We start from the raw sequence: 56271 nt of genomic DNA, 5'->3' as shown, positions 1-56271 counted from the left end.
TGGATTTCCTCGCAGGATGCCGAAGGCCGACTCAATCTCGCGCCGTACAGTTTCTTCAACGCCTTCAATTACGTTCCGCCGATCATTGGTTTCTCCAGCGTCGGGCGCAAAGACAGTCTGAACAATATCGAGCAGACCGGTGAGTTCGTCTGGAACCTCGCCACCCGCCCGCTGGCCGAGCAGATGAACCAGAGCTGCGCGATGGTCGCGCCTGAGGTCAACGAGTTTGAATTGGCGGGGCTGACGACCGTGGCGTCAAAGGTGATTTCGGTACCACGGGTCGCCGAAAGCCCGGTGTCCTTCGAGTGCAAGGTCACGCAGATCATCCAGCTGCAACGCGCCGATGGCGAAACCGTGCCGAGCTGGCTGATCCTCGGCGAAGTAGTCGCGGTGCACATCGCCAAATGGCTGCTGAAGGACGGCATCTACGACACCGCCGCCGCACAGCCGATTCTGCGCGGCGGCGGGCCGGCGGATTATTTCCAGCTGGGGCCTGAAGCCCTGTTCAAGATGTGGCGCCCGGGCGCGCAGAAGTAATTACCAGATCAGCTCGGCGTCGTCAGTGACGCCCTTGAGCTTGTCCAGCTCGTTGATGGCTGCGTCATCGGCAGCAATGGCGCCGGGGAACACCTGCTCGTTCAGCAATTTGTGAAAGCGTGGTGCGCCGCCATCGACCAAGGCCTTGACTGCGATAGCCGCGTAATAACCCTTGTTGCCGCCCAGCTCGACGGGGACGACTGCGGAGACTGCTTCGAAGCGTTCAAACTCTTTACGTGCCATGTCGCGGATCCTGGCTCAATAATTAAGCCGGACATTAAACCCTCAACCGGCGAGTTTGTGTATCGGTGCCGAGCATTGACCGAGGGCCTGCGCGGCCGAGACGTCTCTGAAGGTATGAAAGTCGAGGCTGTTGACCACCAGGTCCTGGACCAGCTCGGCGAACACTTCCATCGACGCACTGTTGAAATAAGCAGTCATCATCTGCTGACTGCTCCAGTAGCCGCTGACCAGCCACAGGTCAGTGTCGCACTGCGATTGTTGCAACGAAAAACTCAGGCAGCCGGAGGCTGCGCGCGAGACTTCGATCAACGCGCTCAGGCGCACACCGAGTTCCGCCGAACGCCCGGCCTGGGCACGAACGAAGGCCATATGACTGACAGGCATCTGCTTGGACATGATCAACCCTCCATGAAATCGCGTGGCAGCCGGGGGACGGGCTGCGACTGAAGCAAAGATTAAGGGCCGTAGCGGCTGCGCCGTTAGTCGATTCCTGCCTTCGCGTTGCACAATCCTGCGAGACTTGCCAAAACCCCGGCCGCCACCACGGCCCTGTAGGAGCTGCCGAAGGCTGCGATCTTTTGATCTGAAAAACAAAAATCAAAGATCGCAGCCTTCGGCAGCTCCTACGGTCGGGCGTGTCGGCGACGGTCGCGAACGGCGCGATGCAGAATCAGGCAAGCATTTGGCAGAATGTGTCTACCGCTGCTGCTTGCACAAACATATGCTCTGTTGCATTCCCCCTCTCTTGCCGAGGATGCCGTGCATGACGTCATTCGACCGTTTTCAAGCCAGCGCCGACATGGAAAAGCAGCGCGCGGAGCTGGCGGCGATCATCCGCCGCAACACCAGCGAAGATGGCAGCTACCAGACCGCTATCGGCTCGCTGGTGATGTCGCGCCACACCAAGTCCCATGATTTCGCCCCGGTGCTCGCGCAACCGGCGCTGTGCATCATGGCGCAGGGGCGCAAAGAGGTCCGCCTGGCCGATGAGTTCTTCAACTACGACCCGCTGAATTACCTGGTTGTGTCCGTTTCGATGCCGCTCAGCGGGCGCGTGGTCAACGTCTCGCCAGAGGAGCCGATCCTCGCCGTGCGGCTGGACATCGACCCGACCGAAATCACCGCGCTGATCGCCGACGCCGGCCCGATGGGCGTTCCGACGCGGCCGACCGGACGCGGTCTGTACGTGGAAAAAATCGACAGTGCCATGCTCGACGCGGTGCTGCGTCTGGCGCGGCTGCTCGACGCGCCGAAAGACATTGCCATGCTCGCGCCGCTGATTCGCCGAGAGATTCTCTATCGCCTGCTGCGCAGTCCGCAGGGTCATCGTTTGTACGAGATTGCGATCGCCAACAGCCAGAGCCATCGCATCAGCCAGGCGATCAAATGGCTCAACGGCAATTTCGAGCAGCCGCTGCGCATCGATGATCTGGCCCGGGAAGTGAACCTCAGCGTGTCGACGCTGCATCACCGCTTCAAGGCGATGACCGCGATGAGTCCGTTGCAGTATCAGAAGCAGTTGCGCCTGCAGGAAGCGCGACGCCTGATGTTGACCGAAGGGCTGGAAGCGTCGGCGGCGGGGTATCGGGTGGGCTATGAAAGTCCGTCGCAGTTCAGCCGTGAGTACAGCCGGCTGTTTGGCGCGCCACCGTTGCGAGATCTGGCGCGGCTGCGGCTGTCGGTCTGATCCGGTATCTGAAGCGAGGCTTATGGCGCTTTCGCGAGCAGGCTCGCTCCCTCAGGGAAATGCATTCCAATGTTGGAGCGAGCCTGAACGCGAAGGAGTCAGTCCAGGCGCTACATCTTTGTGATCAGACCGCCCGGATCACATGCTTGATCTCTTGAAAAGCTGCCAACCCCCAAGGCCCCAGCTCACGACCGACACTGCTCTGCTTGTAACCACCCCATGCCGCCTGCGGGAAGATCACCTGCGGCGCATTGATCCACACCAGCCCCGCCTGCAACGCATTGGCCACGCGATCTGCCGTTGCGGCATCACGCGTCACCACACTCGCGACCAAGCCGAACTGGCTGTCGTTGGCCAAGGCAATTGCCTCGGCCTGCGTGCTGAAACTGCGCACACACACCACCGGCCCGAAAATCTCTTCACGCCATAACGCGCTGTCCAGCGGCACATCGGTGAACACCGTCGGTTGCAGAAAATAACCGCGCGGCAGATCCGCCGGACGATTGCCGCCACAGAGCAAACGGGCACCAGCGCTCAGACCACGATCGATATGCCCGAGCACCCGTTGGTACTGCGCCTGATTGACGAGCGCGCCCATCTCGACCTCCGGGTCGAACGGGTCGGCGACTCGAATCGCCTCTGCGCGCTTTTGCAGACGCTGAAGAAATTCATCCATCAATTGCCCGGCGACCAGCACCCGACTGGTGGCTGAACACATTTGCCCGGCGTTGAAGAACGCACCGCCACAGGCCAGTTCCACCGCCAGCTCCAGGTCAGCGTCCGCCAGCACCAGCAACGAAGATTTGCCACCCAATTCCAGGCTCACACCTTTCACTGTTTCGGCAGCGCGTTGCATCACCTGCACGCCAATCGCATTGCTGCCGGTAAAGGAGATTTTGGCAATGCGTGGATCGGCCGATAACGGTGCGCCCACTGCCAGACCGGTGCCGCAGACCAGATTGAACACGCCGCCGGGCAAGCCGGATCCGGCAATGATCGCGGCCAATTCCAGCTCCGGCAACGGCGTCACCTCCGAGGGCTTGAGCACCACGCAGCAACCGGCAGCCAGGGCGGGCGCCAGTTTCCATGCAGTGGTGACCATGGGGAAATTCCACGGCACGATCAGCCCGACCACGCCACAGGGTTCACGCCGCAAGCGTGCGCTGAAATCCTCGCTGGGCAGCGGCACGTTGCTGTCCTGTTTCGCGTCGAGGCCTTCGGCGAGCTCGGCGTAATAGTCGAACGTGGCGATCACGTCATCGACATCGATGGCCGCTTCGAACTGCGGTTTGCCGTTGTTGCTCGACTGCAATTTCATCAAATGCTCGCGACCGTTGCGCACGCCATTGGCAATGTTGCGCAGGACCGCAGCGCGCTCGGCGCCGGTGGTTTTCGACCAGTGTTCGAACGCCTCGGTCGCCGCGCTGACCGCTTGATCCACGGCGTGTTCGTCACCGCCATTGACCGTGGTCAGCAGCGCCTCGCTGGCGGGATTGATCACGCGCAGATGTTCGCGGCCCGACGACCATTGGCCGTTGATGTAGAGACCGTCGAGTGTGGTCGGGAAACTGATCATTTGGCCACCGCCTGCATCCACTGGTTCTGGTCGATTTCAATCAGCGTCGGGCCTTGCCGGTCCGTCGCCTTGCGCAGCGCTGCGCGCAGCTCTTCAACGCTGCCGATGGTTTGCGCAGCGCAGCCGAGGCCCTTGGCTACGGCAACGAAGTCAGGGGTGTAGATGTCCACGCCGACCGGTTCGATGGCGCGGTTGACCATGTACTTTTTGATCTCCTCGTAACCCTGGTTATTCCACAGCAGGACGATCACCGGCACCCGCGCTTCGACGGCGCTGGCCAGTTCCGGCAGCGTGAACTGCAAGCCGCCGTCGCCGATCAGGCACACCACTGGCGGGCGCGCGCCGTTATCGGGTTGCCCACCGAGCCACGCACCAATTGCCGCCGGCAATGCATAGCCGAGGGTGCCGTAACCGGTGGATGCATTGAACCAGCGGCGTGGTCGCTCGGGGTTGAAAGTGAGATTGCCGGTGTACACCGGTTGCGTCGAGTCGCCGACGAACACCGCTTCGGGCAATTCGTGCAACACGGTTTCAAGCAAACACGTCTGCGCCAGCGTCGGCGCATCCCAGCTCGCCGCCAATTCATCACGCAGACGCGCGGCGCGAACCTGGCCCCAATCATTGCGGCGATCGGCCAGCGGCTTTTGCGTCAGCGTACTGAGCAACGCTTGCGCGGCGTTGCGCGCATCAGCGACCAGTGCGACGTGCGGCGGGTAGTTGCGCACGGTCTGATCGGTATCGATGTCGATGCGCAGCAGCTTGCCGGGAATCTCGAAGCCGCCGGCGAAGGTCACGTCGTAATCGGTCTCGGCCAGCTCGGTGCCGATCGCCAGCACCACGTCCGCGTCAGCGACCAGTGCGCGGGTGGCGACCAGGCTTTGCGTCGAACCGATCAACAACGGATGGCTGGTCGGCAGCATGCCTTTGGCGTTGATGGTCAGCGCCACTGGAGCGTCGAGCAATTCGGCGATTTGCGTGAGCTGCGGCGCCGCGTCGATAGCGCCGCCACCAGCGAGAATCAGCGGACGTTGCGCGTTAGCGAGCAGTTCGCTCATGCGACTCACCGCAGCCGGTGCGGCGCCGGCACGGTCGATATTCACCGGCAGGCTGGCGAGCAGGTCATCGGCTTGTTCCACCAGCACGTCCAGCGGAATTTCGATGTGCACCGGACGCGGTCGCCCGGCCTGGAACAAGGCAAACGCACGCGCCAACAGCACCGGAAGTTCGGCGGCGGACATCAGCGTGTGCGAAAACGCTGCGACGCCGCCGACCAGTGCGCTTTGATTCGGCAGTTCATGCAACTTGCCGCGCCCACCGCCCAACTGGCTGCGTGACTGCACGCTGGAAATCACCAGCATCGGAATCGAATCGGCGTAAGCCTGACCCATGGCCGTGGTGATATTGGTCATGCCCGGGCCGGTGATGATGAAGCACACACCGGGTTTGCCGCTGGTACGCGCATAGCCGTCGGCCATGAAACCCGCGCCCTGTTCGTGGCGAGGCGTGACGTGGTTGATGCTCGAACGGGCCAGACCTCGGTACAGCTCAACGGTGTGCACACCGGGAATGCCGAATACCTGTTCGACCCCATAACTCTCGAGTAACTTGACCAGTACTTCGCCGCACGTTGCCATGTTGATTGCCTGTTGTTGTTCGCTGAAACACAGATTCCCTGTGGAAGCGGGTCTGTACATGGGTCTATTGGAACGGCGCGCAGCTGGCAGCAACAATCGATTAAAAGTCATACTAGCCATGTCCTCACGTCATACCTCGGATCGCCATGAAACGCCTGCCTCCCCTGCCCGCTCTGCATACGTTCTGGATCACCGCGCAATGCTGCAACTTCACCCGCGCCGCCGAGCAGCTGCACATCACTCAGGGCGCGGTAAGCCGACAGATCGCCGGGCTGGAAGAACAGCTCGGTTATCCGTTGTTCATTCGTTTGGCCAGAGGTCTGGCGCTGACGGCCGAAGGACGGGAATGGTTACCGCAGGTGGAGAAGGTCTTCGGGCTGATCAGTGAAGCAACCGAGCAGATCGGTCAGGCGCGGCAAACCTTGCAACTCAAGGCACCAAGCTGCGTGATGCGCTGGCTGCTGCCGCGCCTGCTGCAATGGCAGAAGGAGCGCCCGGACGTGCCGGTGAAGCTGACAGCGTCGCTGCAACACGGTGTGGATTTTCAGCGCGAGCAATTCGATGCCGCCGTGATTTACGGCCCGCCACCGGACCATTCGCCAGGCGCGCTGCATCTGTTCGACGAACAACTGACACCGGTCTGCTCGCCGCAACTGCTCAAAGGTTCGCCCGCACTGAAATCACCGAATGATCTGCAGGAGCATCTGTTATTGCATCCGACCCACGATATTCACGACTGGTCGGTGTGGCTTGATGCGGCGGGTTTGCAACTGAGTAACCTGGGCAGCGGCCAGCATTTCGAAACGCTGGATCAGGCGATGTCGATGGCCTCCCATGGCACGGGAGTAGCGATCGGGGATTGGTCGCTGATTGGTGATGATCTGAACGCCGGACGGCTGGTGATGCCGTTTGAATTGAAGGTGAAGACGGGGTTGGCGTATTACGTGGTGGTGCCTGCTGGAGCCGAACCCTCGCCGCAACTTGAGGAACTGATGCTCTGGCTGGTTGAGCAGGCTCATACCCGCTTACCACACAAATCCTTGTAGGAGCTGCCGAAGGCTGCGATCTTTTGATTTTGCTTTTCAAGATCAGGATCAAAAGATCGCAGCCTTCGGCAGCTCCTACAGGGATAGCATCTCTGATCAGTAGCCGACGGTGTAGCGCTGGCGCGAATGCTTCGGCGTTTCCACTTCGTCCATCAGCGCAATCGCATAATCGGCAAAGGTGATCCAGCTTCGCCCTTGGGCACTGACCAACAGATGGTCCTTGCCGACCCGGAATGTGCCGCTGCGCTCACCCTCGACAAACTCAGCCGATGGCGACAAAAAGGTCCAGTCCAGTTCCTGCTCTTGCCGCAACGCTTCAAGAAACGCTGCGCCAGCACTCGCCTCGGTTTTGTATTCGGCCGGGAAACCGGCGCTGTCGATCACCCGCGTACCGTCCGGCAGCAACAGCGAACCGGCGCCGCCGACCACCAACAAACGCTTCACACCCGCCTGCTTCACCGGCCCGACAATCGCCGAGGCCGGCACGGTGGCGAAGTGCGCTGCGCTGATCACCACGTCGTGACCGGCCACCGCCGCTTGCAGCGCAGCCGAATCCAGCACGTCGAGATTTTTGTTGACGACACCGGCACGGCTGCCGATTTTCGAGGTATCGCGGGCGATGGCGGTGACGCTGTGACCGCGACGCAGGGCTTCTTCCAGCAGTTGGCTACCGGCACGTCCGGTGGCGCCAATGATTGCGATCTTGCTCATGAGATTCTCCAGTGGGCTTGAAAATGCTGCGTGTTCAGGTTCGGCTTACCACTGCATCTCGCCCTTGGCGACTTTCGCACTGAGTTCCAGCGAACTTTCCTCGCCGAGTTGCGGGTAGCGTTTTTGCATCGCCGCGATCAGTGCAGCAGAGTCTTTCGCTTTGGCGGTTTCGGCATCAAAGGCCTTGATGTAATCAGCGGTGAATTTCACGCTGGCCAGCGAGCGGCTGCTGTCACCCAGGTAATGGCCGGGCACCACGGTTTGCGGTTTCAGGGTTTCGATGGTGTGCAGAGTGTGCAGCCAATCGGCGTGGGATTGCGCAGTCTGAGTGTCGGCCATCCACACATGAATGTTCTCGGCGACCACTACGCCACCGACCACCGCTTTGAGCGAAGGGATCCATACGAAACTGCGATCCGGCTGTTTGCCGTCGAGTCCGATCACCTGCAATTTCTTGCCTTCGAGGATCAGGCTGTCGCCCTTGAGCACGTCGGGGACGATGGTTTTTGCCGGCACGTCGGCACCCATTTTCGGCCCCCAGTAGGCCAGTTTGCCGTCAACGGTGTGTTTGATGTGATCGACGGTCGGTTGCGAGGCCAGCACTTTCGCCTGCGGGAATGCCTGGGTCAGGGTGTCAAGGCCGAAGTAGTAATCCGGATCGCCGTGGCTGATGTAGATAGTGGTCAATTGCTTACCGCTGGCGCGGATCTGTTCCACCACCTGCTCGGCCTGGGATTTGCCGAATTGCGCGTCAACCAGAATCGCTTCTTTCTCTCCGCTGACCAGCACCGAGCTGACCGGGAAAATCGCCTGGGTGCCCGGGTTGTAGACATCGAGGCTCAGCTCGCCAGCGGATGCCTGGGCGGCAAAGCCGAAAAATGCGGCGGCGAGCAGAACGCGTTTGAAGGGGGTGAAGCCGATCATGTGTTGCTCCGGACTGCGAATGCCAGTTTGGCGATGCAGCAGAGCTTAGTTGCCAGACTCAGTACAAAAAATGCGATGCTTGAACATAGTTTGTTTCTGAAAGCGGGCAAATCATGGATCGGCTTCAAGCAATGCGGGTATTCGTCACCGTGGTGGATCTGGGCAGCCAATCGGCGGCGGCCGATCACCTCGACCTGTCGCGGCCGGTGGTGTCGCGCTATCTGGCGGAGCTGGAAGACTGGGTCGGCGCGCGGCTGATGCACCGCACCACGCGCAAATTGAGCCTGACCGCTGCCGGCAGTGAAATCCTCCCGCGCTGTCGGCAGATGATCGACCTGTCGCACGACATGCAGGCCGCCGTGAGCGAACCCGATGACGCGCCGCGTGGCCTGCTGCGGATCAGCGTCAGCACCTCGTTCGGCCAGGCACAACTGGCCGATGCGGTCGCGGCGTACGTCAGGCTTTACCCCGGCGTGAGTATCGATCTGCAGATGCTCGACCGCACGGTGAATCTGGTCGATGAACGCATCGATCTGGCGATTCGCACCAGCAACGATCTCGATCCGAATCTGATCGCCCGGCGCCTGACCGTGTGCCGTTCGGTGGTCTGCGCCGCGCCGGCTTATCTGCTTGAGCAACCGGCGCCGCGAACAGTTGAAGATTTGAGCCGGCACAACTGCCTGACCCACTCCTATTTCGGCAAGAGCCTGTGGCATTTCGAGGAGGATGGCGAACCGGTTTCGGTGCCGGTGCAGGGCAATATCAGCGCCAACGAAGCCAGCACCTTACTGCGTGCAACCCTGGCCGGCGCAGGGATAGCGATGCTGCCGACCTACCAGGCCGGGGTGCATATTCACAACGGCGAACTGCTGCGTTTGCTGCCGCATGCCGAGCCGCGACAGATGAATATGTACGCGGTGTACGCCTCGCGCAAACACATGCCGGCGGCACTGCGCAGCATGCTCGACTTTCTGGTGCAGCGTTTCCCGGAGAAGCCCGCGTGGGATGTGGGACTGTAAAGTCAAAAGATCGCAGCCTTCGGCAGCTCCTTCATTTGGGATGCGTTTCCCCTGTAGGAGTTGCCGAAGGCTGCGATCTTTTGATCTTGTTCTATGCTCAAGGTAATACCGCAAGGTAGACGTTCAGAGGTCGAACACCATGAACATCAAAACAAAAAGATACGCCGCCATCTTCATTACCTGCGCCGCCACGCTGGCGCTGTACGGCACCGCTGCCTGGCGGGTCGAGCAGTTGCGTCAGCTGCCGCGCGAGTATGCGAGTTGCAACTATGAGCGGTGTATTCCGCACAATGCCACGCTGAACGCATTGCGCTGATAGACCTGAACTGGAATGCAAGCTCGCTCCCACAGATATTTGGTGGTGATATTAAGGTTGTTGCTCGGCCTTCAAGCGGTCGCGGAATGCCTTCGGCGAAATCCCCACCCGGCGGCGGAACAGCCGCGTGAAGTTGGTCGGATCGGAAAAGCCCAACAACTCCGACATCTCGTAAATTGTCATGCTGGTGTAGGTCAGGAGGCGCTTGGCTTCCAGCAACTGGCGCTCGTGCATGATCTGCAACGCCGGTTGCCCGGCCAGTTCACGGCAGGTGCCGTTGAGGTGCGACACGGAGATGCCCAGGCGATGGGCGAGGTCTTCGACCTTGACGTGCTGGCGGTAAGTCTCTTCCACCAACTGAATGAAGCCGTTGAGGTATTCGCGCTGGCGTTGCGGCCGTTGACTGGCCTTGTGACGGACGATCGCCTGGCGACTGACCCAGACCATGATCAGGCTGACCAGCGAATGCATGAGCATTTCCCGCGCCGGTTGATGGCCGTTGTACTCGGCCTGCAACGCTGAAAACAGACTGTTGAGATAATCGCCATCCTTGCCGGCCGGGTAGTTTTCCACCCGAGCCAACGCGTGTACCGAATCGCCCAATTGTGCCTGCAAATGACTGATCAGTGGCGTGGCAAGCGTGACGATGAAGCCCTCGACATCCTCGGAAAAACGAAACCCATGCACCGATAACGGTGGCAGCACCTGAATCGCTGGCGTCTGGAGTTGCGTACGCTGCCCTTCGATTTCAAGCGCTGCCTGACCTTTGAAAACGAACAGCAACTGGCACAGATCCGCGTGGCGGTGAGGTTTGATTTCCCACTGGTGTTCGCGACTGCGCGAGGAGATGGTTTCACAGTGCAGCAAGTCCGGGGTCGGCCAGTCCAGGCTTTCGCCATAGAGCTTGAACACCGGAATCGAAGGCAGGGCAGGCTTGTTCATCACTTCAATCCAGGCCTCGGGTTTTGGGCGATAATCGCACCGATTGGCAGAATGTACAGGTATCGGCTCAGTTTTCACCTTCAATTGACAGACCCGCAAGGGAAAAATGCAAGCACTCGATCCATAAAATCAGTCACCGGCGATTGCTGCGTGATGCTTGCGAGTCATAAAAACAATGAAAACCCTGAAAACCCAAGTCGCCATTATTGGCGCCGGTCCTTCCGGACTGCTCCTCGGCCAGTTGCTGCACAACGCTGGCATCGACACCCTCATCCTCGAACGCCAGACTCCTGATTATATTCTCGGGCGCATTCGGGCCGGCGTGCTTGAACAAGGCATGGTAGAGCTGCTGCGTCAGGCCGGCGTCGGTGAGCGAATGGATGCCGAAGGTCTGGTTCATGGCGGCTTCGATCTGGCGCTGGACGGGCGTCAGGTGCACATCGACCTGCACGCGCTGACCGGCGGCAAAACAGTAATGGTCTACGGCCAGACCGAAGTCACCCGCGACCTGATGGCCGCTCGTCGGGAGGCTGGCGCGCCGACGATTTATCAGGCGAGCAATGTCGCTCCCCACGGTATGAAAAGCGACGAAGCCTTCGTCACGTTCGAAAAGGACGGCGAAAGCTGGCGCGTCGATTGCGATTACATCGCCGGTTGCGATGGCTTCCATGGCGTCGCCCGCCAGTCGATTCCGGCCGATTGTCTGAAGGTTTTCGAGCGGGTTTATCCGTTCGGCTGGTTGGGCATTCTCGCCGACACACCGCCGGTCCACGACGAATTGGTCTACGCCCGCCACGAGCGCGGCTTCGCTTTGTGCAGCATGCGTTCGGCCACCCGAACGCGCTATTACCTGCAAGTGCCGGCGGATGAAAACGCCGACGACTGGAGCGACCAGCGTTTCTGGGATGAGCTGAAAAAACGCCTGCCGGACGCCCTCGCGGAAAAACTGGTGACCGGTCCTTCGATCGAAAAAAGCATCGCGCCGCTGCGCAGTTTTGTCGTCGAGCCAATGCAGTACGGGCGCATGTTCCTCGTCGGCGACGCAGCGCACATTGTCCCGCCTACAGGCGCCAAGGGCTTGAACCTGGCCGCCAGCGATGTCAGCACGTTGTTCAATATTCTGCTGAAGGTCTATCGCGAAAATCGTACTGATCTGCTGGAAAAATACTCTGAGATCTGCCTGCGCCGAGTATGGAAAGCCGAACGGTTTTCCTGGTGGATGACTTCGATGCTGCATCGTTTCGAAGAACACGATGAATTCAGCCAGCGCATCAGCGCTTCTGAGCTGGACTACTTCGTCAGCTCCGAGGCTGGGCAAAAAACCATTGCAGAAAATTACGTCGGGCTTCCGTACGAGGCTATCGAATAGCTTCCTACCGACTTACACTGCGAGCATCCACCCGCGCGCGATGGCCGCGCGGGTCCATTACTGCCCGCAGGTTTTCCGTGACCCCTCTCAATCAGCCTGAAACGTCCAAACCGGCCATTCGCAGTGTGCTGGTCGCCTTGATGATGGCGATCTTTCTCGGTGCACTGGACCAGACCATCGTCGCTGTGTCGATGCCGGCGATTTCCGCGCAATTCAAGGACGTCAGCCTGTTGGCCTGGGTGATTTCCGGTTACATGGTGGCGATGACCGTGGCGGTGCCGATCTACGGCAAGCTCGGCGACCTGTACGGGCGGCGCAAACTGATGCTGTTCGGCATGGGCCTGTTCACCCTCGCCTCGTTGTTCTGCGGCATGGCGCAGAGCATGGAACAACTGGTGCTGGCACGGATCCTTCAGGGCATCGGCGCCGGTGGCATGATCTCGGTGAGTCAGGCGATCATCGGCGACATTGTCCCGCCGCGTGAGCGCGGGCGCTATCAGGGTTACTTCAGCAGCATGTACGCCGTGGCCAGTGTCGCGGGGCCGGTGCTTGGCGGCTACATGACCGAATACCTGTCGTGGCGCTGGGTGTTTCTGATCAACCTGCCATTGGGCCTCGGCGCCTGGTGGGTGGCGCGCCGCAATCTGCGCGGCTTGCCGATTCCGCAGCGCAAACCGGTGATCGATTACCTCGGCACGGTGCTGATGATCATCGGCCTCACGACCTTGTTGCTCGGCATCACAGAAGTCGGCCAGGGTCATTCATGGCGCAGCCGCGAAGTGCTCGGCCTGTTCGCCTGCGCCGTGATCGTATTGGCGCTGTTTGTCTGGCATGAGCGCCGGGCGCGCGAGCCGTTGCTGCCGATGCACCTGTTCGCCAACCGTAATGCGCTGCTGTGCTGGTGCACGATTTTCTTCACCAGTTTCCAGGCCATCTCGCTGATCGTGCTGATGCCGCTGCGCTTTCAAAGCGTTACCGGCGCTGGCGCCGACAGCGCGGCGTTGCACTTGCTGCCACTGGCGATGGGCTTGCCGATCGGCGCCTATTTCGCCGGCCGCCGCACCTCAATCACCGGGCGCTACAAACCGCAGATCCTTACCGGCGCGATCCTCATGCCGATCTCGATTCTCGGCATGGCCTTCAGTCCGCCACAAGCAACGCTGCTCAGCGGTTTGTTCATGCTGCTCAGCGGTATAGCCGGCGGCATGCAGTTCCCCACCTCGCTGGTCGGCACGCAAAACTCGGTGGAACAACGCGATATCGGCGTCGCCACCAGCACCACCAACCTGTTCCGCTCCTTGGGCGGTGCGGTGGGCGTAGCGTTGATGTCGGCGCTGTTGCTGGCATTGCTGCACGACTCCAGTGTCGCCCACCTGGCGAACAGTGCGCTGATCAGCGAAGGCCATTCGGGCAACGTCCTGCTCGATGGCCTGAACGCCGCGCCGGGCGATGCACAGCACGCCTTGCGCGCGGAGCTGCTGGTGACCTTCCGCCACTTGCTCTGGGTCAGCACGGCGGTGTCGCTGCTGGGGCTGGCAGCGGCGATTGCCATGCCGAACAACCTGTTGCGCGGGCGGGAGCACGGCGTCCGCTGACGGCAAAAGATCGCAGCCTTCGGCAGCGCCTACAGAAGAACGCTTTCCCATGTAGGGGCTGCCGAGGGCTGCGATGTTTTGATCTTCAAGGGCTGTAGTAACCCACCGCGACGAGGAAGTGCCCGACCTTTTTAAGGTAGGCATGCTTGTCCTCGATCTTGCCGGTCACCGGGTTTTTCCAGCGGTATTCGTATTCGCCTTCATCCTGCTTGCCGATCAGCGCCAGAATCGGCTCGCCCACGGGTTTTCCTTCAGGGTCCTTGACCTTGCCGAAATCGGTGTTGATCAAACGCAGATTGGTGCCGTGGGCGACGTAGCGCTGGTTGTCCAGATCGACCACGAACACATACAGGTCATCCTGCAGATAACCGCCCTTGAGCGAGTTGATCGCGGTCAGCGTGCCCTTCTCGTCTTTGGTCAGATCCGTCGCGGCCTTATCCAGTAGCGCTTTGGCTTGTTCTGCCGAAGCGCGTGGCAAGTAGTAACCCACCGCAAGAATTCGCTGCCCGACGCGCTGATAGAACACATGCTTGCGCTCGACCTTGCCGTCGGCCCAGTTCTGCCAGCGGTATTCGGCCTGCTGAATGCCGTTGCCTTCCGGCACTTTCAACGCATCCTTGAATGCCTTTTGCAGATCCGGCCCGAGTACTTCGCTGACATCACGGCCGATCAGTGCCGATGACGGCCCGCCACTGGCAAGCATGACGCCTTTGGTGTCGAGGACGAACACGTAGCGATCCTTGTCGACAAATTCACCCTGGCGACTGAATGCGGCGAAGGCTTTGTCGCCGTTGTCGTGGTAGTAAGCCAGAGCTTTTTCCAGTAAGGCGATAGCGGCCTGACTGTCGTCCTTTGCAGCGGTGGCGGCGCTGGCCTGGCCGACACTGGCCAACAAGATCAGGCCGAGCCAGGCCACTTTATTCAAAAACCCCATAGCGCATCCCTCGTTCTTTTTGGTGTTTCAAGAGCGTAGACGGCTTGCGGTCATGTAGAGATATTCAGAGCGTTTCTGAACGTTGCGCCGCGAGGCTGGCAAGCAGTGCTCGCCAGCCTCGATCAGCTTATGGGCGGGAATTGATTTGTTGTTGCAGATTCTGGATCTGCGCCTGCAGGGTGTTGAGGTTGCGCGTCATCTGCGCGCGGAATGCATCGAACTCGGCGGTATTGCCGCCACCCTGAGGCGCTGCCGGGCGGTTGTCCTGCTGACTTTTCAGCACCACGATGTCCTGCTCCAGACGATCGATCGCCGCGCTCGGATTGCCCTGTTTCTTCAGCGCAGCGATATCGGCGCCGAGGCTTTTGAACTGGGCGTCGAAGGCTTTCAACTGCGCGTCGACCTTGCTGGTATCGGCTGGGGTGCTTTTGATTGTCGCAAGCTCGGCACTCAAAGCTTTGACCTGTGCCTGCAATTGCGTATTGGCGTTCTGTTGTTCGATGGTCTGTGCGGTCATCTGCGCCAGCCGCTTGTCCAGCTCGCTGGCCTGCCCGGCCACGCCTTGCTGCTGCTTGCTCTGGTCGAGCAGCTTGCCTTCGAGTTGCTTGATCTGCAGCTTCAGCGCTTCGCTGTCGCTGCTGACGTTGCTCTGGCTGGCGACGACTTTGCCGGAAATATCCTGCAGGCGCCCGGCCGCTTCTTCGCTGATCCGCGCGAAGCTTTCCTGGGTGGCGACCAGTTGCTGTTCCATCAACGAAATCTGCTGAAAACTCCACCAGGCCAGACCGATGAAGGCGAAAAACAACGCGCCGACCAGCGCCCACAGCGGCCCGGTGCTGGCAGCCTTGACCTTGACCACTGGCGCGGTACGCGAATGCACGGAGGTGCGGGGACTGGGCGCGATGTCATCGTCATCGAACGGATCGGCGCGCAGGCTTGGCACGTTATCGAAATCGTCGTCGTGGGCATCGTTTCGCATGGACATTGAGGCAACCTTTGGCAAACGCGGTGATGGCTAAATGCTGCGAAGTATAACCGCCGCAGCCGCAGGCATTGACCCTCAACCCGCAAGGCGGTTCAGTGCCGCCCGGCCGAATCGTTTCAACGGATGTCCTGGGCTTTCCACCACGCACAGAACTCATCGAGGGCAGCCCACAGACTGACTTTCGGATCGTAGTCGAGATAATGCCGGGCGCGGCTGATGTCGAGGGTGAAATTTTTCTTCATGACCTGCATGCCCAGACGCGACAGTGTCGGCTCCGGACGTCCGGGCCAGAGCCTGCAGGCGCCTTCGTTGAGCGCCGCAACGCTGTAGGCCAGACCGTACGATCGGTATTTGCGCACCTGATCGACTTCCATCCGCCGCATCACGTAGTTGACCACGTCCCACAGCGGCACCGGCGTACCGTTGCTGATGTTGTAAGCCTTGCCCAGCGCAGAACCCTGGGCCAGCAGGCTGCTGAGCATGGCTTCGTTGAGATTCTGCACGCTGGTGAAGTCGACCTTGTTCAAGCCGTTGCCGATGATCGCCAGACGGCCCTTGCGCTGCATCTTCAGCAGGCGCGGAAAGATGCTCATGTCGCCGGCACCGGTGACAAAGCGCGGGCGCAGCGCGATGGTTTCAAGACCAAACTCCTGGGCACCGAAGACTTTCTGCTCGGCCAGGTATTTGGTTGCGGCATAGGGATGTCCGAAGCGCTTGGGCACCTGCTCTTCGGTCAAACCGAGATGGTCGCGGCCATCGAAATAGATCGACGGCGACGACAGATGCACCAGCCGCCGCACCCGTTGCTTGAGGCAGGCTTCGACAACGTTTTCGGTGACTTCGACATTGCCCTGATGAAAGTCCTGATAACGCCCCCACACGCCGACAGCACCGGCGCAATGCACCACGGCTTCGACGTCGCGGCACAGGTCGCGCACCAGCTCGGCGTCGGTGAGGTCGCCCGGCACAAACTCCGCACCGCGGCGCACCAGATGCTCGACACTCTCGGCCCGGCGACCGTTGACCCGCACTTCAAGGCCCTGCTCCAGGGCGAAACGCGCAAAACGCCCGCCAATAAAGCCACTGGCGCCGGTAACCAAAATCTTCATCAAAAACTCCAGAAAAGCAGCTACGAGTGACAAGCTTTCAGCTGCAAGTTGAAACGGTGCGTGTTCTTGCTGCTTGCAGCTTGACGCTTGTCGCTGCGTTCAAGCCACTAGCCATTGTTTTGAGGAGCGCAGCAGTTGCTCGGTGAGCAGGTTGAGCAACTGACCGCCATTGCGCCAATGATGCCAGTACAGCGGCACGTCGATCGGTTTATCTGGCAGCAATTCGCGCAGCACCCCGCGTTGCAATTGCTCGCGCACCTGCAGTTCCGGCACCAGGCCCCAGCCCAGACCGGCTTCGGTCAGGCGAATGAAGCCTTCGGAGGACGGGCATAAATGGTGCTCGAACGCGCCGTCGACGCCCAACAGCGCCAGGTAGCGATGCTGAAGGAAATCGTCCGGGCCAAATACCAGCGCCGGGGTGCGGGGCAGCTGTTCGGCGCGCACACCATCGGGAAAATGCCGGGCGATGAAGGCCGGACTGGCCAGCGCCCGATATCGCATGGCGCCGAGCAACACACTGCGTGCGCCGGCCACCGGGCGCTCGCTGGCACATAGGCATGCGGCTACTTCACCGGCACGCATGCGCTTGAGGCCGACGGTCTGGTCCTCAACGATGAGGTCGAGCAACAAATGCTGCTCGGCGCAGAAATCGCCGACGGCCGCGGCCCACCAGGTGGCAAGGCTATCGGCGTTCAAGGCGATACGCAGGCGATCCGGCAGGCCTTCCTCATCCAGCGCCGGCACCACCGATTGCAGGTCGCGCTCGAGCAAACGCACCTGCTGCACATGGTTGAGCAAGCGTCGGCCGATTTCCGTCGGGGATGGCGGTGTTTCGCGCACCAGCACCGGCTGGCCGACCCGCGCCTCGAGCAATTTGATGCGCTGGGAGATGGCCGACTGCGACAGGCCCAGCACCTGCGCGGCGCGGTCGAAACCGGCCTGCTCGACCACGGCGGCCAGCGCGGAGAGCAATTTATAGTCAAACATCAGTTTTCCTAATGGGCGATCAGCACTATTGGTTTTTCTTATACAGCGCCACACCCGAGAATAGCCAGCAAGCACTCTCTTTCAAAGGACATCTCTCATGTGGCAAAGCTATGTAAACGGCCTGCTGGTGGCGTTCGGCCTGATCATGGCGATCGGCACACAGAACGCTTTTGTCTTGGCGCAAAGCTTGCGCCGTGAACACCATCTGCCGGTGGCCGCGCTGTGCGTGGTGTGTGATGCGATTCTGGTCGCAGCCGGGGTGTTCGGGCTGGCAACGATCCTGGCGCAGAACCCGACGCTTCTGGCGATTGCCCGTTGGGGTGGCGCGACCTTTCTGATCTGGTACGGCAGCCAGGCGCTGCGCCGGGCCTGTTCGAAGCAGAGCCTTGAACAAAGCGAGAACCAGACCGTGCGTTCGCTGCGCGCGGTGATGCTCAGCGCGTTGGCGGTGACATTGCTCAACCCGCACGTTTATCTCGACACGGTTTTGCTGATCGGCTCGCTGGGCGCGCAGCAATCGGTGCCGGGCGCTTATGTGGTCGGCGCGGCGAGTGCCTCGCTGCTGTGGTTTTTCACTCTGGCACTTGGCGCGGCGTGGCTGGCACCGTGGCTGGCCCGGCCGAGCACCTGGCGCATCCTCGATCTGGTCGTCGCGATGATGATGTTTGCCGTTGCCGCGCAATTGATCATCGCCGGATGAATAATTGCCAAAGGCTCTGGAACCTCTATCCCACACAGTTGTTGCGTGGTTAAGGCGCGACCCCGGTGCTATGATCCGAACCCTGCGCCGCAAAGAGTAAAAACTCGCCGGTGCATTTCCGGCCGCCCGTGATCGGCCTTGCGCTCACCGCAACAGACCTGATTAGGAGAATCATCATGGCTTTCGAATTGCCGCCGCTGCCTTACGCACACGATGCCCTGCAGCCGCACATCTCCAAGGAAACCCTGGAGTTCCACCACGACAAGCACCACAACACCTACGTCGTGAACCTGAACAACCTGGTGCCAGGCACCGAGTTTGAAGGCAAGACCCTGGAAGAAATCGTCAAGACTTCTTCGGGCGGCATCTTCAACAACGCCGCTCAGGTCTGGAACCACACTTTCTACTGGAACTGCCTGGCGCCAAACGCCGGCGGTCAACCAACCGGCGCACTGGCAGATGCCATCAACGCAGCGTTCGGTTCGTTCGACAAGTTCAAGGAAGAATTCAGCAAAACCTCGATCGGCACCTTCGGTTCCGGCTGGGGCTGGCTGGTGAAAAAGGCTGACGGTTCCCTGGCCCTGGCCAGCACCATCGGCGCCGGCAACCCGCTGACCAGCGGCGACACCCCGCTGCTGACCTGCGATGTCTGGGAACACGCTTACTACATCGACTACCGCAACCTGCGTCCGAAGTACGTTGAAGCGTTCTGGAACCTGGTCAACTGGAAGTTTGTGGCCGAGCAGTTCGAAGGCAAAACCTTCACCGCTTAAGCTGCACGCCAGACAAGAAACCCGGCCTCGGCCGGGTTTTTTTATGCCCGGCGCATGGCGTTTGTCGCACGCCAAAAGCAGCCTCGCGCCGTTTGCCGGGAGCCTTGAGCCGACTACCATCCACGATAGGAAAAAATCTTTGACCCGGTGCTCAAGTTGAGGGCGACTGCAACCGACACAGTAATTCAGAGCTATTACTCAAATGACCACATGGCGGCCAGGATACCGGCGAATTTTCCCGTGCCTGATTGTCCCTTTGACTGCCAACCCGGGATTGCCAATACTCATGGCAACTTGACGCTACCCGCACGGAACAAGGAATAACCCTTTGAAGCTGGAACTCAAGAACAGCTTGTCGGTGAAGTTGCTCCGGGTCGTGCTCCTGTCGGCATTGATCGTAGGCGTAGTCTTGAGCTGCGCGCAGATTGTCTTTGATGCCTACAAGACCCGCCAGGCCGTGGCCGGTGACGCCGAGCGCATCCTCGACATGTTTCGCGATCCGTCGACCCAGGCGGTTTACAGCCTGGACCGGGAAATGGGCATGCAGGTGATCGAAGGGTTGTTTCAGGACGACGCCGTGCGCCAGGCCTCGATCGGCCACCCCAACGAAGCCATGCTCGCGCAGAAATCCCGCGAACTGCAGCACTCCAACAGCCGTTGGCTGACCGACCTGATTCTCGGCCAGGAACGCACCTTCACCACGCAACTGGTCGGCCGTGGCCCTTACAGCGAGTATTACGGCGACCTGAGCATCACCCTCGACACCGCCACCTATGGCGAAGGGTTTATCGTCAGCTCAGTAATCATTTTCATTTCCGGGGTGTTACGCGCACTGGCGTTGGGCCTGGTGCTGTATCTGGTCTATCACTGGCTGCTGACCAAACCGCTGTCGCGAATCATTGAGCACCTCACCGAGATCAACCCCGATCGTCCCAGCGAGCACAAGATTCCGCAGATCAAGGGCCACGAAAAAAACGAACTGGGCCTGTGGATCAACACCGCCAACCAGTTGCTAGAGTCCATCGAACGCAACACTCACCTGCGCCACGAAGCGGAAAACAGCCTGCTGCGCATGGCCCAGTACGACTTCCTCACCGGTCTGCCGAACCGCCAGCAGTTGCAGCAGCAACTGGACAAGATTCTCGTCGATGCCGGCAAATTGCAGCGCCGCGTCGCCGTGTTGTGCGTCGGTCTCGATGACTTCAAAGGCATCAACGAACAATTCAGCTACCAGACCGGCGACCAGTTGCTGCTGGCGCTGGCCGATCGATTGCGCGCCCACAGCGGTCGTCTTGGCGCCCTCGCCCGTCTCGGCGGCGACCAGTTTGCACTGGTGCAGGCCGACATCGAACAACCCTACGAAGCAGCAGAACTGGCGCAGAGCATTCTCGATGACCTCGAGGCGCCCTTCGCCCTCGACGATCAGGAGATCCGCCTGCGCGCGACCATCGGCATCACCCTGTTTCCGGAGGACGGCGACAGCACCGAGAAGCTCTTGCAGAAAGCCGAGCAGACCATGACCCTGGCAAAGACCCGCTCGCGCAATCGCTATCAGTTCTACATCGCCAGCGTCGACAGCGAGATGCGCCGCCGTCGCGAGCTGGAAAAAGACCTGCGTGACGCACTGATCCGCGATCAGTTCTACCTCGTCTACCAGCCGCAGATCAGCTATCGCGATCACCGCGTGGTCGGCGTTGAAGCGCTGATTCGCTGGCAACATCCGGAACATGGTCTGGTGCCGCCGGACCTGTTCATTCCGCTGGCCGAACAGAACGGCACGATCATCGCCATTGGCGAATGGGTGCTTGATCAGGCCTGCAAGCAATTGCGCGAGTGGCACGATCAGGGTTTCGTCGATCTGCGCATGGCGGTCAATCTGTCGACCGTGCAACTGCACCACGCCGAGCTGCCGCGGGTGGTCAACAACCTGCTGCAGATGTACCGTCTGCCGCCGCGCAGTCTGGAACTGGAAGTCACCGAAACCGGCCTGATGGAAGACATCACCACCGCCGCCCAGCATCTGCTCAGCCTGCGCCGCTCCGGTGCGCTGATTGCAATTGACGACTTCGGCACCGGCTACTCATCCCTCAGTTATCTGAAAAGCCTGCCGCTGGACAAGATCAAGATCGACAAGAGCTTCGTCCAGGACCTGCTCGATGACGACGATGATGCGACCATCGTTCGCGCGATCATTCAACTGGGCAAGAGCCTGGGCATGCAGGTGATTGCCGAGGGCGTGGAAACCGCCGAGCAGGAAACCTACATCATTTCCGAGGGTTGCCACGAAGGTCAGGGCTACCACTACAGCAAACCGCTGCCGGCGCGGGAGCTGGGCATCTACCTCAAGCAGGCGCAACGCAGTAACGCGGCTATTCTTTAACGATCAAAAGATCGCAGCCTCAAAGATCAAAAGATCGAAGCCTCGTTGCACTCGTCAGCTCCTACAGTGCAACGAGGCTGCGATCTTTTGATCTTCATGTGCAAATAAGAAATATTTCCAGCCACGCCTTTACACATAATGCGAAAGATTTGCATTATGTCGCAGTTTTGCGCGCCCCCGGCGCCAGTCCACTCAACTACCGAAGCAGGATGTTCGCCATGATTCGTATGCCTCTGGCTACCGCCAGTCTGCTGGCCATCGCTATTTCCCTCGCCGGTTGCGGCGAAGGCAAGGACAAAGAAAAAGCCTCCGAGATGACCCCGGCTTCCAGCAGCGCTGCTCCAGCTCCTGCCGCTGCACCTGCGCCTGCTGCCGGTAAAGTTGACGATGCCGCCGCCAAGGCTGTGGTCGCGCACTACGCCGACATGGTCTTCGCCGTTTACAGCGATGCCGAATCCACCGCGAAAACACTGCAAACCGCCGTCGACGCATTTCTCGCCAAGCCGAATGCCGACACTCTGAAAGCCGCCAAGGCTGCCTGGGTCGCCGCGCGCGTGCCGTATCTGCAGAGCGAAGTGTTCCGCTTCGGCAATACCATCATCGACGACTGGGAAGGTCAGGTTAACGCCTGGCCGCTGGACGAAGGCCTGATCGACTACGTCGACAAATCCTACGAGCACGCACTGGGTAACCCGGGCGCCACCGCCAATATCATTGCCAACACCGAAGTCCAGGTCGGCGAAGACAAGGTCGACGTGAAAGAGATCACCCCGGAAAAACTTGCCAGCCTCAACGAGCTGGGCGGTTCCGAGGCCAACGTCGCCACCGGTTACCACGCGATCGAATTCCTGCTCTGGGGCCAGGATCTGAACGGCACCGGCCCAGGCGCTGGCAACCGTCCGGCCTCGGATTACCTGGAAGGCGCCGGCGCCACCGGTGGTCACAACGAGCGTCGTCGTGCCTACCTCAAAGCCGTGACTCAACTGCTGGTCAGCGACCTGGAAGAAATGGTCGGCAACTGGAAGCCGAACGTGGCCGACAACTATCGCGCGACGCTGGAAGCCGAGCCGGGTGAGTCGGGTCTGCGCAAAATGCTGTTCGGCATGGGCAGCCTGTCTCTCGGCGAACTGGCCGGCGAGCGCATGAAGGTTTCCCTGGAAGCCAACTCCCCTGAAGACGAGCAGGATTGCTTCAGCGACAACACCCACTACTCGCATTTCTACGATGCCAAAGGCGTGCGTAACGTTTATCTGGGCGAGTACACCCGCGTTGATGGCACCAAAATGACTGGCGCCAGCCTGTCGTCGCTGGTGGCCAAGGCCGATCCGGCCGCCGACACCGCGGTGAAAGCCGATCTGGCCGCGACCGAAGCGAAAATTCAGGTCATGGTCGATCACGCCAACAAGGGTGAGCACTACGACCAGTTGATCGCCGCCGGCAACACCGCTGGCAACCAGGTCGTTCGTGACGCCATCGCCGCACTGGTCAAGCAGACTGGCTCGATCGAAGCCGCTGCCGGCAAACTGGGCATCAGCGACCTGAACCCGGACAACGCCGATCACGAGTTCTGATCAGCGCGCGCGCTTTAAAAAAGGCGACCTTCGGGTCGCCTTTTTCATACCCCATGATCACAGTCCCCTGTAGGAGCTGCCGAAGGCTGCGATCTGTTGATCTTGATTTTTGAAGATCAGAATCAAAAGATCGCAGCCTTCGGCAGCTCCTACAGGGCGTTTGCATCGCTCTGCAGATTTGCGCTGTATCAAGCAAACGATAATTCCTCTTATTCAAACTCCCCCGCCCTGTTAGACTTTGCGCCTTTGTTTTCGCCCGTTTGCAGGATGTCTGATGCCGTCGTTGCCGCTTCGCTTGTCCGCACTGTTGCTGGCCCTGGGCCTGAGTGCCTGCGATGACGCCCCGCGTTTCACCGAAGCCGAGCCGGGGGAAGCACGTTCGGGTGGCGCGGCGACGGTGCGCAAGAGCGATCAGAATGCGTTTTCCCTGCCGTCGGCCAACCTGCCGCCGTCACGGCGGGTGGATTTCAGTGTCGGCAACAGCTTCTTTCGCAGCCCGTGGGTGATCGCGCCGTCGACTACCACCGCGCGCGACGGCCTCGGCCCGCTGTTCAATACCAACGCCTGCCAGAACTGCCACATCAAGGACGGTCGCGGTCATCCGCCGACATCTGATGCAACCAATGCGGTGTCGATGCTAGTGCGCCTGTCGATTCCCGATGCGCCGCCTTACGCCAGGGTTATCGAACAGCTCGGCGTGGTGCCGGAGCCCGTGTATGGCGGGCAGTTTCAGGACATGGCCGTCCCCGGCGTCGCCCCGGAAGGTAAAGTGCGCGTCGACTACACCCCGGTGCCCGTGCGTTTCAAGGACGGCACCGAGGTCGAATTGCGCAAGCCGACCCTGCAGATCACTCAACTCGGCTACGGCCCGATGCACCCGGACACGCGTTTTTCCGCGCGGGTGGCGCCGCCGATGATTGGTCTGGGCCTGCTCGAAGCGATCCCTGAAGAGGCGATCCTCGCCAACGCCGCCGTCCAGGCGAAAGCGAAAAACGGCATCAACGGCCGGCCGAACCGGGTGTGGGACGATGAGTTGCAGGAAACAGTGATTGGCCGTTTCGGCTGGAAAGCCGGGCAACCGAACCTCAATCAACAAAACGTTCACGCCTTTTCTGGTGATATGGGCCTGACCACCAGCCTGCGGCCGTTCGACGATTGCACCGAGGCGCAAAGCGCCTGCAAACAGGCGCCGAACGGTAATGGCCCGGACGGCGAGCCGGAAGTCAGCGACAACATTCTGCGGCTGGTGCTGTTCTACAGCCGCAATCTCGCAGTGCCGGCGCGCCGTGGCATTAACGATCCACAGGTGCTGGCCGGCAAGAATCTGTTTTTCCAGGCCGGTTGCCAGACGTGCCACACGCCGAAATACACCACCGCGGCCAATGCTGCCGAGCCTGAATTGGCCAATCAGGTGATCCGCCCTTACAGCGATCTGCTGTTGCATGACATGGGCGAAGGCCTGGCGGATAACCGCACCGAATTTCAGGCCTCCGGCCGCGACTGGCGCACGCCGCCGTTGTGGGGGATTGGTCTGACGCAGGCGGTCAGTGGCCACACGCAGTTTTTGCATGACGGCCGCGCCCGTAACCTGCTCGAAGCGGTGCTCTGGCATGGCGGCGAAGCGAGCGCTGCGCAGCAACAGGTTTTGTCTTTCAATGCCGAGCAGCGCGCTGCGTTGCTGGCGTTTCTGAACTCACTTTAAATACTGAAAAAGCATCGGGAGCCCGACATGTTCCGTCCAAAGTTACTGTTCACCAGCCTTGCCGCGCTCGCCCTCGGCGCCTGCTCGCCGCAGGATCCGCAAGCGGTCACTTCGGCGGCGATCGCCAAATCGGTGATCCTGCCGACCTACACTCGCTGGGTCGAAGCCGACCGGCAACTGGCGGTCAGCGCCCTCGCCTATTGCCAGGGCAAGGAAACCCTGGAAACTGCCCGTGCCGACTTCCTTCACGCGCAGAAAGCCTGGGCCGAGTTGCAGCCGCTGCTGATCGGTCCGCTGGCCGAGGGCAACCGTTCGTGGCAAGTGCAGTTCTGGCCGGACAAGAAAAACCTCGTCGGCCGTCAGGTCGAGCAACTGGTCGTCGCCCAGCCGCAGATCGATGCCGCCGCATTGGCCAAATCCAGCGTCGTGGTGCAAGGCCTGTCGGCTTACGAATACATCCTCTTCGACGCCAAGCCTGACGTCGCCAACGACGCGCAGAAAGCCAAGTACTGCCCGCTGCTGATCGCCATTGGCGAGCGCCAGAAGCAACTGGCCGAAGAGATCCTGCAGGGCTGGAACAACACCGATGGCATGCTCGCGCAGATGAGCAAATTCCCCAACCAGCGCTACGCCGACTCCCACGAAGCGATCGCCGATCTGCTGCGCGTACAAGTGACGGCACTCGATACCCTGAAGAAAAAGCTCGGCACGCCGATGGGCCGTCAGAGCAAAGGCGTGCCGCAGCCGTTCCAGGCGGATGCGTGGCGCAGCCAGTCGTCGCTGACGGCGCTGGAAGCCAGCCTTGCCGCAGCCAAAACCGTCTGGGAAGGCGTCGACAACAAGGGCCTTCGCGGTCTGTTGCCGGCCGAGCAGAAACCGCTGGCGGACAAGATCGACGCCGCTTATGCCGCCTCGCTGAAGCTGTTCGACAGCACTCAGCGTTCGCTCGGCGAAATGCTTGAAGACGACGCCGGTCGCCAGCAGCTCAACGATATCTATGACAGCCTCAACGTCGTCCATCGCCTGCATGAAGGCGAACTGGCCAAGGCGCTGGGCATCCAACTGGGCTTCAATGCCAACGACGGTGACTGATGAGGGCGAGTGCCATGCTGCGACGTCAGGTTCTGACTTTAGGTAGTGCACTGCTGGGAGCGGTGACGCTGGGCGGCTGGACGCTGTTCAAACGCAAGGATCAAAGCCCGCTGCTGTTGTCGGCGCGCGACGATACTGACGGCAAGCATTACGCGGTCGGTTATCGGCTCGACGGCACGCGGGTGTTCGCCACCCACGTCGGCCAGCGTTGCCACGACATCATCAATCATCCGACGCAGCCGCTGGCGCTGTTCGTTGCACGGCGTCCGGGTACCGAGAGTTACCTGATCGACCTGCGCGACGGCAAGCTACTGCAGACCGTGACCTCGCAGCCGAACCGGCACTTCTACGGCCACGCCGTGGTGCACAAGGACGGCGAATACCTGTACGCCACCGAGAACGACACCACCGATCCGGGTCGTGGCCTGCTCGGCGTGTACACGTTCGAGGGCGAGCGGCTGGTGCACGCGGGCGAGATTTCCACCCACGGTCTCGGCCCGCATCAGGTGTCGTGGATGCCCGACGGCGAGACGCTGGTCGTGGCCAACGGCGGGATTCGCACCGAAGCGGAAAGCCGCGTCGACATGAACCTCAACGCCATGGAGCCGAGCCTGGTGCTGATGCAGCGCGACGGCACGTTGCTGAGCAAGGAAACCCTCGCCCAGCAGATGAACAGCGTGCGTCACCTGGGCATCGCCAGCGACGGCACTATTGTCGCCGGCCAGCAATTCATGGGCCCCTCCCACGAGCGCTCGGAGCTGTTGGCGATCAAGCGACCCGGGCAAGCGTTCGTGGCGTTCCCCGTAGCGGAAGATCAGTTGCAGGCGATGGGGCACTACACCGCCAGCGTCGCGGTGCACAGTGATCTGCGGCTGGTCGCGTTGACGGCGCCGCGTGGCAACCGCTTCTTCATCTGGGATCTGGACAGCGGCGAACTGCGCCTCGATGCGCCTCTGCCGGATTGCGCTGGCGTTGGTGCGGTGAAGGATGGCTTTGTCGTGACCTCGGGTCAGGGCCGCTGCCGCTACTACGATTGTCGCCAGGAACAGCTGCTGGCCAAACCGCTGGAATTGCCGGCGGGGCTCTGGGACAACCATCTTCATCTGATGGCCTAGAGCCGTTGAAAAGATCGCAGCCTTCGGCAGCTCCTACTTTGGAATGCAATCCCCTGTAGGAGCTGCCGAAGGATCGAGCCGCGATCGGACGATCTTTTGCGTCACCCTGTAATAACTGCCAGTTGGAATCCCCCCGGTACTCGGAGTAATGTGCCCGCCTGTCTCATGATTTATCCAAGGAACTGGAAATATGCTGCGTCGCCGCATGCTGATCATGTTGGGTGTTGTTTTGCTGCTCGTGCTGGTGCTGGGCGGATACAAAGCCTTTTCGATCTACACGATGATCCAGGGCTTTTCCAAACCCAAGCCGCCGATCAGCGTCGCTGTGGCCACTGCCGGCGAGCAGCCGTGGCAGATGCGCCTGCCTACCGTCGGCACACTCAAGGCGCTGCAAGGCGTCGACTTGAGTCTGGAAGTCGCCGGCACCGTTACTGAACTCAAATTCGAATCCGGGCAGAAGGTCAAGGCCGGGCAGCCGTTGCTGCAACTCGATAGCGCTGTTGAAACCGCGTTGCTGGAAACCGCGAAGGCCGATCTTGGCCTGGCGCAGCTTGATTTCGGGCGTGGCGCGCAACTGGTCGACAGCCGAGCGATTTCCAAAGGCGAGTACGACCGCCTCTTTGCCGTGCTGCAAAAGAACAAGGCCACGGTCAATCAGCTCAATGCTTCGCTGGCGAAAAAGCGCATTCTCGCGCCGTTCAGCGGCACCATCGGTATCCGCCAGGTCGACGTCGGCGACTACCTCGCCAGCGGTACCAAAATCGCAACCTTGCAGGACTTGAGCAGCCTCTACGCTGACTTCTACGTGCCCGAACAAGCGGTGCCGAAACTCGCCATCGGCCAGCCCGTGCAGTTCACCGTTGCGGCTTATCCGGGGCAGAACTTTGCCGGCAAGATCAGCGCGATCAACCCGATCGTCGAAAGCACTACGCGCAATATTCTGGTACGCGCCACCTTGGCCAACCCCGACGGCAAGCTGTTGCCGGGCATGTTCGCCAGCCTTGAAGTGCTGCTGCCCGATCCGCAAAAGCACATCGTGGTACCGGAAAGCGCGATCACCTACACCCTGTACGGCAACTCGGTTTACGTGGTCGGGCAGAAAAAAGCCGAGGACGGCAGCCTCGCCAAGGATGACAACGGCCAACCGCTGCTCGTCGCCGAGCGTCGTTTCGTCGAGACCGGTGAACGCCGCGATGGCCTGGTGATGATCAACAAGGGCGTGCAGAGCGGCGAACAGGTGGTAACGGCGGGCCAGATCAAACTGGACAACGGTGCCCACATCGCCATCAGCGACGACAAGACCCTCGGCGAGCAGAACAGTCCGCCCCGCGCCGACTGATCAAGGAATTCCCATGGCTTTTACCGATCCGTTCATCCGCCGCCCGGTGCTCGCCACCGTGGTCAGCCTGCTGATTGTGCTGCTGGGCTTCCAGGCCTGGAGCAAGCTGCCGCTGCGCCAGTACCCGCAAATGGAAAACGCCTTGATCACGGTGACCACGGCGTACCCCGGGGCCAACGCCGAAACCATTCAGGGCTACATCACCCAGCCGATGCAGCAAAGCCTGGCCAGCGCCGAAGGCATCGATTACATGACCTCGGTCAGTCGGCAGAACTTCTCGGTGATTTCGGTTTACGCGCGCATCGGCGCCAACACCGACCGTTTGTTCACCGAACTGCTGGCCAAGGCCAACGAAGTGAAAAACAAGCTGCCGCAGGACGCTGAAGACCCGGTGCTGAGCAAGGAGTCCGCCGATGCTTCGGCGCTGATGTACATCAGCTTCTTCAGCAAGGACCTGAGCAACCCGCAAATCACCGATTACCTGTCGCGGGTCATCCAGCCAAAACTGGCGACGCTGCCGGGCATGGCCGAAGCGGAAATTCTCGGCAATCAGGTGTTCGCCATGCGCCTGTGGCTCGATCCGGTGAAACTCGCCGGCTTCGGCCTGAGCGCCGCCGACGTGACCGCTGCGGTGCGCCAGTACAACTTCCTTTCCGCCGCCGGCGAGGTCAAAGGCGAGTACACCGTCACCAGCATCAACGCCAATACTGAACTGAAGTCCGCCGAAGCCTTCGCGGCGATTCCGCTCAAGGTCGACGGCGACAGCCGCGTGCTGCTGCGCGATGTCGCGCGGGTGGAAATGGGCGCAGAAAACTACGACTCGATCAGCTCCTTCGGCGGCACGCCGTCGGTATACATCGGTATCAAGGCCACGCCGGGGGCGAACCCGCTGGACGTAATCAAGGAAGTGCGCAAGCTGATGCCGGAGCTGGAAGCGCAGCTGCCGCCGAACCTGAAAAGCGAAATCGCCTACGACGCCACGCTGTTCATTCAGGCCTCGATTGATGAGGTGGTGAAAACCCTGTTCGAAGCGGTACTGATCGTCATCGTTGTGGTGTTCCTGTTCCTCGGCGCGTTGCGTTCGGTGGTGATCCCTGTGGTGACCATCCCGCTGTCGATGATCGGCGTGATGTTCTTCATGCAGATGATGGGTTACTCGATGAACCTGCTGACGCTGCTGGCGATGGTGCTGGCCATCGGTCTGGTGGTGGACGACGCGATCGTCGTGGTGGAAAACATCCACCGCCACATCGAGGAAGGCAAGACACCGTTCGATGCAGCCCTGGAAGGCGCGCGCGAGATCGCCATGCCGGTGGTGTCGATGACCATCACCCTGGCGGCGGTGTATGCGCCGATCGGTTTCCTCACCGGGCTGACCGGGGCGTTGTTCAAGGAGTTTGCGCTGACCCTGGCGGGAGCGGTGGTGATTTCCGGCGTCGTCGCTCTGACGCTGTCGCCGATGATGTGCGCGTTTCTGCTGCGTCATGAAGAGAATCCCAGCGGACTGGCCCATCGTCTCGACCGGGTTTTCGACGGGCTCAAGCGCCGCTACCAAAGCATGCTGCACGGCACGCTCAATACCCGGCCGGTAGTGCTGGTGTTTGCGGTGATCGTGCTGTGCCTGATTCCGGTGTTTCTCAAGTTCACCAAGTCGGAACTGGCCCCGGATGAGGACCAGGGCATCATTTTCATGATGGCCAGTGCGCCGCAGCCGACCAACCTGGACTACCTGAGCACTTACACCGACGAGTTCATCACCATCTTCAAGGAGTTTCCCGAGTACTACTCATCGTTCCAGATCAACGGCTACAACGGCGTGCAGGCCGGTATCGGCGGTTTCCTGCTCAAACCGTGGAACGAGCGCAGCCGTACGCAGATGGAAATCCTCCCCGAAGTACAAAGCAAACTGGAGAGCATTCCCGGCCTGCAGATCTTCGGTTTCAACCTGCCTTCCCTGCCCGGCACCGGTGAAGGATTGCCCTTCGAATTCGTGGTCAATACCGCCAATGATTACGAGCTGCTGTTGCAAGTCGCCGAGCGGATCGAGAAACGCGCAATGGACTCGGGCAAGTTCGCCTTCGTCGACCTCGATCTGGCGTTCGACAAGCCGGAAGTCGTCGTGGATATCGACCGCGACAAGGCCGCGCAAATGGGCGTGACGATGCTCGACCTCGGCAGCACGCTGGCGACCTTGCTCGGCGAGGCGGAGATCAACCGTTTCACCATCGATGGCCGAAGCTACAAGGTCATCGCCCAGGTTGAACGGGCCTACCGCGACAACCCGGACTGGCTGAACAATTACTACGTGAAGAACACCCAAGGCGAACTGTTGCCGCTGTCGACGCTGATCAAAGTCAGCGACCGTGCGCGGCCGCGTCAGCTCAACCAGTTCCAGCAACTCAACGCGGCGAAGATTTCCGGTTTCCCGCTGGTGAGTATGGGCGAAGCCATCGATACCGTGCTGCAGATCGCCCGGGAAGAAGCGCCAGCCGGGTTTGCCTTCGACTACGGCGGCGCCTCGCGACAGTACGTGCAGGAAGGCAGCGCACTGTGGGTCACGTTTGCGCTGGCGCTGGCGATCATCTTTCTGGTGCTGGCCGCACAGTTCGAGAGCTTCCGCGATCCGCTGGTGATTCTGGTGACGGTGCCGCTGTCGATCTGCGGGGCGTTGATTCCACTGTTCCTCGGCTGGTCGAGCATGAACATTTATACCCAGGTCGGGCTGGTGACGCTGATCGGCCTGATCAGCAAGCACGGCATCCTGATCGTCGAATTCGCCAACCAGTTGCGCAAGGACAAGGGCCTGAGTGCGCGTGAAGCGGTGGAGGAAGCGGCGGCAATTCGCTTGCGCCCGGTGCTGATGACGACGGCGGCAATGGTGTTCGGCATGGTGCCGCTGATTCTGGCGACCGGTGCTGGCGCCGTGAGCCGCTTCGACATCGGCCTGGTGATTGCCACCGGGATGTCGATTGGCACGTTATTCACCTTGTTCGTGCTGCCATGTGTCTACACATTCATGGCGAAACCGGATGCCAAATAACACACATCGCCCCTTTGGGAGCGAGCTTGCTCGCGAATGCGGAGTGTCAATTGACGAAGATGTCGACTGATACGAAGCATTCGCGAGCAAGCCCGCTCCCACAGGGATGTTCGATCGTTCCGACGCGCTGCGTGGGAACGATCAAACCAGCAAGATTTCGGCAAAAAAAGGCCTCGCAACTGCGAGGCCTTTTACTTGGGCTTCAATCGTTTCAACTGGCTGGCCTCATTCCCTGAGACAGCCCGAACATGAACAACAGCAAATCGTGATCGGGCTGGGTCGCCACGGAAGCCTTGGCCACCCGTGGAACCGAACAATGAGCGTCGTTCCCGGACGCCCCTATGACCTGCATGCGCGGCTGCTCCCAGGCAGCCACCGCCAGTGAAGCAACTGCCAAGGCCCCGACCAGGAACAAACCTCGTGCAATTTCGAGTTTCATCGCTATAAACCTTTGATAGCGCTGCCAAACGCCGTCTCGTAAAAGTAGACGAGTTTTTTCCAGTCGGCATCGCGGAACGACGAATGGCGACGCAGTTGCTTCATGTCGTGCTGCGCCGCCCGATACGCGGTCAGGCGCTGACGGCACTTCTCCAGATCGATCAACGCCACTTCAACCTGCGCCGTTTCACCTTCGCCGCTGACCCGCACGAAAACGTGCTTGATGTAGATGCAGCTGTGCTGCCAGCGGCCCTTGTGCATGCGCGCCAGGTTTTGCGCCAGGTCTTTGAGGACTCGCTCATAAACCACGTCACCACATTGATCGCGACCACCAGCGGCGGCCAGCCAGTGCTCCAGTTCCTGGAAGCCGTCCAGCGACTTTGTCACCAGCAGTGCGCGCCACTTGTGCTGCGGATCGGGCTGGGCACCGCAGAAGACAATGTGCGGGACTCGCACACCGAGTTTGCTCACCCCGGTCAGCGCATCAAGTTCACGCAATACAGTCGGGCGACCGAAGGGGTGCAGCCAGCTGCGGTAGATATGCCCGGTCTGGCGCTTGGCGTACAGCAACTGACCGTCACGGTCGACGATGCGCTGCACCCCGCTTTCGCCACCACGACGCACATTGGGCTCTTCAACCCATTCGCCGCGCAGGTTCCAGTAATAATCGAAACGATCCTGGGGAGCGACGTCCGCTTCAACTGCTGCTTGCACTGCCATCTTCTACCTCTTGCGTAATACGTAAACTCGCCACATCGCATAGAGCGGTATGAAGTCCAGTTGTTCCTGAATGCGGAAACCCGCCTGTTCAAATTCTTTTTCTATCGTTGCCGCTGGAATCAGAAAACGATTCTGGTAGTCATGGCTCGGCCGATCCCGCTCGGCGCGCTTGCGCTTCCAGGCCTTGAAATTGCCGTCGACCCACAACGAAACGATCAGGCTGTCACGGGTCACCCGCTCGAATTCGCGCAGGATCACCCGGCGGTGCTCGGCCTCGCCGATGTGGTGCAACAGGCGCATGCAAAAAATGCTGTCGACCGAGTTATCCGGCAGAGCGATATCGAACGCCGAGGTGTGCAGCGGTTGCACGCGCTTTACCACATCGCCCGGTTGCCCTTGCATCGCGGCATTGATCATCGATTCGGAATTGTCCGCACCGATGATCACCCGATTGGGCTTTTCCGCGAGCATTGGCCAGAAACGCCCGGCACCGCAGGGCAGATCCAGGACCAGACCGGGATCCCCCGCCAACGCCAAGGCCTTGCGACCCAATTGCTCGTCGCGCCAGTGCGACAGGCGACGGCCCAGGGTTTCATGATGTTTGCGCAAATATCGTTGTGCGTGTTGGTCGTCGTACTTTTCGGAAAAATCGAGCTTGATCGGGCCGGCCATCATCTGGACTCCTGAGTTCTGATGACGCCACCTTAAGCAGCGACCTGTCAGCGTCAGGTCATCCAATTGTGAAAATTCTGTCAGGTAAATCCGCAAAGTATTACAACGTTATACAGGATTTAGACAGCTATACGGGAGTAGCCTCGAGCCACTATTTGCCGGCATTAACGCCAAGATCTACCTCGAATCGGCAGCCATTGGGGTCCATCGTGCTCAAGCTGACCGTCCAGCCCTGGTTCTCACAGATGCGCTGCACCAGGGACAGACCCAGGCCAAGGCCTTCGCCACGTTTCTCGCTGCCACGCACGAAGGGCTCGAACATCGCCTCGCGTTTTTCCTCGGGAATACCCACCCCCGAATCCTCGACGACAAAGCCGTTGGCGGTGAGCGTCAGACGAATGAAACCCTGTTCGGTGTAATGCAATGCGTTGCGCAGAAGATTGCCCATCACCGCGTTCAGCAAAGTTGCGTTGTAGCGAATGTCCGGAGGGTCGCCCGGCTCGAACATCAGCGTCAGGCCCTTGCGCTCGATCGGCTCGCGCCACAGGCACAGCAGGCTCTCGGCCACTTGTATGAGGTTCTGCTGCGGCGCCGCTGCGGCTTCTTCATTCTGTGTGCGCGCCAGCATCAGGAAGGTCTGCACCAGCTCGCGCATTTCTTCGCTGGCCCGCGCAATGCGTTCGACCTGCGCACGACCGCGTTGATCGATTCCGGGGTTCTCCAGCAGCAGTTCGCAGGAACTGGCCAAGACCATCAGTGGCGTGCGCAATTCGTGGCTGACGTCGCTGGTGAACAGCCTTTCGCGGGTCAGTGCCTGCCGCAGACGCCCCAGCGTGGCATCGAACGCCACCGCCAGTTCACCGACTTCATCCGCCGCGTAATCCGGCGCCAACGGTGGCGCCAGCCCGAGCAACTGGTCGCGATGCCGGACCTGCCGCGCCAGGCGCACCACCGGCGCCATTACCTTGCGTGCGAGCACCCAGCCGAGAAACACCGCCAATGCCAGGCTGAGCACGAAGCCCACCAGCACCACCGCAAAGAGCACGCGCTCGCGCTCTTCGAAATCGCTTTGATCCTGCAGCAGCACGTAGCGCCGACCATCCACCACTTCGACCATGGCGTGATAGGACAACTGCTCGCGAAATACCTCATGGAAACCCGCATCGAGGTGACGCAGATCCTTGGGCAGGTCGAAATCGCCCGGCCCACCGCTGAAATAGAACAACTGATCCGGTTCGGGGCGATGGCTCCAGTCGGAGACGTTGTCCATCAGCAGCAAACGTTGCAGGTCGCCGCCCAGCCCCGCCGAAATAAGTTTCTCTTCCACCAGGTGCACCGTTGCGACGATACCCATGGCGAAGGCGCCGGCCACCAGCGCACTCATCAGTGCAAAGGCGATGATGATCCGCTGGGAAAGACTCTGTTTAAACTCCATCTCTGCCCTCAGCCAAGCGATAACCGACACCGTGCACGGTGTGCAGGAGTGGCTTGGCGAATGGCTTGTCGATCACCTGACGCAATTGGTGGACATGGCTGCGCAGGCTGTCGCTGTCCGGGCAGTCATCGCCCCACAGCGCTTCTTCGAGAATTTCCCGACGCAACACATGCGGACTCTTCTGCATCAACACCGCGAGCAGCTTGAGGCCGACCGGGTTGAGCTTGAGCAGCTTGCCTTCACGGGTCACTTCCAGGGTGTCGAGGTCGTAGCTCAGGTCACCGACCTGCAAGGCGCGGCGGCCACCGCCCTGAGCACGGCGCATGACCGCTTCGACGCGTGCCGCCAGCTCGGACAGGGCGAACGGCTTGATCAAATAATCGTCGGCGCCGGATTTGAAGCCTTGCAGCCGGTCGTCGAGTTGATCGCGTGCGGTGAGCATGATCACCGGCGTATCGCGCCGGGCGTCCTCACGCAGGCGCTTGCACAAGGTGTAGCCGTCGATGCCGGGCAGCATGATGTCGAGCACGATCAGGTCGTAATGCTCGGTCGCTGCCAAGTGCAGACCGGACAGACCATCCTGGGCGCAATCGACGGTATAGCCTTTGAGGCCCAGGTAATCGGCCAGATTGGCCAGGATGTCGCGGTTGTCTTCGACCAGCAGAATTCGCATGGGCACCTCCTCCGAACGGGGTAACGGCCGTCTTGGCCCGCGCAGCTTACGGCCAAGTGTGGCGCAGGGCTAGGGGATGTTTTCGATAACGCTGTGCAGTGCGCCGCGAGACGATTTTTTCACTTTCGGTTAACAAATCGCCGACGCCAGCGCGCGCAGACTCCACGCGATTACGCTCTCTCCTCCGTTCATCGACCAAGGAACCTGCCATGGTGTCGACCTCTGCCCTTCCCGCTTCAAGACCGCTCAACTGGTGGCTGTGTCTGGGCATTCCCGCCGTGGCGGCGATCATTCTGCTGTTGCTCGAACTGACCGATCTGGACATGGTTCTGGCGCAAATGTTCTACGACCCGGTCGCCGGGGATTTCATCGGACGGCACAGCTATTTTCTTGAAGACATCCTGCATGACCGGGCGAAACAGCTGGTGATAGGCTTCTCTGTGTTTGCCATTCTGGGTTTCATCGGCGCGTTTTTCATCGAACAGCTGAAACCGTTCAAGCGTGAATTGGGCTGTCTGGTGCTGTCGCTGGGGCTGGCGACTTCATTTGTCACTCCGGTCAAAGCCGTGGCCGCCGTGCAGTGCCCGTGGAGCCTGGAGCAGTTTGGCGGCCACGAGACCTACAGCAAATTGATGGAGCATCGCCCCGCGACCGACAAGCCCGGACGTTGCTGGCCGGGTGGGCATGCGGCGACCGGGTTTACGCTGTTTGCGTTGTTCTTCGTATTGCGCGACCGCCGTCCACGACTGGCGCGGCAGGCGTTTGTGTTCGCCTTTGCGCTGGGCTCGGTGTTCTCGATCAGTCGCATGATGCAGGGCGCGCATTTCTTTTCGCACAACGTGTGGACGGCGATTTTCTGCTGGCTGATTTGCCTGGGGGCTTATTACTGGGTGCTGTATCGCCCGGCAGTGAAGGCTGAGGCTGTCGTCAGAGCACACCCCGTCAGCGCCTGAATACACATCAACCTGTGGGAGCGGGCTTGCTCGCGAAGGCGTCCTGCCAGTCAATGCGCCTGTCGAATGACACACCGCTTGCGCGAGCAAGCCCGCTCCCACAGGGTTTTGGGCCAACCCTGAAATCCAGGCAATAAAAAACCCCGCTGACTTTCGCCAGCGGGGTTTTGCGTTACAGGGCCAGGGCTGGCTTACATCATGCCGCCCATGCCACCCATGCCGCCCATGTCTGGCATACCGCCGCCAGCTGCACCTTCTTTCTTCGGTGCGTCGGCAACCGCTGCTTCGGTGGTCAGGATCAGACCGCCGATGGAGGCTGCAGCCTGCAGAGCCGAACGGGTTACCTTGGTTGGGTCCAGGATGCCCATTTCGATCATGTCGCCGTATTCGCCGGAAGCAGCGTTGTAACCGAAGTTACCTTTGCCGTTCTTCACTTCGTTGACGACTACGCTTGGCTCGTCACCGGAGTTGGCAGCGATCTGACGCAGCGGCGCTTCAACAGCGCGACGCAGCACAGCGATACCGACGTTCTGGTCAGCGTTGTCGCCGGTCAGTTCGGTCAGGGCTTCCAGAGCACGGATCAGCGCTACGCCACCGCCAGGTACCACGCCTTCTTCAACGGCTGCACGGGTTGCGTGCAGGGCGTCTTCAACGCGGGCCTTCTTCTCTTTCATTTCAACTTCGGAACCAGCGCCAACCTTGATCACTGCAACGCCGCCGGACAGCTTGGCCAGACGCTCTTGCAGTTTTTCACGGTCGTAGTCCGAGGACGTTTCGGCAACCTGGGCACGGATCTGGGCGATACGGCCTTCGATGTCTGCCTGCACGCCAGCACCGTCAACGATGATGGTGTTTTCCTTGGACAGGGTCACGCGCTTGGCGTTACCCAGGTGCTCCAGGGTGGTGCTTTCCAGGCTCAGACCGATCTCTTCGGAGATCACGGTACCGCCGGTCAGAACAGCGATGTCCTGCAGCATGGCCTTGCGACGATCGCCGAAGCCTGGTGCCTTGACGGCAGCGACTTTAACGATACCGCGCATGTTGTTCACCACCAGAGTCGCCAAGGCTTCGCCTTCAACGTCTTCGGCAACGATCAGCAGCGGACGGCCGGCTTTGGCCACAGCTTCCAGTACAGGCAGCATTTCGCGGATGTTCGAGATCTTTTTGTCGACCAGCAGGATCAGCGGGCCGTCGAGCTCGGCAACCATGGTGTCCGGCTTGTTGACGAAGTACGGCGACAGGTAGCCACGGTCGAACTGCATGCCTTCTACAACCGACAGTTCGTTTTCCAGGCCCGAGCCTTCTTCAACGGTGATCACGCCTTCTTTACCGACTTTTTCCATGGCTTCGGCAATGATGTCGCCGATGGAGTTGTCGGAGTTGGCGGAGATGGTGCCGACCTGAGCGATGGCTTTGAAATCAGCGCATGGCTTGGACAGGGCTTTGAGCTCTTTGACAATGGCGATGGTCGCCTTGTCGATGCCGCGCTTCAGGTCCATCGGGTTCATGCCGGCAGCGACGGCTTTCAGGCCTTCGTTGACGATCGACTGAGCCAGAACGGTAGCGGTGGTAGTACCGTCACCAGCGTCATCGTTGGCACGGGAGGCAACGTCTTTGACCAGCTGCGCGCCCATGTTTTCGAAGCGATCTTCGAGTTCGATCTCTTTGGCGACGGAAACGCCGTCCTTGGTGATAGTCGGAGCGCCGAAGCTCTTCTCCAGGATCACGTTACGGCCCTTCGGGCCCAGGGTCGCTTTTACCGCGTCAGCCAGAACGTTGACGCCTTTGAGCATCTTGGAGCGGGCGGCATCGCCGAACTTAACTTCTTTAGCAGCCATGATCGATATTCCTTAAATACTTTGTAGTAACGGGAAAATGAACGGGATTTATCAGCCTTCGATAACCGCGAGAATTTCGTTCTCGCTCATTACCAGCAGGTCTTCGCCATCGACTTTCACAGTGTTGCTGCCGGAGTAAGGACCGAACACAACCTTGTCGCCTTCCTTCACGGACAGTGCACGCACTTCACCGTTTTCCAGAGCTTTGCCCGGGCCTACAGCGAGAATCACACCGTGGTTGGCTTTTTCAGCAGCCGAACCTGGCAGGACGATACCGCCAGCGGTTTTCTTTTCTTCTTCGCTGCGACGGATGACGACGCGGTCATGCAGAGGACGAAGCTTCATTGTCGATCTCTCCTAATTGTGGTTTTCATCGGCCGGTGTAGTCCCGGCGGGTTTAACAAATCCGGCCTGTGCCGGGTGCGGCTCGTCGAGCGAACCGCGCAAGTCTGTCCGGTTGAATACCGGAAACCTTTCGGTGACCGATACATAGGGGCGTACAAGCCGATTACAAGGGCTGGCCGAAAAAATTTTTCATCCAGGCACGGTGAATAACAGCCATAAACGAGCACGGCACCCGAAGGTGCCGTGTCGAGGCTGATGTTACTTGTGGTCGCGGTGTTCGAACTCGCCTTCGATCACATTCGGCTCACGGCCCAGCGGCTCGCGCGGCGCCGGCCCGCCACGCGGCTGCAGGTCATCGGCGAAGGCGCGCTGGCGCATGGCCTGGTCTTCGGCGCGCTGGCGCATCTTGTTCGCCAGCAGACGCCGGGTGACCGGCAACAGCATCACCAGACCGACGACGTCACTGATGAACCCGGGAATGATCAACAGGCCACCGGCCAACGCCAGCATCAGGCCTTCGAGCATGGTTTGCGCGGGCAATTCGCCGCGGTTCAGGCTTTCCCGGGCACGCAGTGCCGTGGCCAGGCCGGCGACGCGCAGCACGAACACGCCGAACATCGAGCCGAGAATGATCAGCAGCAGGGCCGGGAAGAACCCGATCGCCCCTGCCACTTTGACGAATACGAACAGCTCCAGCACTGGAAACAGCAGAAAGAGCAACAGAAAAGGGCGCATCAAAATGTCCTCAACGCAAGAAATGCCTTGCAGTAAGCCTTAGATGACGTCGCCCTTGCGTGAATTCAACCTTAAGAATCCGCTTTTTTTGGCCAGACCTCGGCGTGAGCCAATGAAACCAAGGCTTCGCGCACGTGTGTCGGCGTATTGCAAGGGCTTGGGAAGCCTAGCCAGTACAACGCCTGACCGATGCGTAAATGCATCCCTTCGCTGTCGACCCCGGCCAGTTGTGCCGGCACATTGCCTGGCAGCCCGGCGAGCTCGACGTAATGGGCGATGGCCTTGGCGTGATCGCTGTTCATGTGCTCGACCATGCTGATTTCGGCCTTGCCGGCGAACGGGTTGGCCAAGGTCAGATCGTCGATCCAGTGGATCGCGCCGAACCCGCCGATGTAGCGGTGGCGCACCGGATTGAGTACCCAAAAATCGAAATCGTGGGCCTGGTGATAATTCTGCGAGTCGGGGAAATAGCGGTAGTAACGCTCGGCGGCTGACTCGATGGCGGTCGGGTCTTCAAGCTTTTGCGCCTCGGCCAGATACGTCAGACGCCCGACCGCCTGTACATCGTCGGCCTCGCGCTCGCCGACCAGCATCGAGCACTTCGGGTCTTTTTGCAGGTTGTGGGTGTGCTGGGCGATACGGCTGATGAGGATCAGCGGCCGGCCCTGCTCATCCAGGCAATAGGGAACCACGGAGCCGAACGGGAAACCGGGCATCGATTTGGAGTGGGTCGAGAGCACTCCACGGTATTCCTTGAGAAGCAATTCTCGGGCATTCTTCGCCCCTTCAACGCTCAATTTATGACTCCTTGAATAGAATCCGTCGAAAAAACGGACAGGCGCACGACAACAGGTCGGCCACGCCATCGGGCAATGCTTCTGCGCGACCCAGCCATGGCCGGGGCGGAACGGGAGCCGCCAAGAATAAAAACCATCAGACCAGCACTCGGGGCACGCACATGCAACTCAACGACAAAGTAATCATTATCACCGGCGGTTGCCAGGGTTTGGGCCGCTCCATGGCCGAGTACTTCGCCGGCAAAGGTGCGAAGCTCGCGCTGGTCGATCTGAATCAGGAAAAGCTCGACGACGCCGTCGCCGCGTGCAAAGCCAGGGGCGTCGAGGCGCGCAGCTATCTGTGCAACGTCGCCAATGAAGAGCAGGTCGAGCACATGGTCGCCCAGGTTGCCGCTGACTTTGGCGCGATTCACGGTCTGATCAACAACGCCGGGATTCTGCGTGACGGCCTGTTGCTGAAGGTCAAGGACGGCGAAATGAGCAAAATGAGCCTGGCCCAGTGGCAGGCAGTCATCGATGTGAACCTGACCGGCGTCTTCCTGTGCACCCGTGAGGTGGCGGCGAAAATGGTCGAGTTGAAGAACAGCGGCGCGATTATCAACATCTCGTCGATCTCCCGCGCCGGCAACGTCGGCCAGACCAACTATTCCGCGGCCAAGGCCGGTGTCGCCGCAGCGACCGTGACCTGGGCCAAGGAGCTGGCGCGTTACGGCATTCGCGTGGCCGGCATCGCGCCGGGCTTCATCGAAACCGAAATGACCCTGGGCATGAAACCCGAAGCGCTGGAGAAAATGACCTCGGGCATCCCGCTCAAGCGCATGGGCAAACCGCAAGAGATCGCCCATTCGGCGGCGTACATCTTCGAAAACGACTATTACACCGGGCGGATTCTGGAGATGGATGGCGGGTTGCGAATCTAAAGCAAAGTCAAAAGATCGCAGCCTCGCTCCGCTCGTCAGCTCCTACGGCAAATGTGTAGGAGCTGACGAGCGAAGCGAGGCTGCGATCTTTTTGCAGGCGACGCTGATCAATCGTCGCTGATGGTGATATTCGGCATCGCCGGCGTCGCCGCTTCCTGCAGCACGATCCGCGCGCCGACGTGGCGGGCCAGTTCCTGGTAAACCATGGCGATCTGGCTGTCCGGCTCGGCGATCACCGTCGGCTTGCCGCCATCGGCCTGTTCGCGGATCAGCATCGACAGCGGCAGCGAGGCCAGCAGTTCGACACCGTACTGGGTGGCCAACTTTTCGCCGCCGCCTTCGCCGAACAGATGCTCGGCATGTCCGCAGTTCGAGCAGATGTGCACGGCCATGTTTTCCACCACGCCCAACACCGGAATGTTGACCTTGCGGAACATTTCCACGCCTTTGCGTGCGTCGAGCAGCGCCAGATCCTGCGGCGTGGTGACGATCACCGCGCCCGCCACCGGGACTTTCTGTGCCAGGGTCAGTTGAATGTCGCCGGTGCCTGGTGGCATGTCGATGACCAGATAATCCAGATCGCCCCACGCGGTTTGCGTGACCAGTTGCAGCAACGCCCCGGAGACCATCGGCCCGCGCCAGACCATCGGCGTGTTGTCGTCGGTCAGAAAAGCCATCGACATGACTTCCACACCGTGAGCCTTGAGCGGCACAAACCATTTCTGGTCCCTGACCTCCGGGCGGGTGCGCTCGGGGATGCCGAACATGATGCCCTGGCTCGGGCCGTAGATATCGGCGTCGAGAATCCCCACCTTGGCGCCTTCACGCGCCAGCGCCAGTGCGAGGTTGGCAGCGGTGGTGGATTTGCCTACGCCACCCTTGCCGGAAGCGACGGCGACGACGTTCTTGACGTTGGCCAGCCCCGGAATCTGCGCCTGGGCCTTATGCGCGGCGATCACGCTGTTGACCTCGACGCGAGCGATGACCACGCCGTCGATGTTTTCGATGGCCAGTTGCAGCAATTGCGCCCAACCGCTCTTGAACAGTCCGGCGGCGTAACCGATTTCCAGCTGCACATTGACGCGGTCACCGATGATCTCGATGTTTTTCACGCAACCGGCGCTGACCGGGTCCTGGTTCAGGTAAGGGTCGGTGTATTGGCTGAGGACGGCTTCCACCGCTGCGCGAGTGACGGCGCTCATGGGCAACTCCGATAACAAGACTGGGAAAAGATGGCGGCTATCCTACCCCTTCTATCCTCCGGACGGCATGCCCGGCAACGATTTGCAGGGGTGAAATATCTTGTCCGGCGCTTTATAGTGGCCGACCTCCGTTTCATCAAGTAGCGAAGCCCTACATGTCCGAGCCACGCAAGATCCTCGTCACCAGCGCCCTGCCCTACGCCAACGGTTCGATCCACCTTGGCCACATGCTGGAATACATCCAGACCGATATGTGGGTGCGCTTCCAGAAGCATCGCGGCAACCAATGCATCTATGTCTGCGCCGACGACGCCCACGGTTCGGCGATCATGCTGCGCGCAGAAAAGGAAGGCATCACCCCGGAACAACTGATCGCCAATGTGCAGGCTGAACACAGCGCCGACTTTGCCGACTTCCTGGTCGATTTCGACAATTTCCACTCCACTCACGCCGAAGAAAACCGTGAGCTGTCGAGCCAGATCTACCTCAAGCTGCGTGACGCCGGGCACATCGCCCAGCGCTCGATCACCCAGTATTTCGACCCGGAAAAGAAAATGTTCCTGGCCGACCGCTTCATCAAGGGCACCTGCCCGAAATGCGGCACCGAAGACCAGTACGGCGACAACTGCGAAAAATGCGGCGCGACCTACGCACCGACCGACCTGAAGGATCCGAAATCGGCGATCTCCGGCGCCACCCCGGTGCTCAAGGATTCCCAGCACTTCTTCTTCAAGCTGCCGGACTTCCAGGACATGCTGCAGGCCTGGACCCGCAGTGGCGCGCTGCAGGACGCCGTGGCCAACAAGATCGCCGAATGGCTCGATGCCGGCCTGCAACAGTGGGACATCTCCCGCGATGCGCCGTACTTCGGCTTCGAGATTCCGGGCGAGCCGGGCAAATATTTCTACGTGTGGCTGGATGCGCCGATCGGCTACATGGCCAGCTTCAAGAACCTCTGCAACCGCACGCCTGCGCTGGATTTCGACGCGTTCTGGGGCAAGGATTCGACTGCCGAGCTGTATCACTTCATCGGCAAGGACATCGTCAATTTCCACGCGCTGTTCTGGCCCGCGATGCTTGAAGGCGCCGGCTTCCGCAAGCCGACCGCGATCAACGTGCACGGCTACCTGACCGTCAACGGCCAGAAAATGTCCAAGTCGCGCGGCACCTTCATCAAGGCCCGCACGTACCTGGATCACCTGTCACCGGAATACCTGCGCTACTACTACGCGGCCAAGCTTGGCCGTGGCGTCGATGACCTCGACCTGAACCTCGAAGATTTCGTGCAGAAGGTCAACTCCGACCTGGTCGGCAAAGTGGTCAACATCGCCAGCCGTTGCGCCGGTTTCATCCACAAGGGCAACGGTGGTCTGCTGGTCGACCACAATGCCGCGCCGGAGCTGACCGAGGCTTTCCTCGCCGCTGCACCGAGCATTGCCGACGCTTATGAGGCCCGCGACTTCGCCCGTGCCATGCGCGAAACCATGGCCCTGGCCGACCGCGCCAACGCGTGGATTGCCGACAAGGCACCGTGGTCGCTGAACAAGCAGGAAGGCAAGCAGGATGAAGTCCAGGCGATCTGCGCCACCGGCATCAACCTGTTCCGCCAGTTGGTGATCTTCCTCAAACCGGTGCTGCCGTTGCTCGCCGCCGATGCGGAGGCGTTCCTCAACGTCGCACCGCTGACCTGGAACGATCACACCACGCTGCTGGCCAACCATCAGTTGAATGAGTTCAAACCGTTGATGACCCGCATCGACCCGGTAAAAGTGCAAGCCATGACCGACGCCTCCAGGGAAGACCTGACCGCCAGCCAGACCGACACCGGCGCTGACGCACCTGCGGGTAATGGCGAACTGGCCAAGGATCCGCTGTCGCCGGAAATCGATTTCGACGCGTTCGCCGCCATCGACCTGCGCGTGGCGCTGATCGTCAAGGCTGAGCACGTCGAGGGCGCGGACAAGCTGCTGCGCCTGACCCTCGACATCGGTGACGAGCAACGCAACGTGTTCTCCGGGATCAAGAGCGCGTATCCGGACCCGTCCAAACTCGACGGTCGCCTGACCATGATGATCGCCAACCTCAAGCCACGGAAAATGAAGTTCGGTATCTCCGAAGGCATGGTGATGGCGGCAGGTCCCGGCGGTGAAGAGATTTACTTGCTGAGCCCGGACAGCGGCGCCAAGCCGGGTCAGCGCATCAAGTAAGGCCTTGCCGTAAAACGATCCCACCGACGTGCTTTGCATGCCGGTGGGATTTTTCATATCTGGCCCGACAGTGCCTAACCTTAAAAGAGACCCGCCCGTTTCGCTGGCAGAACCATGACCGAACTCGTGTTAACGCTGATCAGTGCTGCGCTGCTTAACAACTTCGTGTTGCACTGGCCGCTGGGCGTCGATCCGCTGTTGGCGGGAAGTCGTCGGCAAGTGCATGCGCTTGGATTGGCGACGTTGTGCCTGATGGTGTTTGTCGGCGTCATCGGGCACGCGATCTGGCACTGGATACTGCTGCCATTGCAGCTTGAGTCGCTGCGCCTGTTCGTGTTTCTGCCGTTGAGCGTGTTGTTGATGACGCCGCTGCTGAAACTGCTGGCGCGCGAGCTGCCGGATTGGCCGTTCAATGGATTATGGCCGCTCTTGCTCGGCAACGCAGGCGTACTCGGACTGGCGCTGATCAACGCGCAAAACGATCAGGGCCTGCTGCACGCGACGGCGCTGAGCCTCGGCGCCGGGCTGGGTTTCTGGCTGGTGCTCAGCCTGTTCAGCGATCTGCGCGAGCGCACGGCCGATGACGATATTCCCCTGCCCTTTCGCGGCCTGCCGATCGATCTGATCAGCGCCGGACTGATCGCAGTGATATTTCTCGGATTCAGTGGATTGATCAAAACATGAGTCTGATTCAACGCATCGATGCCCTTTTACCGCAGACCCAATGCGGCAAATGCGGCCATCCTGGGTGCAAACCGTATGCGCAAGGCATCGTTGACGGCGAGCCGATCAACAAGTGCCCGCCGGGGGGCGAGGAAACCATCGCAACCCTGGCCGAGTTGTTGAAAATACCGGTGCTGGAACTGGACATCAGCCGTGGCCCGGCACCGCCGCAAATCGCGTTCATCCGCGAGGCTGAATGCATCGGCTGCACCAAGTGCATTCAGGCCTGCCCGGTCGATGCCATTGTCGGCGCGGCAAAACTCATGCACACCGTGCTGATCGATGAATGCACCGGTTGTGATCTGTGCGTGGCGCCTTGCCCGGTCGACTGCATCGAAATGCATCCTTTGCCTGCGAACACGATTGCTGTGGTTGGCGGCCTTGCGTTCGATCTTGAAGAGCAGCGCGCCCGCGCCGAAAAGCGTGACCACGCGCGCCAGCGTTTCGAGCGGCGCAACCAGCGCTTGCTGCGCGAAGAACAGCAAAAGCAGGCTGAACGTGACGCGCGAGCCGCACGTGCGGCACAGCCGCAGGTTTCGACCGCTGACCCGGTGCAGGCTGCACTTGAGCGGGTGCGTGCGCAAAAAGCCGCGAGCGCTGATGCGGCGCTGAAGAAGGCCAAGGTCGATGTAGCGATGAGTCGGGCTCAGTTGCACAAATCGCTGAAAGCCTTCGGTCATCCGCCGACGTTCGAGCAACAGTCGCAATTGATCGTCCTGCAGCAACACTTCGAAACTGCCGAGCAAGCGTTGGCGATCCTGGAAAGTAGCCAACCGTCGGTTTCCGTCGTCCCTGCCCCGAGCAACGACGCCGAACTCAAGCGAGCCAAGATTCAACTGGCCATGCGCCGCGCCGAGCTGAAAAAAGCCCAGGCAGCGGAAGTAGCGCCGCAGCAGATCGCAACACTGGAGCAAGCCGTGGCTGACGCCGAGCGTCGGGTGCAAGACCATGCCGCCCCTTGAGGCAGCGGATGATCGCCTGCGACAGGCGATGAATACCGTGCTGCTCGCTGCACTGCCGGGGCTGCTCGCGATGTTCTGGCTTTATGGCTGGGGGGTTGTGATCAATCTGCTGCTGGCGGTTATCAGCGCTTTGCTCGTCGAGGCGAGCGTCGCCAGTCTGCGGCGCCAAGCCGTGCAATCGGCCTTGCGCGATGGCAGTGCGCTGGTCAGTGCGATGTTGCTGGCCGTTGCGCTGCCGGCTTATTGCCCATGGTGGCTGACGGTTATCGCGACCGCTTCGGGCTTGTTGTTCGGCAAGCACCTGTATGGCGGCGTCGGCAAAAACCCCTTCAACCCGGCAATGCTTGGCTTCGCCTTGAGTATCGCGCTGTTCCCGCAAGCGATGACCCATTGGCCAGGTCACGGCCTTGATTTTATTCGCGCGCTGCAACAGGTTTTCAATCCAGCTCAAGCACCGGACGCCTGGGTGCAGGCCACGGCGCTGGACAGCCTGCGCCTCAACAAAAGCCTGACCATGGATGAGCTGTTTGTCAGTAACCCGGCCTTCGGTCGTTTCGGCGGGCGCGGTGTGGAATGGGTGAATCTGGCGTTTCTGCTCGGCGGCCTGTGGCTGTTGCAGCGGCGAGTCTTTTCCTGGCACGCACCGGTGGGGATGCTCGCCAGTCTGTTCGTCATCAGCTTGTTGTGCTGGAACGGCTCGGGCTCGGATTCCCATGGCTCGCCGCTGTTTCATCTGTTCAGCGGCGCCACAATGCTCGGTGCGTTTTTTATCGTCACCGAACCGATATCAGGCGCGAGAAGCGCCCTCGCTCGCCTGCTGTTCGGGGTCGGCGTTGGCCTGCTGACTTATCTGATTCGCACTTGGGGTGGTTACCCGGACGGCGTCGCGTTTGCGGTATTGCTGATGAATCTTCTGGTGCCGACGCTGGAGCGCTTCGCCGCCAGCCGCCAGCCGCCGGTGAGCACATGAACCGCTCGGCGAGTGTGGTGACGGTGCTGCTCCTGACGCTGGGCGGGGCGAGCGCAACTTACCTGCTGCAGCGCAACAGCGCGCCGCAGATTGCCGCCGAGCTGCGTTTGCTCGACAGCCGCAAACTGCTCGATGTGCTTGCTGCCGGGTACTACGACAACCAGCCACTGGAGCAACCACTGACGCTCGTCGACTCAACCTTGCGCCACAGCACGCTGGCGGGCGGCTATCGCGCCATGCGGTCCGGGCAAACCGTGGCCGTGCTGTTGCGCAGTCGCAGCGTAGGTTATGCGGGTATGCTCGAGCTGCTGATCGCCATTGATGTCAACGGCAAACTCCTCGGTGTCAAAACCCTTGAGCAGCGCGAAACGCCGGGGCTGGGCGGTGACATTGGCGACTGGCCGAATGCCTGGCTGCGCAGTTTCACCGGCCAATCGCGCAGCGAACCGACGGACGCGGGTTGGGCGCTGAAAAAGGATCAAGGGCAATTCGATCAAATCGCCGGTGCAACCGTTACCTCCCGTGCCGCCGTCAATGCAATCCATGATGCACTGCGTTATTTCGATGAGCATCGTGCGCTGTTGCTGGGAGCTGGGACATGACGCGTGCAGCGAATTTTTTGCTGCTGGTGCCACTTCTGGGCGCCACACAAACGTTAAACGCTGCGCTGGGGATGACCTTGATGCTCAGCGTGGTTACTGGTTTGTTTGTCGTGTGCATGGCGCCGTTACGCGATCGCCTGGCGGATACAAGCGTTTTGCTGGCCAGCGTGATACTCGCCGCAACGTTGACCAGTTGTGCAGACCTCCTGGCGCAACGCTGGCTTTTGCCATGGCAGCAGACGTCTGAGCTTTATATAGGGCTGATCGCCTTGCACTGCGTCGTGCTTGAATACCACGGTTTCTTCCGCAAGCCCGTCACGGCCAGCTTCAAACGCTGCGCCATGTTCGGCACGTTTATGGTGTTGATCGGCGGGCTGCGGGAGATCATCGGTCATGGCACCCTTGGCCGAGGTTTTTCGACGCAATGGCAAGGCCTGGTTTTATTTGACGAGGGGCTGCATCTGATTACCCTGGTCCCCGGCGCTTTTGTATTACTGGGTCTGCTTCTCGCCGCTGGTCAGGCGTGGACACGCCGCAACTCTGTCATCAAGGAAACGCATCGCCCATGAATGCTGCAAAACGTCTTGAGATATTTCGCCGACTGCACGAAGACAATCCCGAGCCGAAAACCGAACTGGCCTACTCTTCGCCGTTCGAGCTGCTGATTGCGGTGATTCTTTCGGCGCAGTCCACCGATGTCGGCGTGAACAAGGCCACCGCCAGGCTTTTCCCCGTCGCCAATACCCCCGCCGCTATCCATGCGCTGGGTGTCGAAGGGCTATCGGAGTACATCAAGACGATCGGCCTCTACAACAGCAAGGCGAAGAACGTCATCGAAACCTGCCGTTTGCTGGTTGAACGCCATGGCGGCGAAGTCCCGCAGACCCGTGAAGAACTGGAAGCCTTGCCCGGCGTCGGGCGCAAGACCGCCAATGTGGTGCTCAACACCGCGTTCCGTCAATTGACCATGGCGGTCGACACGCACATCTTCCGCGTCAGCAACCGCACCGGCATCGCGCCGGGGAAAAATGTGGTGGAAGTTGAAATGAAGTTGATGAAGTTTGTACCGAAAGAATTCCTGCTCGACTCGCACCATTGGTTGATTCTGCACGGGCGTTATGTGTGTCTGGCGCGCAAACCGCGCTGCGGCAGCTGCCGCATTGAAGATTTGTGCGAATACAAACATAAAACTTCCGACGATTGAGCCGTCATCGGTTTTTTGCATGCACCGATTGAAAAAATCTTTTTTACCCGCCGCACTAATGTCGATATAAGGAGCGCCAAAGGCAGTCTTAGCCGGGAGTTGACTTCATGAGTACCGACAAAGAGCAACTGGATGTAGAAGAAGATTTTATTGCCGTCGAGGCCGATGAGGTCGAACCGGTGGTTGAAGTGGCCAAGACCAACCTCAGCAAGCGTCGCACAATCGACAACCTGCTTGAGGAGCGCCGACTGCAACGGCAATTGGCCGATTACGATTTTGATCTGTGATACCTGAAGGCCTCCCGAACCGGAGGCTTTTTATTTTCTGCGACAACTGAGCTTGATCGGCCCATGACGTTCTCAGCTGTCGAATCGTTCAGACCAGACCATTGCGTTGCGCCAGTTCGATCAGATCAACCAGAGATCGCGCATTGAGCTTCAACAACAAGCGAGTCTTGTAAGTACTCACCGTCTTGTTGCTTAAAAACATGCCGTCGGCGATTTCCTTGTTGGTCTTGCCGCGCGCCAACTGCTGCAACACCATCATCTCCCGCCCGGACAGACGATCGACCATGTCCGCCTCACTCGCATTGCCCAGACTGGTTCGCACGGTATGCAGAGCCTGATTGGGGAAATAGCTGTAACCGGACAGAACGGCCTTGATCGCACTCAGCAACTCGGTCAGGTCCTGCTGCTTGCACACATAACCGGCTGCACCCGATTGCATGCATCGCATTGAAAAATGTCCGGGAGCCTGGGAAGTCAGGACCAGCACTTTTACTGGCATGGCGATGGAAGTCAGGCGCGCAATAACTTCCAGCCCATCGAGTTTCGGTATCCCAATATCCAGAATGACAAGATCGGGCATTTGTTCGCGCGCAATTTGTAGCGCATCAACGCCATTATCCGTTTCTGCAATGACTTCGTAACCATGCCGTTCCATCAGCATACGTACCGCAAGTCGAATGACGGGGTGGTCATCCACGATCAGCACTTTATTCATGGGCAAGTCCAGTTTTCGCTGTTCGAATTTTTAGAACACGCACGATATCCCACTCACTTGCTCGAACGCATAACAACTTTTCCACGCGGTTGCATCGAGAGACATTCCCTACACGCATTGAGGATAATTCCCACAAATAGACACCTCCACACCCACCGCGACCGCTCCCTGCCCATCAAGACCGAACCTAGCCGGCCGTTTACTGCGCACGCTTCCTACGCAGCGCTGCATTCACGTTCAGCCATTCGCAACTTTCACAACTGTTTTCGTCTGGCGACCGATCCGACATATGACGTAACGATCCACCACTACTGCAAATTCGACTCGCCAGCAATCCTCCTATAAAACTTGAAACAACAGGCTGAAACTTTAACGAAGGCTTTTGCTATATATAGAACTCGACCCCACATACATAAAAAGGAACTTATAATATGCTTAGGATAAAGCAAAAAATTACCAACCCAATGACGGTTATTGCGATATTCGCCATTCTTTCGGAAACTTCGGCGGCAGTCTCGCTGCCGTTTCTCGACAACGAGGATCGAGAGATTTATGTCTGGTTTCTGATCAGCTTTCCGTTTTACTTGTTATTTCTTTTTTTTATCACTCTCAACTTCAATCACCGCTCACTCTACTCGCCCTCGGATTTCGGCAAGGACAAGAACTTCCTCAAAGCGGCTGAACATACGGAACGTGACAGCGAACGAAAACCGGTGCGCAAAACCGATGGACCGTGCACTTTCGAGATAACCAGCTGCGTGGTTTCCAGCAACACTGCGGGCGGCGGATTCCGGCGTACATGCAGGATTCACAACGCGCCTGACCCACCACTCGGTATAGACGGCCAAGCCAACCCGGTGGTCCAGACGATCAGACTGTCACCACTGATAAGTGAACTGAACATCATCGATGCCAGAGGCGTAGACGCTTCCCGGGAGTTCGATGCGATTCTCGACACGCTCCGCAGCGCTGGTAAAAAAGATCCGCGAGTGCTGGTTTTCCTGTCGAATCACGTTTCGGACGCTTTGGCACATACTGCAGTGCAACAAATCAAACAGGCGAAGAAAAACTCGGGTGCAACACTGTGTGTCGTTTACAACCTGTGCACGCAGACAGTGACTCTGTTGGGGCGAACCAGTTGACAGGCAAGGCGCATCCCGCAAACAGGCAGACAAGAGAAACGGCTTGATGAACCAGATGAAAGTTCCAAAAAAAAGGCGGCCCTGAACAAGGCCGCCTTTTTTATTACGCGTCGATCTAAGTCGCTCAGAACAACTTGCGGCCCTTGTTGGCAGCAATGCGCATGCGCAGCGCGTTGAGCTTGATGAAGCCCGCCGCGTCCGCCTGGTTGTAAGCGCCGCCGTCTTCTTCGAAGGTCGCGATGTTGGCATCGAACAGCGAGTCATCGGACTTGCGGCCGGTGACGATGACGTTGCCCTTGTACAGCTTGAGACGCACCACACCGTTCACGTTGACCTGCGAAGCGTCGATCATTTGTTGCAGCATCAGACGCTCAGGGCTCCACCAGTAGCCGGTGTAGATCAGGCTGGCGTATTTCGGCATCAGCTCGTCTTTCAAGTGAGCGACTTCGCGATCCAGAGTGATCGATTCGATGGCGCGGTGCGCGCGCAGCATGATGGTGCCGCCCGGGGTTTCGTAGCAGCCACGGGATTTCATGCCGACATAGCGGTTTTCAACGATATCGAGACGACCAATGCCGTGCTCGCCGCCGATCTTGTTCAGCGTCGCCAGAACCGTGGCCGGGGTCATCTCGACGCCGTCCAGCGCGACGATGTCGCCGTTGCGGTAAGTCAGTTCCAGGTATTGCGGGGTATCAGGCGCTTTCTCCGGGGAGACGGTCCAGCGCCACATGTCCTCTTCGTGCTCGGTCCAGGTGTCTTCCAGCACACCGCCTTCATAGGAGATGTGCAGCAGGTTGGCGTCCATCGAGTACGGGGATTTCTTCTTGCCGTGGCGTTCGATCGGGATCGCGTGCTTCTCGGCGTAGTCCATCAGCTTCTCGCGCGACAGCAAGTCCCACTCGCGCCAAGGGGCAATGACTTTCACACCAGGCTTGAGCGCGTAGGCGCCCAGTTCGAAACGCACCTGGTCGTTACCCTTGCCGGTGGCGCCGTGGGAAATGGCATCGGCGCCGGTTTCGTTGGCGATTTCGATCAGGCGTTTGGCGATCAGCGGACGGGCGATCGACGTACCCAGCAGGTACTCGCCTTCGTAAACGGTGTTGGCGCGGAACATCGGGAACACGAAATCACGCACGAACTCTTCGCGCAGATCGTCGATGTAGATTTCTTTGACGCCCATGGCCTGAGCCTTGGCGCGGGCCGGCTCGACCTCTTCGCCTTGACCGAGATCGGCGGTGAAGGTCACCACTTCACAGTTATAAGTATCCTGCAGCCACTTGAGGATCACCGAAGTGTCCAGGCCGCCGGAATACGCCAGAACGACCTTGTTTACGTCCGCCATGCCATCACTCCACGGGGTTCTACGGAAAGCCGGGGAGTCTACCGCTCAAACGCGATAATTTACAGAGGCGCGACAGCTTAAGACGACAAAGCGACAGAATCTGTCGAGAGCGCGACGATGACCGGCGAGTCAGGAAGTCGCTGCAGCGGTGGCCGGCGTACTCGCTTGCGGTGCCGGTGCCGGTGCCGTGGTTGGTGCCACGCGCGCCAGTTTCACGTTGACCCGACGGTTCTTTGCGCGGTTGGCCTTGCTGGTGTTGGGCACGATTGGATACTGCTCCCCATGGAAACGCACGGTAATCTGCGACTCCTGAATGCCATTGGCCTTGAAGAAGTCGACCACCGCCAGCGCCCGGCGGCGCGACAGTTCACGGTTGGTCAGGCGATTGCCGCTGTTGTCCGAGTGGCCGTCGAGTTCGATGTGGTTCACCGTCGGATCAGCCTTCATGTAGTCGAGCATCACTTGCAGTTTCGCCTTGGCGGCCGGGTCCAGATCGACGCCTTCGCCGGGGAAGCCGATCTGCGACTGCTTGATCTGGTCGAAATTCTGCGGCAGCAACTTCGCCACACAGCCTTGATAGTCGTTGAACGCCTTGCTGAATTTCACCGGCAACAAACGCACTTCGGAGACTCGGCCATCGCCAGATGCACGGCGTACCACCGGACTGCGGCCGTCCAGCAGACCGCTGATCAAGCCACCTGCCTGCGACTGCGAGCTGTTGAACAAGACGTTGCCACTGCCCAGGCGCACAGAGCCCAGATTGATGTCGCCACGCCCAGGCTGCCACGGTGCAGCCGCCGCCAACAAGGTCGCCGAACCGCCGCCGAGCATGGCGTTGTAGGCATTCAGACGAAAGATCGCCTGCTCACCGGCCTTGCGCACGAACTCACCCGAACCGAAATCGGTGATCGGCTGGGTCAGACGGCACTCGAACTGGTCGCCGGCGACCGTCCACTCAATGTTCTCCAGACGAGTCTGGTAAGTCAGCGCCATCGCAGGAAGGCTGGCAAACACACTGAGCAGGGCTAAATAACGCTGGCGCACGGGAGGCTCCATTGGCTTGTGAAACACAAACACCGATTCACACAATGTTTACGGCATACCTTCGGGATATCGGACGCTTGTGGCAAAACTTGATAGCGGGTGCCTGCAAGAGTCTTTTCCGGTAGCATTCGCCTCAGTTTGACCCGCCTGGAAGCCCCTCATGTCCGACCGCCTGACCCTGCTGCGTCCCGACGACTGGCACATTCATCTTCGCGATGGTGCCGTGTTGACCAATACCGTTGCCGATGTGGCCCGCACCTTCGGGCGCGCGATCATCATGCCGAACCTGGTACCGCCGGTGCGCAACGCCGCTGAAGCCGACGGCTATCGTCAGCGGATTCTCGCTGCCCGCCCGGCCGGCAGTCAGTTCGAACCGTTGATGGTGCTGTACCTCACCGACCGCACCCAACCGGAAGAAATTCGGCAGGCCAAGGCCAGCGGTTTCGTCTATGCCGCCAAGCTTTACCCGGCCGGCGCGACCACCAACTCCGATTCCGGCGTGACCAGCATCGACAAGATCTTCCCGGCGCTCGAAGCCATGGCCGACGTCGGCATGCCGCTGTTGATCCACGGTGAAGTCACCCGTGGCGACGTCGATGTGTTCGACCGCGAAAAGATCTTCATCGATGAACACATGCGCCGCGTGGTCGAGCGTTTCCCGACGCTGAAAGTGGTGTTCGAACACATCACCACCGGCGACGCCGTGCAGTTCGTCAACGAGGCTTCGGCCAACGTTGGCGCGACCATCACCGCGCATCACCTGCTGTACAACCGCAATCACATGCTGGTGGGCGGGATTCGGCCGCATTTCTATTGCCTGCCAATTCTCAAGCGCAATACGCACCAGGAAGCCTTGCTCGACGCGGCCACCAGCGGCAGCGCCAAATTCTTCCTCGGTACCGATTCGGCGCCCCACGCCCAGCACGCGAAGGAAGCCGCCTGCGGTTGCGCCGGTTGCTACACCGCCTACGCCGCCATCGAGATGTACGCCGAAGCGTTCGAACAGCGTAATGCGCTGGACAAGCTCGAAGCCTTCGCCAGCCTCAATGGCCCGCGTTTCTATGGCCTGCCGGCTAACACTGATCGCATCACCCTGGTCCGTGAAGAATGGACCGCCCCGACCAGCCTGCCCTTTGGCGAGCTGACCGTTATCCCGCTGCGCGCCGGTGAAAAACTGCGCTGGCGCCTGCTGGAGGAACACGCGTGAGTGAAGAGCATTTCGACGACGAGCTGGACGGTCAAAATGGCGGCGGCGGTTCCCGTCACCCGATGGCAGCACGTTTTCGCGGCTACCTGCCGGTTGTCGTCGACGTAGAAACCGGTGGCTTCAACGCGGCCACCGACGCCTTGCTGGAGATTGCCGCGACCACCATCGCCATGGATGAAAAGGGTTTCGTCTACCCGGATCACACCTACTTCTTCCGCGTCGAGCCATTCGAAGGTGCGAACGTTGAAGCGGCAGCGCTGGAGTTCACCGGGATCAAGCTCGATCACCCGCTGCGCATGGCCGTCAGCGAAGAAACCGCGCTGACCGACATCTTCCGTGGCATCCGCAAGGCGCTGAAGGCCAACGGCTGCAAACGGGCGATTCTGGTCGGGCATAACAGCAGCTTCGATCTGGGCTTCCTCAACGCAGCAGTTGCGCGACTGGACATGAAGCGCAACCCGTTCCACCCGTTCTCCAGTTTTGACACCGCGACGCTGGCGGGTCTGGCGTACGGTCAAACCGTGCTGGCCAAAGCCTGCCAGGCCGCTGGCATCGATTTCGACGGTCGTGAAGCGCACTCGGCGCGTTACGACACCGAAAAGACCGCTGAGCTGTTCTGCGGCATCGTCAATCGCTGGAAGCAAATGGGCGGTTGGGAAGACTTCGACGACTGATCCTCGTCAATCAAATCCCGCGCATGAAAAAACCGGCCACATGGGCCGGTTTTTTTACCTCGACGTTGCGCCTTACAGGGCAGCAGCGTTCTCGGTCAGGTAAGCCGCAACGCCTTCTGGCGAAGCGTTCATGCCTTTGTCGCCTTTTTTCCAGTTGGCCGGGCAGACTTCGCCGTGCTCTTCGTGGAATTGCAGCGCGTCGACCAGACGGATCAGCTCTTCCATGTTACGGCCCAGCGGCAGGTCGTTGATGATCTGCGAGCGAACCACGCCTTTGTCGTCGATCAGGAATGCGCCACGGAAAGCCACGCCGCCTTCGGATTCAACGTCGTAGGCCTTGGCGATGTCGTGCTTCATGTCGGCAGCCATGGTGTATTTCACCTGACCGATGCCGCCATTGTTGACCGGGGTATTGCGCCAGGCGTTGTGGGTGAAGTGCGAGTCGATCGACACAGCGATCACTTCAACGTTGCGTGCCTTGAAGTCGGCCATGCGGTTGTCCAGAGCGATCAGCTCGGACGGGCAGACGAAGGTGAAGTCCAGTGGGTAGAAAAACACCAGGCCGTATTTGCCTTTGATGGCCGAGGACAGGGTGAAGCTGTCAACGATCTCGCCATTGCCGAGTACGGCCGGGACGGTGAAGTCTGGGGCTTGTTTGCCTACGAGTACGCTCATTGATATCTCCTGGTGTAAAGACTTGAAGTTCAGGCTCCGGGCCAGCCTGTCACCCTCAGGCGACAGCCCTGTGACACGAACCCTCTTCGCAAGGGACGACCATCATACACCGGGTGTTTGGCCTGTCCGTAACGGATTTTCCCTGTTCGGGTATCCACTGCGTATTCATTGGGTCAGGCGAGTGCCCGAAAAATACCGTTCGTCAGTCGCAGGCAAATAGGTTACGAAGCGTTCCGAAAGCACTTTGACAATCATTCTCGTTAACATTAAGATCCATCGCAATTGAGTCACAACCAGCGACGGTTATTACTTATGTATGTTTGCCTCTGCACCGGCGTCACGGACGGACAGATCCGCGAAGCGATCTATGAAGGATGCTGCAGCTACAAAGAAGTTCGCCAAGCCACCGGCGTCGCCAGCCAGTGTGGCAAATGCGCCTGCCTTGCCAAGGAAGTCGTGCGCG

At 60.1% G+C, this 56271-nt stretch carries 55 protein-coding genes (2 of these 55 cut by a window edge); 30 read left to right on the top strand and 25 right to left on the bottom strand.

Annotated elements, in window-relative coordinates:
- Positions 1–537, top strand: the 3' portion of a protein-coding gene (locus CXF97_RS26285; protein ID WP_071173402.1) for a flavin reductase family protein. The gene continues 93 nt to the left of window position 1, outside the view; the window shows 537 of its 630 coding nt (coding positions 94–630); its start codon lies off the left edge, out of view; its stop codon occupies positions 535–537.
- Here CXF97_RS26285 and CXF97_RS26280 read toward each other — a convergent pair whose 3' ends face one another.
- Together CXF97_RS26280 and CXF97_RS26275 are read right to left on the bottom strand one after the other, a co-directional pair.
- The gene (locus CXF97_RS26280) at positions 538–780 is read right to left on the bottom strand and encodes a hypothetical protein (protein WP_041479831.1); all 243 of its coding nucleotides are present in this window, start codon (positions 778–780) and stop codon (positions 538–540) included.
- A gap of 42 nt (positions 781–822) precedes the next feature.
- Entirely contained in the window at positions 823–1176 is a 354-nt protein-coding gene (locus tag CXF97_RS26275) for a putative quinol monooxygenase (RefSeq protein WP_101162247.1), read from the bottom strand.
- A 367-nt stretch (positions 1177–1543) separates the two neighbouring features.
- On the opposite strand from CXF97_RS26275, the gene CXF97_RS26270 reads away from it, so the two are divergent.
- Positions 1544–2467 (top strand): AraC family transcriptional regulator, encoded by a 924-nt coding sequence (locus tag CXF97_RS26270; RefSeq protein WP_101162245.1) that lies wholly within the window; start codon positions 1544–1546, stop codon positions 2465–2467.
- 124 nt (positions 2468–2591) lie between these two features.
- Here CXF97_RS26270 and CXF97_RS26265 read toward each other — a convergent pair whose 3' ends face one another.
- Together CXF97_RS26265 and CXF97_RS26260 are read right to left on the bottom strand one after the other, a co-directional pair.
- Positions 2592–4040, bottom strand: a complete 1449-nt coding sequence (locus CXF97_RS26265) for an aldehyde dehydrogenase family protein (RefSeq protein WP_178081238.1) — start codon at positions 4038–4040, stop codon at positions 2592–2594.
- Positions 4040–5677 carry a 5-guanidino-2-oxopentanoate decarboxylase gene (locus CXF97_RS26260; protein WP_101162241.1) on the bottom strand — a complete coding sequence of 546 codons (1638 nt, stop codon included), beginning with the start codon at positions 5675–5677 and terminating at the stop codon, positions 4040–4042. The genes CXF97_RS26265 and CXF97_RS26260 overlap by 1 nt, the downstream gene beginning before the upstream one ends.
- A gap of 146 nt (positions 5678–5823) precedes the next feature.
- Between CXF97_RS26260 and CXF97_RS26255 the strand changes: the two genes are divergently transcribed.
- Positions 5824–6723, top strand: a complete 900-nt coding sequence (locus CXF97_RS26255; protein ID WP_101162239.1) for a LysR substrate-binding domain-containing protein — start codon at positions 5824–5826, stop codon at positions 6721–6723.
- 96 nt (positions 6724–6819) lie between these two features.
- Here the strand turns inward: CXF97_RS26255 and CXF97_RS26245 are convergent, their stop codons facing one another.
- Both CXF97_RS26245 and CXF97_RS26240 read right to left on the bottom strand, forming a co-directional pair.
- Positions 6820–7434 carry an NAD(P)-dependent oxidoreductase gene (locus CXF97_RS26245; RefSeq protein ID WP_101162237.1) on the bottom strand — a complete coding sequence of 205 codons (615 nt, stop codon included), beginning with the start codon at positions 7432–7434 and terminating at the stop codon, positions 6820–6822.
- 45 nt (positions 7435–7479) lie between these two features.
- A complete protein-coding gene (locus CXF97_RS26240) occupies positions 7480–8358 on the bottom strand; it encodes an MBL fold metallo-hydrolase (RefSeq protein WP_101162235.1) in 879 nt (292 codons plus the stop codon).
- Positions 8359–8471: 113 nt separating this feature from the next.
- On the opposite strand from CXF97_RS26240, the gene CXF97_RS26235 reads away from it, so the two are divergent.
- Positions 8472–9377, top strand: a complete 906-nt coding sequence (locus CXF97_RS26235; RefSeq protein WP_218239554.1) for a LysR family transcriptional regulator — start codon at positions 8472–8474, stop codon at positions 9375–9377.
- Between the two features lie 139 nt (positions 9378–9516).
- Positions 9517–9693: a hypothetical protein gene (locus CXF97_RS28275; RefSeq protein WP_016773438.1), complete on the top strand. Its 177-nt coding sequence runs from the start codon at positions 9517–9519 to the stop codon at positions 9691–9693.
- A 51-nt stretch (positions 9694–9744) separates the two neighbouring features.
- On the opposite strand, the gene CXF97_RS26230 is transcribed toward CXF97_RS28275, so the two are convergent.
- Entirely contained in the window at positions 9745–10635 is an 891-nt protein-coding gene (locus CXF97_RS26230; RefSeq protein WP_101162232.1) for a helix-turn-helix domain-containing protein, read from the bottom strand.
- 175 nt (positions 10636–10810) lie between these two features.
- On the opposite strand from CXF97_RS26230, the gene pobA reads away from it, so the two are divergent.
- A complete protein-coding gene (gene pobA, locus CXF97_RS26225; RefSeq protein WP_101162230.1) occupies positions 10811–12004 on the top strand; it encodes a 4-hydroxybenzoate 3-monooxygenase in 1194 nt (397 codons plus the stop codon).
- A 77-nt stretch (positions 12005–12081) separates the two neighbouring features.
- On the top strand, positions 12082–13599 hold the full coding sequence (locus tag CXF97_RS26220) for an MDR family MFS transporter (RefSeq protein ID WP_101162228.1): 1518 nt from the start codon (positions 12082–12084) through the stop codon (positions 13597–13599).
- 85 nt (positions 13600–13684) lie between these two features.
- On the opposite strand, the gene CXF97_RS26215 is transcribed toward CXF97_RS26220, so the two are convergent.
- From CXF97_RS26215 to CXF97_RS26200, 4 genes are all read right to left on the bottom strand, one after another.
- A complete protein-coding gene (locus CXF97_RS26215) occupies positions 13685–14533 on the bottom strand; it encodes a cache domain-containing protein (RefSeq protein WP_101162226.1) in 849 nt (282 codons plus the stop codon).
- 127 nt (positions 14534–14660) lie between these two features.
- Complete coding sequence (locus CXF97_RS26210) at positions 14661–15518, bottom strand: ATPase (RefSeq protein ID WP_101162224.1); 858 nt, start codon at positions 15516–15518, stop codon at positions 14661–14663.
- 116 nt (positions 15519–15634) lie between these two features.
- Positions 15635–16627 carry an NAD(P)-dependent oxidoreductase gene (locus CXF97_RS26205; RefSeq protein ID WP_101162213.1) on the bottom strand — a complete coding sequence of 331 codons (993 nt, stop codon included), beginning with the start codon at positions 16625–16627 and terminating at the stop codon, positions 15635–15637.
- A gap of 99 nt (positions 16628–16726) precedes the next feature.
- Positions 16727–17614: a LysR family transcriptional regulator ArgP gene (locus tag CXF97_RS26200; protein ID WP_101162211.1), complete on the bottom strand. Its 888-nt coding sequence runs from the start codon at positions 17612–17614 to the stop codon at positions 16727–16729.
- Positions 17615–17711: 97 nt separating this feature from the next.
- On the opposite strand from CXF97_RS26200, the gene CXF97_RS26195 reads away from it, so the two are divergent.
- The 9 genes from CXF97_RS26195 to CXF97_RS26155 all read left to right on the top strand — a co-directional run bounded on the left by CXF97_RS26195 (position 17712) and on the right by CXF97_RS26155 (position 31326).
- Positions 17712–18314, top strand: a complete 603-nt coding sequence (locus tag CXF97_RS26195; RefSeq protein WP_101162209.1) for a LysE/ArgO family amino acid transporter — start codon at positions 17712–17714, stop codon at positions 18312–18314.
- A 176-nt stretch (positions 18315–18490) separates the two neighbouring features.
- Positions 18491–19087, top strand: coding sequence for a superoxide dismutase (locus CXF97_RS26190; RefSeq protein ID WP_016773431.1), 597 nt, complete (start codon positions 18491–18493; stop codon positions 19085–19087).
- 328 nt (positions 19088–19415) lie between these two features.
- Positions 19416–21467, top strand: coding sequence for a bifunctional diguanylate cyclase/phosphodiesterase (locus tag CXF97_RS26185; RefSeq protein WP_016773430.1), 2052 nt, complete (start codon positions 19416–19418; stop codon positions 21465–21467).
- A 218-nt stretch (positions 21468–21685) separates the two neighbouring features.
- Complete coding sequence (locus CXF97_RS26180) at positions 21686–23038, top strand: imelysin family protein (RefSeq protein WP_101162208.1); 1353 nt, start codon at positions 21686–21688, stop codon at positions 23036–23038.
- 274 nt (positions 23039–23312) lie between these two features.
- Positions 23313–24740 (top strand): di-heme oxidoredictase family protein, encoded by a 1428-nt coding sequence (locus CXF97_RS26175; protein WP_101162206.1) that lies wholly within the window; start codon positions 23313–23315, stop codon positions 24738–24740.
- A gap of 27 nt (positions 24741–24767) precedes the next feature.
- The gene (locus CXF97_RS26170) at positions 24768–25832 is read left to right on the top strand and encodes an imelysin family protein (protein WP_056789978.1); all 1065 of its coding nucleotides are present in this window, start codon (positions 24768–24770) and stop codon (positions 25830–25832) included.
- 14 nt (positions 25833–25846) lie between these two features.
- Complete coding sequence (locus CXF97_RS26165) at positions 25847–26947, top strand: DUF1513 domain-containing protein (RefSeq protein ID WP_101162204.1); 1101 nt, start codon at positions 25847–25849, stop codon at positions 26945–26947.
- A gap of 190 nt (positions 26948–27137) precedes the next feature.
- Positions 27138–28286: an efflux RND transporter periplasmic adaptor subunit gene (locus CXF97_RS26160; RefSeq protein ID WP_101162202.1), complete on the top strand. Its 1149-nt coding sequence runs from the start codon at positions 27138–27140 to the stop codon at positions 28284–28286.
- Between the two features lie 13 nt (positions 28287–28299).
- Entirely contained in the window at positions 28300–31326 is a 3027-nt protein-coding gene (locus CXF97_RS26155) for a multidrug efflux RND transporter permease subunit (RefSeq protein ID WP_101162200.1), read from the top strand.
- A 211-nt stretch (positions 31327–31537) separates the two neighbouring features.
- Here the strand turns inward: CXF97_RS26155 and CXF97_RS26150 are convergent, their stop codons facing one another.
- The 5 genes from CXF97_RS26150 to colR form a co-directional block, all read right to left on the bottom strand.
- Complete coding sequence (locus CXF97_RS26150; protein ID WP_016773424.1) at positions 31538–31765, bottom strand: hypothetical protein; 228 nt, start codon at positions 31763–31765, stop codon at positions 31538–31540.
- 2 nt (positions 31766–31767) lie between these two features.
- A complete protein-coding gene (locus CXF97_RS26145; RefSeq protein ID WP_101162198.1) occupies positions 31768–32484 on the bottom strand; it encodes a lipopolysaccharide kinase InaA family protein in 717 nt (238 codons plus the stop codon).
- A 3-nt stretch (positions 32485–32487) separates the two neighbouring features.
- Positions 32488–33156 carry a class I SAM-dependent methyltransferase gene (locus tag CXF97_RS26140; RefSeq protein ID WP_101162269.1) on the bottom strand — a complete coding sequence of 223 codons (669 nt, stop codon included), beginning with the start codon at positions 33154–33156 and terminating at the stop codon, positions 32488–32490.
- A gap of 151 nt (positions 33157–33307) precedes the next feature.
- Positions 33308–34591, bottom strand: a complete 1284-nt coding sequence (locus CXF97_RS26135; protein WP_101162196.1) for a HAMP domain-containing sensor histidine kinase — start codon at positions 34589–34591, stop codon at positions 33308–33310.
- Entirely contained in the window at positions 34581–35264 is a 684-nt protein-coding gene (gene colR / locus CXF97_RS26130; protein ID WP_041479855.1) for a two-component system response regulator ColR, read from the bottom strand. Before colR ends, CXF97_RS26135 begins: the two co-directional genes overlap by 11 nt.
- 209 nt (positions 35265–35473) lie before the next feature.
- On the opposite strand from colR, the gene CXF97_RS26125 reads away from it, so the two are divergent.
- On the top strand, positions 35474–36217 hold the full coding sequence (locus tag CXF97_RS26125) for a phosphatase PAP2 family protein (protein WP_101162194.1): 744 nt from the start codon (positions 35474–35476) through the stop codon (positions 36215–36217).
- A gap of 191 nt (positions 36218–36408) precedes the next feature.
- Here CXF97_RS26125 and groL read toward each other — a convergent pair whose 3' ends face one another.
- The 4 genes from groL to CXF97_RS26100 all read right to left on the bottom strand — a co-directional run bounded on the left by groL (position 36409) and on the right by CXF97_RS26100 (position 39932).
- A complete protein-coding gene (gene groL / locus CXF97_RS26115) occupies positions 36409–38055 on the bottom strand; it encodes a chaperonin GroEL (protein ID WP_064365078.1) in 1647 nt (548 codons plus the stop codon).
- A 51-nt stretch (positions 38056–38106) separates the two neighbouring features.
- Positions 38107–38400 carry a co-chaperone GroES gene (locus tag CXF97_RS26110; protein ID WP_007916610.1) on the bottom strand — a complete coding sequence of 98 codons (294 nt, stop codon included), beginning with the start codon at positions 38398–38400 and terminating at the stop codon, positions 38107–38109.
- 258 nt (positions 38401–38658) lie between these two features.
- Entirely contained in the window at positions 38659–39135 is a 477-nt protein-coding gene (locus CXF97_RS26105) for an FxsA family protein (RefSeq protein WP_101162193.1), read from the bottom strand.
- 71 nt (positions 39136–39206) lie between these two features.
- The gene (locus CXF97_RS26100; protein ID WP_101162191.1) at positions 39207–39932 is read right to left on the bottom strand and encodes a HugZ family protein; all 726 of its coding nucleotides are present in this window, start codon (positions 39930–39932) and stop codon (positions 39207–39209) included.
- A 161-nt stretch (positions 39933–40093) separates the two neighbouring features.
- On the opposite strand from CXF97_RS26100, the gene CXF97_RS26095 reads away from it, so the two are divergent.
- Positions 40094–40852 carry an SDR family oxidoreductase gene (locus tag CXF97_RS26095; protein WP_101162189.1) on the top strand — a complete coding sequence of 253 codons (759 nt, stop codon included), beginning with the start codon at positions 40094–40096 and terminating at the stop codon, positions 40850–40852.
- A 107-nt stretch (positions 40853–40959) separates the two neighbouring features.
- On the opposite strand, the gene apbC is transcribed toward CXF97_RS26095, so the two are convergent.
- Positions 40960–42054 (bottom strand): iron-sulfur cluster carrier protein ApbC, encoded by a 1095-nt coding sequence (apbC, locus tag CXF97_RS26090; RefSeq protein ID WP_101162177.1) that lies wholly within the window; start codon positions 42052–42054, stop codon positions 40960–40962.
- A 155-nt stretch (positions 42055–42209) separates the two neighbouring features.
- Between apbC and metG the strand changes: the two genes are divergently transcribed.
- From metG to CXF97_RS26050, 8 genes are all read left to right on the top strand, one after another.
- Positions 42210–44261: a methionine--tRNA ligase gene (gene metG, locus CXF97_RS26085; protein ID WP_101162175.1), complete on the top strand. Its 2052-nt coding sequence runs from the start codon at positions 42210–42212 to the stop codon at positions 44259–44261.
- 114 nt (positions 44262–44375) lie between these two features.
- A complete protein-coding gene (locus tag CXF97_RS26080) occupies positions 44376–44945 on the top strand; it encodes an electron transport complex protein RnfA (RefSeq protein ID WP_101162173.1) in 570 nt (189 codons plus the stop codon).
- Positions 44942–45946, top strand: coding sequence for an electron transport complex subunit RsxB (rsxB, locus tag CXF97_RS26075; RefSeq protein ID WP_101162171.1), 1005 nt, complete (start codon positions 44942–44944; stop codon positions 45944–45946). Before CXF97_RS26080 ends, rsxB begins: the two co-directional genes overlap by 4 nt.
- The gene (locus CXF97_RS26070; RefSeq protein WP_101162169.1) at positions 45933–46916 is read left to right on the top strand and encodes an RnfABCDGE type electron transport complex subunit D; all 984 of its coding nucleotides are present in this window, start codon (positions 45933–45935) and stop codon (positions 46914–46916) included. Before rsxB ends, CXF97_RS26070 begins: the two co-directional genes overlap by 14 nt.
- Positions 46913–47518: an RnfABCDGE type electron transport complex subunit G gene (locus tag CXF97_RS26065; RefSeq protein ID WP_101162167.1), complete on the top strand. Its 606-nt coding sequence runs from the start codon at positions 46913–46915 to the stop codon at positions 47516–47518. The genes CXF97_RS26070 and CXF97_RS26065 overlap by 4 nt, the downstream gene beginning before the upstream one ends.
- Positions 47515–48087, top strand: a complete 573-nt coding sequence (locus CXF97_RS26060) for an Rnf-Nqr domain containing protein (RefSeq protein ID WP_101162165.1) — start codon at positions 47515–47517, stop codon at positions 48085–48087. Before CXF97_RS26065 ends, CXF97_RS26060 begins: the two co-directional genes overlap by 4 nt.
- Positions 48084–48722: an endonuclease III gene (nth, locus tag CXF97_RS26055; RefSeq protein ID WP_039758344.1), complete on the top strand. Its 639-nt coding sequence runs from the start codon at positions 48084–48086 to the stop codon at positions 48720–48722. The genes CXF97_RS26060 and nth overlap by 4 nt, the downstream gene beginning before the upstream one ends.
- Positions 48723–48829: 107 nt before the next feature.
- The gene (locus CXF97_RS26050; protein ID WP_016773409.1) at positions 48830–49009 is read left to right on the top strand and encodes a PA3496 family putative envelope integrity protein; all 180 of its coding nucleotides are present in this window, start codon (positions 48830–48832) and stop codon (positions 49007–49009) included.
- 88 nt (positions 49010–49097) lie between these two features.
- Here the strand turns inward: CXF97_RS26050 and CXF97_RS26045 are convergent, their stop codons facing one another.
- Positions 49098–49724: a response regulator transcription factor gene (locus tag CXF97_RS26045; RefSeq protein ID WP_101162163.1), complete on the bottom strand. Its 627-nt coding sequence runs from the start codon at positions 49722–49724 to the stop codon at positions 49098–49100.
- Between the two features lie 431 nt (positions 49725–50155).
- Here CXF97_RS26045 and CXF97_RS26040 point away from each other — a divergent pair, with 431 nt between their 5' ends.
- Entirely contained in the window at positions 50156–50866 is a 711-nt protein-coding gene (locus CXF97_RS26040; RefSeq protein WP_101162162.1) for a hypothetical protein, read from the top strand.
- Between the two features lie 124 nt (positions 50867–50990).
- Here CXF97_RS26040 and CXF97_RS26035 read toward each other — a convergent pair whose 3' ends face one another.
- Together CXF97_RS26035 and CXF97_RS26030 are read right to left on the bottom strand one after the other, a co-directional pair.
- On the bottom strand, positions 50991–52208 hold the full coding sequence (locus CXF97_RS26035) for an argininosuccinate synthase (RefSeq protein WP_007953201.1): 1218 nt from the start codon (positions 52206–52208) through the stop codon (positions 50991–50993).
- A 129-nt stretch (positions 52209–52337) separates the two neighbouring features.
- Positions 52338–53252 (bottom strand): OmpA family protein, encoded by a 915-nt coding sequence (locus tag CXF97_RS26030; protein WP_101162160.1) that lies wholly within the window; start codon positions 53250–53252, stop codon positions 52338–52340.
- A 160-nt stretch (positions 53253–53412) separates the two neighbouring features.
- On the opposite strand from CXF97_RS26030, the gene pyrC reads away from it, so the two are divergent.
- Together pyrC and rnt are read left to right on the top strand one after the other, a co-directional pair.
- Entirely contained in the window at positions 53413–54459 is a 1047-nt protein-coding gene (pyrC, locus tag CXF97_RS26025; protein ID WP_101162158.1) for a dihydroorotase, read from the top strand.
- Positions 54456–55133: a ribonuclease T gene (rnt, locus tag CXF97_RS26020; protein ID WP_090285860.1), complete on the top strand. Its 678-nt coding sequence runs from the start codon at positions 54456–54458 to the stop codon at positions 55131–55133. The genes pyrC and rnt overlap by 4 nt, the downstream gene beginning before the upstream one ends.
- 72 nt (positions 55134–55205) lie before the next feature.
- Here rnt and CXF97_RS26015 read toward each other — a convergent pair whose 3' ends face one another.
- Complete coding sequence (locus CXF97_RS26015) at positions 55206–55808, bottom strand: peroxiredoxin (protein ID WP_003227723.1); 603 nt, start codon at positions 55806–55808, stop codon at positions 55206–55208.
- Between the two features lie 312 nt (positions 55809–56120).
- Between CXF97_RS26015 and CXF97_RS26010 the strand changes: the two genes are divergently transcribed.
- On the top strand, positions 56121–56271 hold the 5' portion of the coding sequence (locus CXF97_RS26010) for a bacterioferritin-associated ferredoxin (protein ID WP_101162156.1). 68 nt of this gene lie beyond the right edge of the window; only the first 151 of its 219 coding nucleotides appear in the window; its start codon is at positions 56121–56123; its stop codon lies beyond the right edge, outside the window.

Source organism: Pseudomonas sp. Choline-02u-1 (assembly GCF_002836515.1).
Taxonomy (GTDB): domain Bacteria; phylum Pseudomonadota; class Gammaproteobacteria; order Pseudomonadales; family Pseudomonadaceae; genus Aquipseudomonas.
Note: the sequence above shows the minus strand (reverse complement) of the source record. Positions and strands in the feature narration are given on the sequence as shown.

Coding starts and splice junctions, on each gene's coding strand:
- CXF97_RS26280 (WP_041479831.1), bottom strand. CDS start 780: ATGGCACGTAAAGAGTTTGAACGCTTCGAAGCAGTCTCCGCAGTCGTC.
- CXF97_RS26275 (WP_101162247.1), bottom strand. CDS start 1,176: ATGTCCAAGCAGATGCCTGTCAGTCATATGGCCTTCGTTCGTGCCCAG.
- CXF97_RS26270 (WP_101162245.1), top strand. CDS start 1,544: ATGACGTCATTCGACCGTTTTCAAGCCAGCGCCGACATGGAAAAGCAG.
- CXF97_RS26260 (WP_101162241.1), bottom strand. CDS start 5,677: ATGGCAACGTGCGGCGAAGTACTGGTCAAGTTACTCGAGAGTTATGGG.
- CXF97_RS26255 (WP_101162239.1), top strand. CDS start 5,824: ATGAAACGCCTGCCTCCCCTGCCCGCTCTGCATACGTTCTGGATCACC.
- CXF97_RS26245 (WP_101162237.1), bottom strand. CDS start 7,434: ATGAGCAAGATCGCAATCATTGGCGCCACCGGACGTGCCGGTAGCCAA.
- CXF97_RS26240 (WP_101162235.1), bottom strand. CDS start 8,358: ATGATCGGCTTCACCCCCTTCAAACGCGTTCTGCTCGCCGCCGCATTT.
- CXF97_RS26235 (WP_218239554.1), top strand. CDS start 8,472: ATGGATCGGCTTCAAGCAATGCGGGTATTCGTCACCGTGGTGGATCTG.
- CXF97_RS28275 (WP_016773438.1), top strand. CDS start 9,517: ATGAACATCAAAACAAAAAGATACGCCGCCATCTTCATTACCTGCGCC.
- CXF97_RS26230 (WP_101162232.1), bottom strand. CDS start 10,635: ATGAACAAGCCTGCCCTGCCTTCGATTCCGGTGTTCAAGCTCTATGGC.
- pobA (WP_101162230.1), top strand. CDS start 10,811: ATGAAAACCCTGAAAACCCAAGTCGCCATTATTGGCGCCGGTCCTTCC.
- CXF97_RS26215 (WP_101162226.1), bottom strand. CDS start 14,533: ATGGGGTTTTTGAATAAAGTGGCCTGGCTCGGCCTGATCTTGTTGGCC.
- CXF97_RS26210 (WP_101162224.1), bottom strand. CDS start 15,518: ATGTCCATGCGAAACGATGCCCACGACGACGATTTCGATAACGTGCCA.
- CXF97_RS26205 (WP_101162213.1), bottom strand. CDS start 16,627: ATGAAGATTTTGGTTACCGGCGCCAGTGGCTTTATTGGCGGGCGTTTT.
- CXF97_RS26200 (WP_101162211.1), bottom strand. CDS start 17,614: ATGTTTGACTATAAATTGCTCTCCGCGCTGGCCGCCGTGGTCGAGCAG.
- CXF97_RS26195 (WP_101162209.1), top strand. CDS start 17,712: ATGTGGCAAAGCTATGTAAACGGCCTGCTGGTGGCGTTCGGCCTGATC.
- CXF97_RS26190 (WP_016773431.1), top strand. CDS start 18,491: ATGGCTTTCGAATTGCCGCCGCTGCCTTACGCACACGATGCCCTGCAG.
- CXF97_RS26180 (WP_101162208.1), top strand. CDS start 21,686: ATGATTCGTATGCCTCTGGCTACCGCCAGTCTGCTGGCCATCGCTATT.
- CXF97_RS26175 (WP_101162206.1), top strand. CDS start 23,313: ATGCCGTCGTTGCCGCTTCGCTTGTCCGCACTGTTGCTGGCCCTGGGC.
- CXF97_RS26170 (WP_056789978.1), top strand. CDS start 24,768: ATGTTCCGTCCAAAGTTACTGTTCACCAGCCTTGCCGCGCTCGCCCTC.
- CXF97_RS26165 (WP_101162204.1), top strand. CDS start 25,847: ATGCTGCGACGTCAGGTTCTGACTTTAGGTAGTGCACTGCTGGGAGCG.
- CXF97_RS26160 (WP_101162202.1), top strand. CDS start 27,138: ATGCTGCGTCGCCGCATGCTGATCATGTTGGGTGTTGTTTTGCTGCTC.
- CXF97_RS26155 (WP_101162200.1), top strand. CDS start 28,300: ATGGCTTTTACCGATCCGTTCATCCGCCGCCCGGTGCTCGCCACCGTG.
- CXF97_RS26150 (WP_016773424.1), bottom strand. CDS start 31,765: ATGAAACTCGAAATTGCACGAGGTTTGTTCCTGGTCGGGGCCTTGGCA.
- CXF97_RS26145 (WP_101162198.1), bottom strand. CDS start 32,484: ATGGCAGTGCAAGCAGCAGTTGAAGCGGACGTCGCTCCCCAGGATCGT.
- CXF97_RS26140 (WP_101162269.1), bottom strand. CDS start 33,156: ATGGCCGGCCCGATCAAGCTCGATTTTTCCGAAAAGTACGACGACCAA.
- CXF97_RS26135 (WP_101162196.1), bottom strand. CDS start 34,591: ATGGAGTTTAAACAGAGTCTTTCCCAGCGGATCATCATCGCCTTTGCA.
- colR (WP_041479855.1), bottom strand. CDS start 35,264: ATGCGAATTCTGCTGGTCGAAGACAACCGCGACATCCTGGCCAATCTG.
- CXF97_RS26125 (WP_101162194.1), top strand. CDS start 35,474: ATGGTGTCGACCTCTGCCCTTCCCGCTTCAAGACCGCTCAACTGGTGG.
- groL (WP_064365078.1), bottom strand. CDS start 38,055: ATGGCTGCTAAAGAAGTTAAGTTCGGCGATGCCGCCCGCTCCAAGATG.
- CXF97_RS26110 (WP_007916610.1), bottom strand. CDS start 38,400: ATGAAGCTTCGTCCTCTGCATGACCGCGTCGTCATCCGTCGCAGCGAA.
- CXF97_RS26105 (WP_101162193.1), bottom strand. CDS start 39,135: ATGCGCCCTTTTCTGTTGCTCTTTCTGCTGTTTCCAGTGCTGGAGCTG.
- CXF97_RS26095 (WP_101162189.1), top strand. CDS start 40,094: ATGCAACTCAACGACAAAGTAATCATTATCACCGGCGGTTGCCAGGGT.
- apbC (WP_101162177.1), bottom strand. CDS start 42,054: ATGAGCGCCGTCACTCGCGCAGCGGTGGAAGCCGTCCTCAGCCAATAC.
- metG (WP_101162175.1), top strand. CDS start 42,210: ATGTCCGAGCCACGCAAGATCCTCGTCACCAGCGCCCTGCCCTACGCC.
- CXF97_RS26080 (WP_101162173.1), top strand. CDS start 44,376: ATGACCGAACTCGTGTTAACGCTGATCAGTGCTGCGCTGCTTAACAAC.
- rsxB (WP_101162171.1), top strand. CDS start 44,942: ATGAGTCTGATTCAACGCATCGATGCCCTTTTACCGCAGACCCAATGC.
- CXF97_RS26070 (WP_101162169.1), top strand. CDS start 45,933: ATGCCGCCCCTTGAGGCAGCGGATGATCGCCTGCGACAGGCGATGAAT.
- CXF97_RS26065 (WP_101162167.1), top strand. CDS start 46,913: ATGAACCGCTCGGCGAGTGTGGTGACGGTGCTGCTCCTGACGCTGGGC.
- CXF97_RS26060 (WP_101162165.1), top strand. CDS start 47,515: ATGACGCGTGCAGCGAATTTTTTGCTGCTGGTGCCACTTCTGGGCGCC.
- nth (WP_039758344.1), top strand. CDS start 48,084: ATGAATGCTGCAAAACGTCTTGAGATATTTCGCCGACTGCACGAAGAC.
- CXF97_RS26050 (WP_016773409.1), top strand. CDS start 48,830: ATGAGTACCGACAAAGAGCAACTGGATGTAGAAGAAGATTTTATTGCC.
- CXF97_RS26045 (WP_101162163.1), bottom strand. CDS start 49,724: ATGAATAAAGTGCTGATCGTGGATGACCACCCCGTCATTCGACTTGCG.
- CXF97_RS26040 (WP_101162162.1), top strand. CDS start 50,156: ATGCTTAGGATAAAGCAAAAAATTACCAACCCAATGACGGTTATTGCG.
- CXF97_RS26035 (WP_007953201.1), bottom strand. CDS start 52,208: ATGGCGGACGTAAACAAGGTCGTTCTGGCGTATTCCGGCGGCCTGGAC.
- pyrC (WP_101162158.1), top strand. CDS start 53,413: ATGTCCGACCGCCTGACCCTGCTGCGTCCCGACGACTGGCACATTCAT.
- CXF97_RS26015 (WP_003227723.1), bottom strand. CDS start 55,808: ATGAGCGTACTCGTAGGCAAACAAGCCCCAGACTTCACCGTCCCGGCC.